The organism is Ruegeria sp. AH12, assembly GCF_056541465.1.
This window is the reverse complement of sequence record NZ_JBQFYL010000004.1, coordinates 1-57,130: the sequence shown is the minus strand read 5'-3', so window position 1 is coordinate 57,130 and position 57,130 is coordinate 1. Positions and strand designations below refer to the sequence as shown.

Here is a 57,130-nt window from a genome sequence, read left to right as displayed (position 1 = left end):
TTCGGCTGAAAAGACTTTAGCGCTCCGTCGGGTTGGGTCTGCAATACACTCCAGTGTGCAAATCTGACAAAATCATTGAGATGACTAGGCTCCAGACTCATTGATTTACAGCCAGAACAAGAAGGTAGCCACGAGTGCGATTAGTGATAGGAAGACCTTTGGGCATCTGTCATATCGGGTGGAAACCCGCCGCCAATCCTTCAGGCGCCCGAACATGATCTCGATGCGTTTACGGCGTTTATAGCGCCGCTTGTCGTACCGGACGGGATTGTCGCGTGATTTACGACCAGGGATGCAAGGCCTTATTCCCTTGTCTATCAGAGCTTCGCGGAACCAGTCCGCATCATACCCGCGATCACCCAGCAACCATTCAGCCGATGGCAGACTGTTCACCAGTGCGCTGGCTCCCGTATAATCGCTGACCTGCCCAGCGGATATGAAGAAGCGGATGGGGCCTCCGAGGCTGTCAGCAATTGCATGCAGTTTCGTGTTCATACCGCCCTGGGTGCGTCCGATCAGTCTGCCGCGCCCCCCTTTTTCAACCGCAGGCTGGAGGCCGTGCGGTGCGCTTTGAGGTATGTTGCGTCAATAATCATCGTCTTGTGATCCGTGCCTTCAGCAGCCAGCCCGTTCATGATCCGAGCGAATACACACATATCGCTCCATCGTTTCCAACGATTGTAGAGCGTCTTTGACGGCCAATATTCGCGAGGCGCATCCGACCAAGGTAACTCATTGCGATTGATGAAAATAATCCCGCTCAGTACACGTCGATCATCAACCCTCGGCTTGCCGTGGCTCTTCGGAAAGTAGGGCCGAAGCCGCGACATCTGTTCGTCGGTCAACCAGAATAAATTGCTCATGATACACCCCTGAAACTCAGGGGCTTGAATCACGCAGCCGAGATGGCAGCAACCAAATTAGTGGGTCTAGAACCTAGGGTCAGGATTCATAGCCACTAGATAACGAGTGCTGCGAGGGCGATTGCTGACAGGAAGACCTTCGGGCACCTGTCGTGGCGGGTTGCCACACGCCGCCAATCCTTCAACCTGCCGAACATGATCTCGACCCGGCTGCGCCGTTTGTAACGACGCTTGTCGTACTTAACCGGTTTCTTCCGCTGCTTCCGGCCGGGGATGCAGGTGCGTATCCCTTTGTCTTTCAATGCCTCCCGGAACCAATCGGCGTCATAGCCACGATCCCCGAGCGGCCAATCGACATCCGGCAGGCCGCTCAGCAGTGCCCGCGCACCAATGTAATCGCTGACCTGACCGGCGGTGATGAACAGGTTGAGGGACGTACCCGGCTGTCGCAGATGGCATGCAACTTGGTGTTCATGCTGCCCTTGGTGCGACCCCTCTCGGCAGTATCCTCCGGATGCGCCTGCCGGGCAGTGAATCAGGCGTCCGCGCCCCTTTTTTGACGCCCAAACTGCTTGCGGTACGGTGGGCCTTCAGGTCGGTGGCATCGACCATCACAGTCTTCTCTTCACCGTATTCGGCAGCCAGACCGGCCATCATCCGGGCGAAGATGCCTTTGACGCTCTTCCGCTTCCAACGGTCATAGAGCGTTTCCGGGGCTTACGTGGCCCCACTGGGGCCACGATCCCCTTCAACTGTGTGGGCCATACGCCGAAGGGGCATCGCGCCATCTCAACCCATTGCGATAAATGAAGATAATGCCGCTCAATACACGTCGATCATCAACGCGTGGCTTGCCGTGGGACTTGGGGAAGAAAGGCTCAAGACGCGCCATCTGCGCATCCGTCAGCCAGAAAAGATCAGACATGTCACCGCTCGATTTTCGAACCGTGAATCACGCAGCCACGCGGAAAACAATGGGTCCTGACCCTAGAAATCTGCCGGGTGCCGAGAAAAACAAGGCATGTTTAGGACATTCATAGTGCTAAAACTCGACTCGAAGGGGGCGAATAGTTTACTCTCATTCTCATCTTTCTTGGAAAAATTTTGGTAGAGCAATGTTTTTCAAACGCGCATTGCAGGTCTGTACTAGAACTTGGAGTGCATTTCGTGGCGCCTCAATTGAGCGGCGAGAGTCCGCGAAAATACGACCATTTACAGCTGAAAAGGAAAAAGGCGCAGATGCCGAAGGCGACTTCATGCACATCGCAATTAGGTTTTTGTTAACAAAGTATCTTGGCTCAAAAAATTATCCGGAAAGCGAATTGGTTGAGTTCGATGAACTCGTTGAGGAACTCGGTCGCTGGGGGGGAGGCTTTACTCAATATTTGTTGGATCAAGAACGGCGTTTGAGTCTGAATACCTGGCGTGTTTTGGCGGCAAACCGCCTTCATAACTGGTCGGAAGAGGCATGGCGTCTTCCCGATCAGTTGGAGCCAATAATCGACCTGTTTTTTGAGAAGACTGCTGATCCCGAAGACCTAATTGAGATTAAAGCGATTTTCGGAGTACTGGCGGCCATGGGTCAAATAGAATTCGAGAACCGACAGAGCGCTTCGGGCAAATTAGGAGTGTCGCTGGCTACAATTGGTGAAGGGATTGAAAGTAGTGATCCACAGAACGCTTATGATTTCGCAGCATTCGCGATGGCTTGTTTCAATGGCTCATCTGAACGGCTTACAACCGCAGAGGAAGAGAAGTGCGCTACCACCGTTCAACTACACACTCGGCTAGCCATTGTTGGCAAAAAGCTTGAGCAGCTTGCTGCTGCTCGACACGAAGCTCTACGTCAAGCAATCCGGTGCTCAAAAGAGGATACTAGCTTTCAACGCGACGCGTTTCGGGCTGCTGAGCAATTGGTCGAGACCATTATTGCTTTACCGGAAGGACCCGTCCGTGAAGCCCTTGCAATATCGATCCAGCAGGAATTTGACCAATTCGATTGGCTGCGCCCTGCTGGCCTCAACTTATCAATAGCGTTGAACAACACAAAGCGTCAGCATTTCATCCGGCAGTCGGGAGTTGATCCCCTTGTTCAGCGGGTCCGACGCTTTTCCGACGCCCATGAGAAGGTCCAATACCTGTCATCATTGGCAGAAGGCGCCGGGATGCTTCTGTCAGTCATAGAACAAGAAAGATCTGCCTTGTCCCCCAAAACGAAGCCAATGGCGTTATCCGTCGACTGGACAGATTGGAGGATTGATCACCACGCCTATCGGCAAGCAATACCGCAGGGAAAATCGGTACTTCGAGAACGGGACTTCGCCGAGAACATTGCTTACTATGTTCATGAAACTACTCATGTCCTAACACTTTCCCGGCATTTAGGATTATATCTCTATACGTTCAAGTCTTGGATTTGGGCCTTGGAACTCTTCATGGAGATTCATCCGCAGAGCGATGGTGACCAACTATTCGAACGAGAGTTGCCTCCTGGAGATGCTAAACTGTTACCGTACATTCAACATCAGATTGAAATCATACAGCGTATGCGGATCGTCCAAGATGTATGGGTTCCTTGGTTCGAAGGATTGGCTGTGTATGCGGAAAGCGCGGTGATACCTTCTGATGATCCGGTCGGGGTTTCAGTCGTTTTTGAAGCACTTCGTGGACTAGTTGATGTGAATCCACAGGAAGGGCAAGACGTCAGAAAAGCGTTCGAAGAACAACACATGGAGTTTGAGGATCGGGCCTCCGAAGCGCTGATTAGTGAGGGGCACCGCAGGCTGTATGAGTTATTCTTCAACAACGAAAGCGCTCCTATATACGGTACAGGATATGCTGCAGTTCGCCGGATCGCTGCTGAAGTGCGCGCGAATTCGGGAAGAGACATGACAGGTGCCGAGGTATTTGCCGTTCTACTGAATGCAACACAGTTTGGGTTGCTGGAGTATCTGCCAGATCCGGATGTTCCGATTGATGAATTCGAAGCTAGGTGCAGACAGCAGATGTGCAATTGGGCGAGTAACTTGTCAAGATTGTCAGCCGAAGACATTGCGTTAATTGCCCACCTGCCGGCCAAGGATGCAAAAGGTGCCTTAATAACTTGGAAGAAAGGGAAGCCGACCGCGGCCACCGACACACTCGAGCAGCAAGAAAAACGCATGTACAAATTTTGGGATGTGATGAGCCAAAAAATTGTCAGAGTCGGCAATCTTGAAGTAACGCCGCCTTCGACTCTAGCTTGCGAATCCAATGAACAAGAGGTTTCCTTGCGTGCAGAGTGCGAGGAATTTCTTTCGATTGCGGGGCTCGATGAACAGTTTAAGAATGAACTCAGAGAGTTTCAGCTTAATTCGGCGGTGACATCGTTTTTACTGCCAGTGGGTAATGTGGAGTGTAACTTCCTAACTGTCGATACTGCGGAGCCCGATCATGCCGCCCACATCTTTGTGCCACTCGTTACAACACTAGCTCACGTCGATACAGGTAAAGCTAGTATTAACGCACTAGTGTTACCGATTGAAAAAAATGACTTTTTGCAAATCAAATCAATTCATGACCGATTAAAGGATCCACTGCTGCGGGTTTCACGTTTAATCGATCTTGCGGGTGTTGGTACGGGAATTTTCTCACAGCCAATGCACTATATTGTGCTACAATACCACGAATGGTCTCAAGCCTTTCCCGCTATTCTGAGCATTGAGAGCCCCGAGTGGAAGGAACGTAGGGAAAGTTTTCTTTCTAAAGCTACTCAACGCCTCGGTAATCCGACTGGGGATGACTTTCATGTACCTTTGGGGCAATTAACAGAACGAATCTCGAACTGGTTGGACTCGGGGTGGGTTTGGAAGATTGACGACGAATTTGTTTCGATCGACGAGTGGGAGGTACGTCTGAAGGCGCAAGTCAATAGTTTGCGGAATCACAAAACGCAAAGAAATCGAATTGAACGTGCAGGCAAAGCATTACTGTCTACAGTTGGCATTTCCGAAGGTCTGGCAAAAACTCTGTCGGAGGGAGGGTTCGAGAAAGCAACGGAGAAAACAACTCACATACGGTACGATTTTGTAGAATACGCTCTCGCAACCGCTCGCCGACCGGACGCTTCGGGCGCTCCACCAAAACTCCCCCGTGAACTGAACGAGTTGTTTTGCAAGCGAAAAGCCGGATGGGATTTTTAACCTGATGGGAGTCGGAAGATGGAAGTAAGACAAACAGTTGACGAGCATTTGGTAGAAGCGGCGTTTTTGAAAGCGCGCGAAGTAGGTGTTGACGTCCCGGCACCAAGCTTGCAGGCGCTGAACGCTCCGATCCCGGATCAAACAGATACGTGGATTAACAGAATCTGGGATCAAGTTGAGGGCGCCCTTAGAAGCGCCCGGCAGACAACTGTTGAGGTTGCAGAACCGATTGTTCAACGAACTCTTGCCCTTTACGAAGACGCCAAGAAGAGCTTGGGTAAGGAGATTGCCGCAGTGACAGCCGTCTTACTTGATCGACTCAACAGCTGGATGAATTCGATTCTAGACGGAGTACTAAACGCAACTCGGGCGACAATAACGATTGGGGGTGAGGTGTTGGGAATTAAAAAGGCCACAATATCTCGCACGGTTACTTTGTCGGGAAGCTTTGAGTTGTCGCTTAAGCGAGTTCTGGATGCGGCAACTAGCAGTGAATTCACAATTAATGCGGAATATGAAGCCAAGTAGTTAAACTTGCTACAATACCGAGGCTTTGATAACCTTGAAGTCTGACCTGCCATCAAGCTGTCGCTGTTGTGGAGTGCGCAGACGGCCGTGAGCAGCCTCATCTGACTGGTCCAAGTTGATTGTTAGTGCATCATCCGCCTGTGATCCATCGGGATTATGGTTTCGGGCTCAAACCTGCCAGTAAGTACTGCCGTTTCGGTTTCGAAGGCAGACACGATTCATCATCTAAGGAGTGCTATCCTCTGAGCTCCGCCTCCCGATTTGCTTCCCTTCTTTCTTCTTGCGCAATGGTTGTGGTTAGGTTCCGGACGCAGTCGTAGGCCCATTTTCTAACAATTGGGTTATTGTTGTTCCTAAGGCTCTCAAAAAGCGGAACTAGGGGTTTTAATCGAGAGGAAAACGGACCCCGGCTTATACCGGAAAGCAATCTGCCATAGATTCCTTCAAGCTGAGAAATGTCAGATGCATAGGTTTCGATCAACCAAATAAACTGTGCTGTCCAAAAGAGACTGCTCTCGTCTCTTGTTTCGACCAATTCGACCCACTCAAGCACAAATTCAAGCCGCTCGTTGGGTCTCTTATTTATCCAATTCAGATAAATTTCCTCTGGAAGTTCATTCAGAATTCCAGCTTGACCGGTCGCTCGGTCCGAACCCTTCAGTAAGTTGTGTAACCGCCATTCTGTTATGGCATCTGCATCGTCAAATGCCAGTAGCACTCTGTTCCACACCAATACGGGATCGTACTGCATAGCAAGTAATAAAACCTTGCGCGCCGCATCGTCCATACTCAGTTGAACGTCATGTTCCGCTTTGGTTGCCAGTTCCAACGAGCGATCACAAAGTGCTTCCGCCAACGTGTCGTCCATCTGGTCCGAATTAAAGAGTAGTTCAATGCTTGTTTCCCAATGATGGGCGTCCATCACTCCGATGGCCTCAACGGAGAAAATGTTGGGATGAGAGCAAAGCTCCTTCACATAAGGTGCTTTTTCAACAAAGCTATTAGGTTGTCCGTATTTGTACATAAAAACAAAGTCTAAGGCGGACCATACTCCTTGTGGCCCGGTTTGTTTAATTGCATCTGCGAGCGGTAGGATAGTCTCAAAGTTATGATCATCAAAGCCGCGGCCGCAGCTGAGCGTCGCAGCATCCCGTGGATCGCACAAACCGTCCGCAACCAACTGGGCAACACGCGACGCAATATCAGAGTCCATTCTAGCAGCAGAAATTAACGAAATGGCGTGACCGTCTAGTTCAGGCGCGTTCAAGGAAATCTCCAAGCTGGCCATTCCAACATCGCGAGATTGATTGAAGGCCCCAGATATCATGCCACAAAAAGTTTTTAGGCATATTGCCTTTTCTGTTGGGTGGCGAAGCGCCTCACAAGCCAAAACCATCAAGGCTTCGGGATCCGCAACATGATTGGCGAGCGCATGTCCTAGCGCCCAGGCGCTATTGAATTCACCGCGGACAATCTCGCCAACTAGTTCTGAGTTGTCTTTCGCATCTCTCGGAAGAGTGGAGACTATCTCACGAATGCAATTTATTGCATACTCATGGTCTGTGTCGCTCTCAGGGTCATACGGGACACCAATATCGTGGAAGTCGCCAGGCCACCCTCCGGACAGAAGCAACAACTGGTCCACCTTGGAGTCTGGAAACAACTCTTCGTACCAGTCGCGCACTTGAGTTACATAATCCGTCGGAGCTTCGCTGCTGTCGAAGAAAAACCATTGGTTTATCGACTTAATCGGCTTGGTCCATGTGGGGTTCTTCTCAATAATTCTAGTCACTTGGCTTCGTAGATTGTCGAATATGTTGGGGTACGAAAGCAATCCACGAATATTGCCACCAAGATGCGAAGTAGCCCTTTCATACGTCTCGACGTTCTCTTCCAGCGCGATATCTGTAAGTCGATCAATCGCTGAGTTATAGAAATCGAAAATATCTTGATAGATTGCGGGTTGCCAGTCTTGGAGGGCCGGTTCTGCGCCAATCCGCTCATTACCACCGGACCTTGAAAAATGCCTCGTATCCAGCATCTTGCCAAGCGCATCGATACAAACCGACCTTACTCTAGCATCTTCATGCTTCAGTCCAGCATCTAAGATTGATAGCCGTCTTTTTGGTTCAACCTCTGTGCCTGACAGATGTAGTTGAAACAGTCCAACAAATTGACCATGAGCATTGTTCCCCCAGTTTTCGTTCTCAGCCGCAGCTAATTTCAGCAATAGTTGAGCCGCCGGCTCAAAACTCTCATCCCGAAAAACAAGCTTTTCTAACGCCCAAACTGTATTGCGGCGACCGTCGCTGAACGCCAAGAGCTCATCGATTGACAAGTGTGAAAGGAATTTCTCAAACATAGCCATTGCTAGATCGGGCTCCAGATGTACTAGCCGATCCATGAATCTGGAACCTTCGTCCGTGTTGAGCGCTTTGATATTGGGGATAACAGTATCGACGACGCTTAATGCAAGACTAGAAACACGATGATCGAAGCTGAGCCACCTCAACCTCCCAAGCAATCTGAAACGCAAGTCCGTGCCGATGTTCTCAAACAGACGGGTAAGTTCGCCATCCGGCGAAGAGTCAAGCAATTGAATTGCTAACCTTACTGCCAGTGGTTGTGGACGTGCTTCCGCAAAGTCCCCCACTCTCCTAACAATGCCGCGATCACAGAATACCGCCAAACTTCGAAAGACATCTTTGGCCGATGCTTCCATAAAGCTTGCCAATTGCTCCAGTTCAGATTGCCTGTCTCCATCCACTCCAACGAGCGTAAATAGGCTCAAAAATTGTAGCGCTCGAAGGGCTTCTGCATCTTGCTTTTCGTTCCCCCAGACAATCCGATCGACCAATGCGTCAACCGAAACCAGCGCTGCGTCACCGTTCTCTGCCGCTTCTGCTGCCACGAGAGCCATTTTGGGAAAACCTTGGGCTAAGTCCCGAATGAAGCCTATGTCATTCTTTGCACCAAGGTAGGGGCTGCCCTCCACAATCCTGCCAATAAGGTCGTCTGAAGCGGGCAGTAGTTCAATGACAAGGTTCCCATGGACTCCCTGAGACCGAGTTTCCACGTTCAAAGTGATCAGTTTAACTCGAGACCCTTGCCTTTGAGCTTTTCTGAACAAGTCGTTGTGAGAACTGTCGGGACAATCGTCGACAATCAGGATGCTTTCGGCTCCGCTCGACACCAAATTCAAGGCAATGCTGCCAAGACGTTGAGAAACATCTTCAAATTCGCAAAACACCACTGATGAAGTATCAAGTGTCGGGCAGTCACCATTAGGCTTCAAGAAGAGTTCGTGAACGACGCGCGTTTTTCCAAAACCAGACGGACCAACAACACGTACGGATTTGTGACCGGAGGCGAAGAAGTGTTCAACTGCTGCCTGAAGTTGCTCAAAATTGAGTGTCTCTCGATCGATTCCTAGCTCAGATCTTAAAGTTCGGGCGGTGTTTCCTGTCAGGCGGAAGCGTGGTTCGTCGGTGGTCTGGAACGCCACCTGCGATATTTCGCTATCTTGAGACCATAGATCAAATGACTGCAGGCCGCCTAGGTCAATTTCTTGCAGGATGCTGTTTAGCCACAATGCAATTGGCGGGTGAGTGGAGGTCCAGTCAGATAGCTTATTGGCGTCATAAATCCGAATGCTCGATAAAAAATCGGGGTTTTTACCTGCAGCTCTTATGCCTTCTTCGATTTTATCGACCCTAGCCGTAACTTTGGTGCCAACTACGGCGCTGCCCGTGACGATAATGTAGGATCCGCTTACAGCTAAAGCTTCCTCCAGTGCCTCGTTTAGTTCAGCGGGATTGCCTGCGCTTCCTGTACCCTTCTTCCAAGTTTCTTTCTTACATCCGGCAGGACCGGGATCACTTCGTTTGCATTGAAAAATTGTATGCCTACTGGGAAGGTAGTCTGTTTCATTTGGTCCCCCGCTCCACGAAACGCGCCCGTCTTCGCCTCCATCGGGTACGTGTATTTGCGTTGGGACATTCACATCCCTTAATGGGATTCCATTCTTCAACATTTCAGCCTTAGCAAGCCTGCGCAGCAGCTCCACGAGCAAGTGCTCGTCTAAGCGTTGGATTTGTTCCGGCGAAATCTCCAGAAAAGAAACCATTGATCTAATCCTATTCTGCCAAACTAGAAAAGAAATGTCATGCCCGCCGTTCGTACTATCTTTACTAAGTGGTAAAATTCAACCCTAAGCTGATGTGAAGATGAATACTGTTTGGTGAAAGCGCGAAGTACAGGCTTTGCTCCGGGTATTCCGAAAGATTGGTAGTGAGTTCCGGCTAACTGCCATTGGTGCAAACCGCATCGAAAGGCAGTTTTCCGAACGACCTGCGGATAGGCTATGTCGGTTTTACGTTGCCTTTGGTCACTGACCTGAAGGGCGGAAAACGACGACACCGAGCCCAAACTTTTGAAGGGACGCGCCGCAGTAAATTACGGTGTCGATGCTTCGGTCCATTTACGTGGCACAATCTAGCCGTTGTCAGCGCGTCCTGCGCTCGAAGTGCTCCACTCTTCCGAGCTCCGAGATCGCGCGGTGATTTGCCCACGCAAGGACCACCACCGTTCGCTGAGTTTGAAATGTTGACAATCATTTCAAGTACACTTTTACTTTTTGCAACTTGTTTTCTGCCATTGTGATTAAAAATATGAAACAAACCAATAATATACCAGCGCAAATGGCGGCTACGCTGTCACTTGCCTGGACAGGTGAGAAGCTCAATCAAAGCACGACTAGGGATTTTGCCGAGGATGAAGAACTGTGCCGGTATTTTAGCTCGTGCTATACGTGCGCGCTGGATTCTGTCTTCAATAAAAGTTTTCCTATCCACCCAATTCATTTTGAACCATTCTTCGGTGACCACAGCACAGTTTTTATCGGAAGTACTGGAAATGACTCTGCAAAAAACGGGATCTTTCGAACGGATGCCGCATATTTCCTTTTTGACAGTGAAGATGAAATAGAGACCCATTTGCTTCAAATCCATATTCGCCCCAACAAGTTGGGTGCTGGTATAGATCAGGATCTTTTGGGTGCATTTTGCGCTTACGCTCATCGGTTTATTGCGATGAATGACGGTACATTGCAAGAGGACGAACAGGCTGACACAGCACTACGCCTCTGGCGTGCTGCACTGTGTCAGAGACGCACTGGCCGTTTCCGCCATTTGACTACCAAAAGGTGTTATGCGTTGCCGCATAGCGTTTTTTCGACGATTTCTCTTTTCGGAATGGAGAGAGCGAAATTTGAAGCTAGGTCGGAGTATGCTCAAATGGTATATAGCCTTTTGAATTTGCAACCAAACGGTGTCGACCTAGAAATTGCTTGCGACACAACTTCAAGAGGAACTGGTTGGCGATCAACGGATTTCTTTGAAGCATGGCTGCAACCCGGAAGTGCTGTGGTAATGTCGACTGGTTATCCAGCTGAAACCTTCGACAAGAAACTCGCAGATTGCGAGTTGTTCTTGAAGTTTGTCGAAGAGCAAAAAACGGAAGCGGCTGCTGCCAACCTGGAGCAGCAGTCATATTTTAAGGAGCCTAATCTTAGCCAATACGACTTCATTCCAGAGTACCCGCCTCTGCGTTATGTCGTTCCGGTAGCTGCGCTATATGGCTTGCTCTATGAGGAGATACTAAGGGACACTTACGAAAGACTATTGGAAATGAGTAAATCTCCCAAGCATTATGTAGTAACCCGGTTTGCGCAGGCTTTTATGGATGTTCGCGAAATCCGGCGGCTTACACGACGGCTTTCGCGTATTGAAACGTTAGAACATCTTCGGCTGCCAGTCTCGCGCCCACTCGGTGACACTATCATCGAAGGAAAGCTCCAACATCAGGTGTCTAACGCAATAGACGAACTCCGGGCGAACAACTTGGCCTTAATGGCCCAGTGGGTCGCTACACTTAGCGCAGTACTGGCGATTATTGGTACGATAATTGCTTTGGTCGCTTTGAAGGGGTAACAAAGTGACTAATTTAGTCATTCTTGCCTCAGAGGGCGGTCGATACCGACTTGGCGGCGTGGCACGTCATGTCAACGAAGTAGCAAAGAGCTTGTCACTGGAGTTGGCAGTGACGGTCGTCGTAGTTCCCAGTTATTGTCTCTCTGTCATCCCTGAAAAGCAGAGCGTAGAGGAAGAGACTATAGCGGGGGTTCGCTACATTTATGCGGTGTGCCCCGCGCACATAGAGTGCTTGAGAGCCAGTAAATTCGATTTGAATAGCTATCGTGCGGCTGCGTCGTTGCTCCGAGCGCTAGTAGAACCCCACCTTCCAAGTCCTATGCACAGTCTATTACTCGAGGATCACTACGAGACTGGCCTAGCCTTTGAATTACGCAACAAATGCGAGGCGAAGAACTTCGTCTTGTTTTCACACTTACCGTTGTCATCGCGCTTCTCCTATTTTGAGAAGGGACCTGACGAGTCTAGGCAACAAGTGCTTGAATCCGCTGCGATGATTGGAAGCAAAGCAATCCTAGTGCCTACAGAATACGCGCTGCGAACAATCCGGAACGTTTATCCTGTGCCCGGAGCTCGTGTGAAAGTCATACCGTTGGGCGTACACGGGGATTTTTCAGAAAATAGTCCTATCCAGCCTAGGGCAAGTTCGGTTCTAACGGTGGCGCGTTTCTCTGATCAAAAAGGCTGGGACGGCTTTCTGGAGGTTGCACGTAGCATCGAAGATCGAGGGTTGTCGCCACGTTGGCATCTTGTTGGTGATGGCACACATCGCCTAGAGGTTGTCGAGCGGTTGCAGACATTTGTGCCTAAGAGCCGCATTTTCGCCGACCGTCATCTCGACGCTGAGAGCCGCTTACCATGTGTGATGAAAAAAAGCCCTGTATTCTTCTTGCCCAGCGCATATGAGACATTTGGTTTAGCGCCACTCGAGGCCGCCGCTCACGGTGCGGTTCCGGTTGTCTCCGCCGTAGGAGGGCTTCAAGAAATATGGGGTGAAAGTGGCTTGACCTTTTCTCCCGGAGATCTCGGTGCAGCGCAGGAACTCATCGAAAAGTTGCTTCTGGACGACGATTTTTGGATGGCCCAATCAAAAGCGGCGATGAACATCGCCAAGCCTTATTGCTGGGAGGAGCATTGTTCGCGATTGAAAGGTATTCTGATTGACGGATGACAAAAAAGCTATCGCGTTAGCACTCTATCTCCATTTGCCGTGGGTAATGGATGATGAAGACGTAATGGACGTGTTGAGGGAAACACTAGTCCCATTGCTAAGCGCACATGGTCGCACCGGCGCACCTTTGACACTAGCCATCACTGGAGTGCTTTTGGAAAGGCTGCCACGACTGGCTCCAAAGGTCCTGAGACAACTTCTCGAACTTATTGATAACGGGACAGTTGAGATCGCAGCTACGTTCTACCATGAAGTTTATCCGCACTTTCTAAAAAATGCGCACTTAATGGCACAACTTTCCAGAGACGTTGCACTTAAATCGGCGATTTTGGGTGTCCGTCCATCAAGCTTTTATCCGGCAAATTTCGCATGGTCTCCAATTCTCCCACATGTGCTCAAGTCACTTGGGTTGGTTCGCGCTATCCTCGACGAAAAGCATTTGCAACTCGTTGGTGCAATGCAAGATTGGAAGTGGAATTCTCTAGGACAAAACAGTCCGCTTGTTCAAGCAGCGTTTCCAGAGGACGCGATAAATAATAAATGGGTTTTATTCGATCAAGATCAGCCAATTCTGGATCTTTTTTTTCTTGATCGGTCGCGAGTTGACGCATTTACCTTCGGGCAGGCCGGCCAGATCCATAACCCTCAAGGTACCTTTTCTGGTTTGGGAAGGGAAGTATTGTCGAGCGCTTCAACGGGTTTGACGATCCTTGCAGACGACGCAGACCGAGTGAACGCGCTTTCCATTGTGGGATACGAAAAGGCAATCGATTTTGCAGCCAACGAATTGACAACTTTGGATAGTTTGACAGGTAATTCGCCGTGGAGAATCGACTATCTCCCGGGATACTCGCTCGGCGACCCCTTTGATTTCTGGCTGTCATCGCCGGAGAGCCTACATTGGCTCAAAATTTTGGATGAAGTGGAGAGCGCTCTAGATGGTGAGATATCAGACGACTTTTTGGCCCTCCAAGATGTATATCCTTTGTTCTGGAGGACGCATTGGAGAAGCGGTCACTTTTGGCGTTCGGCCCACGAAATTTTAACCCGACGGGCGCAGGCCTCACTTTGACGTAATCAGCTCTGCCGAGCCACTATAAGCAGTGTCGGAAAAACAAACATTTCAAAGCCGATCATGAAGCCAATACTTACCAAAAAGCTTCAGAATGTCTTCGTCAGAGTATCGCTTCCGAGCTAACTCCTGCTCTCTGATCGTCCTGCAGGCTGGCCACGAGCGGCGGCATTGGTGAGACCGGTTGCTTTAAAAGATATAAGTGTGAGGCAATTCCAGAATCTAGGGCGCGCAAACCAATGTATGGTAGATACTATTTGTCGGCTTCAACCGATTTGGCCGCAACCTCATCTCTGTCCGTTTTATGAATTGTGTTCGACCTCTGCCGGTAGGTCTAGCCCGTTCCTTTACAGGAGCTGGCGCAAAAACTGAGGAATAGGGTTTAGCTGTAGCACACAGATGCGGTAAGAGACCGTAACTTGTATAGCAACTGTTCAAAATCAAAGCAGACTTTTCCGCGAAGCAGTTGTTCCAGGGGCTCGAAGTTAATAGCCGCTTTGATCTCCGGCCTGGGAGTGGGTCAGCGGCTCTGAGACCACTGAAGCACAAACGGGTTCACCATACAGATGGGTGCATTCTCGAAAGAGATTTAAGTTTACTGGACGACGTTTAACGGTTGGACTAGCCTGCATTGAGCAGGACAAAAATGGACGCAGAAGGGCGATTGGTGCGATTCCGAATTGCGGAATCACACAAATAAATCAAACACTTGAAATAATATGAGAAATCCCTTGGGGGTAGTTTGGGGGGTATTCGGGAATGCTAGATATGACTTTAGATTTTAATTTCAATTGCTTACCGTATTTTTCCGATTCCGCCCCCGGCACCACTACTACAAGAAAATTTTATATATTACAGATGCTTGCTGAAATAAGTATGGCGGTCTGTGTACAGTCCTATGGACGATTACCTGCGACTGGAAAACACCGATTTTTGCTACTTTCGACCGCTGATCAGGCTGGACTTCACCAGTGCTAAGCTTGAAGATCACGGAAAACAATTGAGCGAGCAAAGCTGTGGTTACAGATTTAAACAATCTATTGGATCAAATGCGGCTTCGTTCGCAAAGTGAATTTGAAAAAGGCGAGTATTTCGAACGCCTAGTGAAAGTCTTTTTGGAAAAGAACGATCTTCAAAGCCAGTTCTATGACAAGGTATGGCATTACCGCGACTGGGCTATGGAGAGGGGTCTACCGGCAAAAGACATTGGGATCGATCTGGTCGCGCGCCACGCAGATGGTTCCGGATTCTGTGCTGTACAGTGCAAGTTTTACGCGCCGGATCACAGTATCCAGAAAGCCGATATTGATTCATTCGTTTCCGCTGCTTCAACTAAGGAATTCGTGAGTCTTGTTTTGGTAGACACGACGCTGGGCGACCTCAGTTCAAATGCTCAAACCGTATTCGACAATGTCGACAGAGAGTACCACCGGATCGCGCTTTCTGACCTCGAAAAAAGCCGGATTGATTGGGCAACATACCTACGCGAGGATCGCGTGGCATTTGCTGAACCGAAGACGCTACGGGATCACCAAGCAAAAGCGCTGGCGGCGGTCCGTGTGGGGCTTACCGAGGATAATCGTGGCAAACTGATAATGGCCTGCGGAACCGGCAAGACCTTCACGGGCTTGAAGATTGCCGAAGACCTCGCAGGTAAAGGCAAGATCGTCCTTTTCATGGTGCCATCTTTGGCACTTATGTCACAATCGGTCAGAGAATGGAAAAACGATTGCGCTGATGAGTTTTAGCTTTCTCAGTTTGCTCTGACGTTAAGGTTGGTAAGCGCCAGAAGAGCGGCGACGCAATTCAATTCACGGTTCACGACCTCGCTTTTCCGGCTACTACTGACCCTGCAAAAATTGCGGAACAGGTGGGCGAAGCCGACAAAGACAAAATGACTGTCGTCTTCTCGACCTATCAGTCGATCCAAACGATTTCAGAGGCTCAGCAGGTTCACGGACTTCCGGAATTTGACCTGATCATATGCGACGAGGCACACCGAACCACGGGTGCAACCCTTTCGGGCGAAGACGAAAGCAATTTTGTTCGCATCCACTCAAACGAGCATGTGGCGGGCAAAAAGCGTCTGTACATGACCGCTACGCCAAAGGTCTTCGGCGAGAACGCAAAATCCAAAGCTCGGATTCACGCTGTTGAACTTGCGTCGATGGATGATGAAGAGAAGTTTGGAAAAGTCCTTTTCCATCGCGGTTTCGCATGGGCAGTCGAGAACAATCTACTGTCCGACTATAAGGTCATTGTGCTTGCTGTAGACGAAGGTTTGGTCAGTAGCGGCGTTCAGAACCGCTTGGCCGTCGACAACGAAATGAACCTCGACGACGCGACCAAGATCGTTGGGTGTTACAAGGCGTTGACCAAGCAAAACCTAATTGGCGAAGAAACAGACACGCCAAAGCCAATGAAACGCGCACTTGCTTTCTGCAAAGACATTGCGACTTCGAAAATGGTTACTGGCGAGTTTGCTGAGGTGGTCAAGGAATTCGTCGCTTCTGAGGACGAAGGCGACGAAGCACTTCCCGCGCTTTCAGTCGAGACACGGCATGTCGACGGCACGTTTAACCGAAAGAGCGCGAGGACTGCCTTGATTGGCTCAAGGATCAGACAGACACAGACATTTGCCGCATCCTTACGAATGCCCGCTGCTTATCTGAAGGCGTCGACGTTCCCGCGCTTGACCGAAATCCCACTCCGTGCCTATGACTACGTCGTCAACGGCAAGCCTGCGCTTGAGTGGGTGATGGAGCGGCAATGCGTGAAGACCGACAAAGCCAGCGGTATCGTTAACGACGCCAACCGCTATGCGGTCGAGACAGTTGGCGACCCAGCCTATCCGCTCAAACTCTTCCAACGCGTCATCACGGTTAGCCTGCGAACGCTGGATATCGTGGAAAGCTTACCCGAGCTTGATATCGACTGAACATGTCACAACCTGACCCGTTCTTTGATTTGATTAACGATGCCGAGTGGAATGCTTGCATAGGTCGCCAATCCGGTCTTTGATCAAGTTGTTCAAGTGTAGGTACATTTTGTCTTCGTTCTTGAACGAGTCCGCGTCAATACCAAGGGTATCTAAAGGGAGCAAATACTATAGCGGCCGTGTTAAAATCGCGGCCGGAGAAGAGAAGCAACGTCTGCAAAAAATTGTTGAATTTTATGGTCGCGAAGTTTCAGCGTTTCGAAAAAAGTGGTTTCCCAAGTAAACCAACATACGAGGTAATGCTTCTCGCACCGAACCAAACAAGAACTGGAACGCGAGTTCACAATCCGGTCGTCAGGCACGCTTCCTTTCGTGATGCAGGTACAAATACTGCTAGAGAAGACAGAAGCGCGGAAACTCACTAAAGCTAATATGTAATATAAACGTAGTATGGGGGGGTGTAGTATCTTGGTTAAGTCATTGAAATTGCTTATCTGTTTGTTTCGCCCCCGGGCACCATTTAAGCATCTCAAATTGATCGCGTTCTGCTTTCAGGTGCCCTCTCTATAGTCGGGCATGATGTCTTGCAGTTCCGAGTGACGCAAGGTGTTCCGACGAAGGCTTCCAGCTTATCGTTCGGCTATGAAGGACAGCCCCGAAACAAGCTGTTTTAGGCCCAGCGTGGCACCTGCAAAGATTGCGGCAAATGTTACTGGCGCACTGTAGGCCAATAACGAGAAGGCCGATATGCCTTGTCCGACACTACATCCCACCGCGATGATTGCGCCGGGGCCCATAATCGCTGCCCCCAGTATTTGCCGCTTGAGTTCACGCGGGTCCTCGCATGCCTCCCAGCGGAAATGACCTTTGGACCAGGACCCAAGAAACGCGCCGATTAGAACGCCGGAAACTGATCCGACGGCAAAGGACAATGTGTTCCCGGACGCGGTCATGAGGTAGAGTATCGTATCACCCAAAGGTGCGGCGAAGGTGTGGGTTTGGACTCTCTCAGCATCGAATCCGTCTGTTGCGACCCAGTTTGTCCCAAGCCACCCAGAGACAATCGCGAACCCGACCACAGCGCCCCAAAAGACCTGCATAGGGGCTCGGCGGAAGCGATCATTTGCCAGCGCAAGCACGATCATGATAGTGCCAACAACCGATCCGAAGACCCACGCGGGAATCGAGATTAGCCGTTCTGCCAGATAACTGAGGCTCTGGGGGGCACTGAGATTCATCTCCACCGGAAAAACCCAAACCCGCAGATGGGCCAGGGGGCCCGACATGGCGATATAGGCTGAAAGGCCCATGATCAGAACGATGACGAATGATCGAAGATCGCCACCACCAAGCCGCGCCAATGCGCCATAGCCGCAATTCCCGCTGATGGCCATTCCATAGCCGAACATCAGGCCGCCTACGATCGAACCAATCGGGTTCCATGTCTGCGCAAGATATCGTGTTTCGACGGGATCAAGCCATCCAAACCCCATGGCCGCATGGCTACCAAGGATCGCCACACCGATGGCGATGGCCCACATGCGCATCCGCCGGTCATCATCTGCATACAGATAATCCTCGATCGCACCCAATGTGCAGAACCGACCGATACGTGCAGCAAGACCCAAGACGATGCCACCCATCAGGCCAATCATCGCAACGGTATTTGCGTCTCCCAATGTTTCGAGCATGGCCAGTCTCCTCCCAAAGCTGGCGGTTTCTTGAGCGGCCTCTACTTCTCCCTACAGAAAAGATCGTAGACGACTTCCAGGATTTGCGTCGATCGATCATCAGCCAGGCTGTAATAGATTGTTTTGCCTTCGCGCCGTGTTTTGACCAGACCTTCGAACCGCAAGCGCGACAGTTGCTGCGACACGGCCGCTTGTCGGGCCGAAAGCATCTCTTCCATCTGGGTCACGGATTTCTCGCCCGAAGACAGATAACACAAGATCATCAGACGTCCCTCATGGCTGATTGCCTTTAGGAAGTTTGATGCCGTCTGGGCATTTTCCATCATTCTGTCCAGGTCGTCTGCACACATGTCCTTTGTGAACACTGGCAGTTTCGATGGTTTGTCCAACAAGATCGCCCCGCTTTCTCGGCTTCATGCATTCAAATCAGTTTATGTGATTTGTTGCGGTTTATCCAGAAGTCTCAATATCTATCCCTGCGTCATGCATCAAAGCGCCCAGCAACCCCCAGAAAAAGTCTTCGCCCGGATAGCCTTCAATCCGGCCCACTTCCTGACCGTCGTCCAGCAGAACAAAGGTCGGTGTATAATAAAGAGGTTTTTCCAAGGCGATGTCGCCCGGGGTCGCTTGGCGAATATCAAGCCGTCGCAACGGTGCCGCTTTTCCTTCGGGTGTCTTGGGATAAATCTCAGCGATTTCATTATCCCAGCGGGCACACCAGATACACCCATCTTCTTCGACCATCAAAAGGGTCATCTCGGCCCGTGAAACCACGGGGAAAACCAGCAATGTGATTGCCAAACACAGCAGAAACAGGTGGCGCATCTCAAGCTCCGATTGACCGCGACGATATATCTTTACTATTTTGAATGTGTGAATGATAGCCTGACAGGACCGTTTTGACCATGTTCGACATCACATTTGCAGGAGCTGTCGTCGCCGGTCTGTTGTCCTTTCTTTCCCCGTGCATTTTGCCGATTGTCCCGTTTTACCTCAGCTATCTCGCAGGGGGCGGAATGGAGCAGATCTCGGCAGACGCTGCGATTCCCGCCAATACACGTCGCCGGGCGACACTTTCAGCAATCGTATTCGCGGCAGGAATCATCACGATCTTTATGGCGCTTGGCGTGACGGCGTCGATTTTCGGACAATTGGTTCGAGAATATTTTGATGTCCTGCGCTGGATTGCGGCGGCAATCATCATCGCGATGGGCCTGCATTTTCTTGGGCTCATTCGCATCGGGATTCTGTATCGCCAGTATCGTGCGGATGTTGGCGAAACCTCGAACGTTAGCTTGATCGGGGCCTATGTGCTTGGCCTGGCCTTCGCGTTTGGCTGGACACCCTGCGTGGGGCCCGTGCTCGCCGCGATCCTGTTCACGGCAGCAGGGACCGAGACCGCGTGGCGGGGCGCGTTGCTTTTGTTCGCCTATGGAGCGGGAATGACAGCCCCGTTTGTTCTGGCGGCCTTTCTGGTCCGCCCGTTCATGCAATGGATGGCGCGGTTCAGGAAGCATTTGCCTTTGATCGAAAAGGCGATGGGGTGTCTGCTGATCCTGTTCGGCGTGTTGATCGCCACCAACTCCATCAATCACATCGCGCAATGGATGCTGGACCATATGCCGTGGCTTGCGACCATTGGCTAATAGCGGAGGATGTTATGAAACGAGCCTTTTCAATTCTGGTCTTACTTCTATTGGGTGCCCCAGTTTCTGCCGCGGAACTGGGGGATGACGGGCTGCACAAAACGCCGTGGATGCGTGACACGTTCAAGGACCTTCGTGAGGACCTTGAAGAGGCCTCGGGCGAAGGTAAGCGATTGGTTTTGTTCATAGAACAGCAGGGCTGCATCTATTGCAAAAAGATGCACGAGGAGGTGTTCTCACAGCCCGATCTGGCAACGTATATCGAAGAAAACTTCTTTGTCGTACAGATGGATTTGCATGGCAGCACCACGGCAACCGATTTTGACGGGCAAGAAGAAGAGCAAAGAGCACTGATGCGCAAATGGGGGATTCTGTTCACCCCAACGCTTGTTTTCCTGCCTGAAGAGGTCTCTGAAGACGCCACAGCCATCCAGGTAGCGGTTGCTGTCATGCCTGGAGCGTTCTCCAAATCAACAACCTTGGATCTTTTCACCTGGGTTGATGAGAAACGCTACGATCTTGAGAATGGTGAAGATTTTCAACGGTATCACGCGCGGCGCATTCAGGAGCGCAATAATGTTTCGCAAGATTAAGGCCTGTCGTTACAAATAAAAAAATTCAATAAGATGAATTTAATGTTGCGAAGAGCAGTACCCGTCGACTACGGTACACAAAAGCTTTGGGTCGCAAAGCGCCATCGGCGCGGTAGCAAATGGGAGGGATCATGAAGCTGAGACTCTTAACATTGGTCTGCACGGTGTCGGGTGTTGCCGCATTTGCAGCGGATACAGGGCCGAAAGACGTAACCTATGATGACTATGGCGCGGTCGAGGTTTCTCTGACCGGGGTTGCGGGCGATGTTGCAAACGGCGCGCTCATCGTTGGGGATAAGTCGAAAGGCAACTGTGTGGCCTGCCACGCAGTCTCGGCTTTGGCAGACATTCCATTTCATGGCGAAGTTGGGCCAATGCTGGATGGGGCGGGTGATCGCTGGTCCGAGGCCGAGCTTCGTGGGCTGGTGGCAAATGCAAAGATGACGTTCGATGGGACGGTCATGCCCGCATTCTACAAGGATGACGGCTATATCCGTCCTGGTGATGCCTATACGGGCAAAGCGCCGACAGCGCCTTTGACGTCGATCCTGACAGCACAGGAAATCGAAGATGTGGTCGCGTTCCTGGCGACCCTGAAAGAACAATGACCGCGCCTTCTGGCGCGACTTTTCGAAGATTCAAAGGAGATTGAAAATGGAACTCTCTCGCCGCGAGACTCTGGCCCTTGGGCTGGGCGCCGCGTTCCTGACAATGATGCCGCTCCGCGCAAATGCGGCCGCTGAAGATGCGATTGCCGCGTTTACGGGTGGTGCGGATATGGTTGATGGCGGTGTCACTTTGACGGCGCCCGAAATCGCCGAAAACGGCAACACTGTGCCAATCGAAGTCAGCGCACCGGGCGCGGCGTCTATTCTGATCGTCGCGGCCGGCAACCCCGAACCGGGCGTTGCAACCTTCAACTTTGGCCCGTTGGCGGCTGAACAATCCGCATCAACCCGTATCCGTCTGGCCGGTACGCAGGATGTCATCGCTGTGGCCAAGATGACTGATGGCAGCTTTGCCAAGGCATCCGCGACCGTAAAAGTGACAATCGGTGGCTGCGGCGGCTGATCGCCGCGCGCCCTGAAGAACAGGAGAGTACCCAATGGCATCCGGTGTAAAACCCCGCGTCAAGGTTCCGAAGACAGCCGCGGCTGGTGAAACCATCACGATCAAAACGCTGATCAGCCATAAGATGGAAAGCGGCCAGCGCAAGGACAAGGAAGGCAACGTCATCCCGCGTTCGATCATCAACCGTTTCACCTGCGAGTTTAATGGCGAAATGGTGGTCGACGTGACGATGGAACCGGCGATTTCGACCAACCCGTATTTCCAGTTTGAAGCCGTCGTGCCCGAAGCCGGTGAGTTCGTCTTCACCTGGTACGATGATGACGGTTCTGTTTATGACGAGAAAAAATCGATCGAGATCGCCTGACGGCTCGACACTAAGGCAGATCAGCGCTGGTCAAAGAAGCTGGCGCTGATCCACCAAGGGAGGAACGTAATGAATACCAAGGCATTGACGGCGATCGCGGCAATTCTGGCTTTCCCAGTGGCAGCAATGGCCGGACCGGATGAAGACAGTCTTGTGATCAATGATGAGCTGGATATGACCTCGGTGACCGAGGCGCCAGCACATCTGGAAAATCTGGATACGATCTATTCGGGTTGGCACTTCCGCACGGACGAGACGCAAGCGCTACAAGTTGATGACTTTGACAATCCGGCGATGATCTTTGTTGATCAGGCTATCGACCTGTTCGAGGCGGTTGATGGCGCCGCTGGTGAAAGCTGTGCGTCCTGCCACAATGGGGTAGAGAGCTTTGAAGGGCTTCACGCGTCTATGCCCAAGGTTGATGCTGAAAGCGGCAAGCTGGTTGTCATGGAAGACCTGATCAACAAATGCCGCACGGATCGTATGGAAGCGGATGCCTGGAAATGGTCCGGAGGCGACATGCAGGGGATGGTCGCTCTGATCGGTTTGCAGTCGCGCGGATTGCCAATGAACGTTGCGATCGATGGCGATGCCGCCCCGTATTGGGAGCAGGGCAAAGACATGTACTACACCCGCTACGGCCAGCTAGAGCTAAGCTGCGCAAATTGTCACGAAGACAACTGGGGCAACATGATCCGTGCCGACCATCTGAGCCAGGGTATGATAAACGGGTTCCCGACCTATCGCCTGAAACAGGCCAAACTGATTTCGCGCCATAATCGGTTCCGCGGCTGCATTCGCGACACGCGGGCAGAAACCTTTGCCGAAGGGTCAGACGAGTTCCGCGCCTTGGAGCTCTATGTAGCATCCCGAGGCAATGGGCTTTCAGTCGAAACCCCGGCTGTGCGCCAGTAACAACGGGCCCGCGCAAGCAATGCTCTGCGCGGGTTTTTAGTAAAAATAACATTCACATATTTATATGTGAAATAGGAAAGCCAATTGATGATTTCGCGACGTGACTTCTTGCAGGTTTCAATGGCGGCCTCGGCGCTCTATGGGGCGTCCGGTTTCGGCAATTGGGCCAGACTTGCCGCACAGCAAAGCCTGACACAGGATCAACTGTTGGAGTTCGAGACTTTTGGCAACATCAGCCTGATCCATGTCACCGACATTCACGCGCAACTCAAACCGATCTACTTCCGTGAGCCCGAGATCAACCTTGGTATTGGCGATGCGCGAGGGCAGATGCCTCATGTCACAGGGGCGGCGTTCCGCAAGGCCTACGGGATCAAAGATGGGAGCCCGTCAGCCTATGCGCTGACCTACAACGATTTCTCTGCGCTGGCGAAGACCTACGGTCGGGTCGGCGGCCTGGATCGGGTTTCAACTGTCATCAACGCGATCCGTGCAGACCGTCCCGATGCGCTGCTGTTGGACGGTGGCGATACCTGGCACGGATCTTACACCTGCCATCAGACAGCCGGTCAGGACATGGTCAACGTTATGAACGCGCTGAAACCTGATGCGATGACGTTCCATTGGGAGTTCACGCTGGGCAGCGACCGGGTGAATGAAATTGTTGAAGGTTTGCCCTTTGCGGCCTTGGGTCAGAACATCTTTGACGCCGAATGGGATGAGCCTGCTGAGCTGTTCCAGCCCTACAAGTTCTTTGACCGAGGTGGCGCAAAGGTCGCCGTGATCGGCCAGGCCTTTCCCTACATGCCCATTGCGAACCCGGGTTGGATGTTCCCAGAATATTCATTCGGTATCCGTGATGAAAACATGCAGGCAATGGTGGACGAGGTTCGCGATGCCGGTGCCAATGTCGTTGTCGTCCTCAGCCATAACGGCTTTGACGTGGACAAGAAGATGGCAGGCCGCGTGCAGGGGATCGACGTGATCCTCAGCGGCCACACTCATGACGCGCTGCCCGAGCCGGTACTGGTCGGTAAAACGCATATCATCGCGTCGGGCTCGAACGGAAAATTCGTTAGCCGCGTGGATCTCGACGTGAGGGACGGGCAGATGATGGGGCTGAAGCACAAGCTGATCCCGATCTTCTCTGACGTTATCGCCCCTGATCCTGCGATCACCGCTCTGATAAATGATCAGCGCGCGCCTTATGAGGATGCGCTGAGTGAGGTGATCGGCAAAACGGATTCGTTGCTCTATCGCCGCGGCAACTTTAACGGCACCTGGGATGACCTGATTTGTGATGCCTTGATCAATGAGCGTGAGGCAGACATCGCGATGTCGCCCGGCGTGCGTTGGGGGCCGTCAATCCTGCCGGGACAAGATATCACGCGCGAGGACATCTGGAACGTCACATCGATGTCGTATCCCAATGCCTATCGCACAGAAATGACAGGCGAATTCATCCATGTGATCCTCGAAGATGTTGGGGATAATCTGTTCAACCCGGATCCCTACTACCAGCAAGGCGGCGATATGGTTCGCGTCGGTGGGCTTGGCTACCGCATTGATGTGACCAAACCACAAGGGCAGAGGATCAGCGAAATGACCCTGCTCAAAACGGGTGAAGCGATTGATCCATCGAAAACCTACGTCGTGTCTGGTTGGGCCAGTGTCAACGAAGGCACTGAAGGTCCGCCGATCTGGGATGTCGTCGAAAACCACATTCGCAACCTTGGCACCGTCACGGTGCAAGAGAACACCAGTGTCGATGTTGTCGGCGCTTAAGACACAGATGGAGACCTAAGAGATATGGATGACGCGTTCAAACCGTCCCGCCGGGCCTTCCTGAAAGGCAGTGCTGCGGTCGCCGCAGGATCAGTTGCGGGCGCGGCAGCCGCAGACACGCCTGATCCACTGATAACAGAGCTTCAGGATTGGGCATCTTACACGGGCGCCGGTGTCGATGAATCACCTTATGGCATGCCGATCAGCTTTGAATCCCATGTCGTGCGCCGCAATGTGGAGTGGCTGACCGCCTCTCCGATTTCGTCGATCAACTTCACGCCGATCCACGCGCTTGATGGCACGATTACGCCGCAAGGATGCGCCTTTGAGCGCCATCACTCGGGCGCGATTGAGCTGCGCAAAGAGGATTATCGCCTGATGATCAATGGGCTGGTAGATCGCCCGCTGGTCTTTACCTACGACGACCTTGAGCGGTTCCCGCGCGAAAACCATGTGTATTTCTGCGAATGTGCGGCGAATACCGGTATGGAGTGGGCTGGTGCGCAACTCAACGGCGTCCAATTTACGCACGGCATGATTCACAACATGGAATACACCGGTGTTCCTCTGCGCACGCTGTTGCAGGAAGCAGGTGCTGATATCTCAGCTGACAAATGGGTCTATGTTGAGGGCGCAGATGCGTCATCCAATGGCCGCTCTATCCCGATGGAAAAAGCGCTGGATGACGTGCTGGTGGCTTTCAAGGCAAATGGTGAAGCGCTGCGTATGGAGCATGGATATCCCGTGCGTCTGGTCGTGCCGGGCTGGGAAGGCAACATGTGGGTCAAATGGCTGCGCCGGATCGAGGTTGTCGATATGGCCGTGGAAAGCCGCGAAGAAACATCAAAATACACTGATGTCTACGCCGATGGCACAGCCCAGAAATGGACTTGGGCGATGGATGCAAAATCCGTCATCACCTCACCCAGCCCGCAAATGCCGATCAAACACGGACCGGGACCCTTGGTCATTTCCGGACTTGCCTGGTCGGGCCATGGGCAAATTACGCGGGTCGATGTGTCCAAGGACGGTGGGATCACCTGGGAGACGGCGCGTCTTGGTAAGCAGGGCGACAGCAAGGCTTTGACGCGTTTCTATCTCGACACGAACTGGGACGGAGCACCAATGCTTTTGCAGGCCCGGGCGATAGATGAGACCGGCTATGTGCAGCCGACCAAAGACCAACTGCGCGAAAAGCGCGGAGAAAACTCGGTCTACCACAATAACTGTATCCAGACTTGGTACGTGAGCGCAGAAGGGATCGCCGAGAATGTCGAAGTCTCTTAGTCATGTTTTCCTGCCTGTATTCGGCGGCACCGCGTTAGTGCTTGCTGCGGCAGTGGCTATAGCGAACCGGAATTACGGCCAATCGCAGATCGAAACCTTGGAAACCCGGATCAGTCAGGTTGAGGCGCACGCAGCTACAGCCCAGGAAAACGCGCAAGCAGAGGCCAGCCGGGCAGCCGAACTGGCGGCCAAGGTCGAAGAAATCCAGACCGCAGCGGCCGAGCGGGTCGCAAACGGGATGAACCTGACCGCGCCCGCGCCAAGTACCGAGGGCACATACGGGCTTGGACGTCCTGCACTGGAGGAAGAGATCGCGGCCTGGGACGTTGACGTCTTGCCCGACGGGCGTGGCTTGCCCGTTGGATCAGGCGATGTCTGGACCGGAGAAGAGGTATTTGTCGACCGCTGCGCCTCGTGCCATGGGGAATTCGCCGAAGGCGCCGACAACTGGCCTGTTCTGGCCGGCGGTTTCGATACGCTTGCCGACGAAGATCCTGTGAAAACCGTTGGCTCTTATTGGCCGCATTTGTCTACTGCTTGGGACTATATTTCCCGCTCTATGCCCTTTGGCGAGGCAGGTACGCTGACCGCGGATGAGACCTATGCGATCGTCGCCTACATCCTTTATTCCAACGATCTGGTGGATGACGATTTCGAGCTCAACCAGGAAAACTTCGCCGATTTTGAGATGTACAACATGAACGGTTTTGTCGTCGATGTACGTCCTGAAACTGAGTACGCCGAGTGGCGGCAAGAGCCATGCATGGAGAATTGCAAGTCAGAAGCCGCCGTCACGATGCGCTCTGTCTTTTTAGTGGAGACACCGCCCGAAGGTGGTTCAAACTCGGTCATGAACGACGCCAACGCTGACGAGTTGCCGAGGTTTACGGCAGAAGGTCCTTCGTTCATTCCAACCGCGGCACCAAAGTCCGAGGACGAAGCTGCGGCAACGCCAGCCGTTCAGGAATCCAGCGATACGGACGGAACCACAGAATTGTTTGCCGCTGGCGAGAAAGTCTTCAAGAAATGCAAAGCCTGTCATCAGGTCGGCGAAAGTGCGAAAAACAGCACAGGGCCCGTATTGAACGGGATCATCGGTGCCAATGCAGCCTCAGTCGAAGGGTTCAAATACTCCAAGGCCATGAACGCCGCTGCTGAGGGGGGGCTTGTCTGGACTGACCAGGAAATGGCGGCCTTCCTGACGAAACCCAAAGAGTATATGAAAGGCACACGTATGTCTTTTGCGGGGCTTAAGAAATCTGACGATATCGACGCTGTAATCGTCTATCTCAAGTCGTTCGGAAACTGATCATGCGCTGGTCGGGTATACTGACCTGTGCGGCGGTCGCGATGGCGACCACCTCGTCGTCCAGCGCAACCGAAGACCTGGGCGACGCCGAAGCCGGGAAAGTGGTGTTTGCCAAATGCAAAGGATGTCATCAGGTCGGTGAGGGTGCCAAAAACACAATCGGCCCGCATCTGAATGGCGTTTTTGGACGCAAAGCGGCAGGCCTTGACGGGTTCAATTACTCCAAGAGCCTTGAGCGTGTTGGAAATTCGGGCCTGGAATGGCACGCTGATACACTGTCGGCCTATATTGAAAATCCACGTGCCTTTGCGTCTGGAACACGGATGAGTTTCCGTGGTCTGAAAAAACCCGAGGACCGCGCCAACATCATCGCCTATTTGCGTGGATTTTCTGACAATCCGCAGGACATCCCCGAAGCGGACCCAACGGCCAGGGGCACGGATCATTCTGTCGATCCGGCGATACTGGCTATTCAGGGCGACCCGGAATATGGCGCCTATCTCAGCAGCGAATGTACAACCTGCCATCAGATCGAAGGGGGCGACGCTGGCATCCCGTCAATCGTCTATTGGCCAGACGAAGATTTCGTGGTCGCGATGCATGCGTACAAAGACAAACAGCGCCCTCATCCGGTCATGCAGATGATCGCCGGACGGCTGAGCAATGACGAGATCGCGGCATTGGCGGCCTATTTCAATAATCCAGAATAACAATGCAATACGGGAGGAAACGCAATGACATTCAACAGACGATCATTCTTGAGGGCCGCAGGTGTTATCGCAGCTGGGCTATCGGCGCCGATGGTGATGGCGCAAGGCAAACCCCGTGTCGTTGTTGTCGGCGGTGGCGCGGGTGGCGCAACCGCCGCGCGCTACATCGCCAAAGACAGCAAAGGTGAGATCGAGGTAACTCTGATCGAGCCATCGCGGACCTACTATACCTGCTTTTTCTCAAACCTGTATCTGGCTGGGTTTCAAGAGCTTTCGGATATCGCGCACAGCTATGGTGCTCTGGCGGCGAACTACGGGATCAACGTGGTCCATGATTGGGCCGTTGGTGTTGATCGTGATGCCAAGACGGTGTCCTTGGCTGGCGGCGGGTCCGTTCCCTACGACAAACTGATCATGAGCCCGGGTATCGACTTTGTCGATGGTGCGGTCGAAGGCTGGGATGTCTCGGCGCAGAACAAGATGCCACACGCTTACAAGGCAGGATCGCAGACCGAGCTGTTGAAAGCGCAGGTTATGGCAATGCCTGAGGGCGGCACTTTTGCAATGGTTGCGCCGCCGAACCCATACCGTTGCCCACCAGGGCCTTATGAGCGTATTTCCATGGTGGCCCATGTTCTGAAAGAGAATAATCCAACAGCCAAAATTATCATCGCCGACCCCAAGCCGAAATTCTCGAAAATGGCTTTGTTTCAGGAAGGCTGGGCAAACCACTACGAAGGTATGGTCGATTGGATCGGAGAGGACTTTGGCGGTGGCAATGTTTCCGTGAACCCGGACGCAATGACCGTGACCATCGACGGTGAAGAAACCAAGGTTGATGTCTGCAACGTCATCCCGGCGATGAAGGCCGGACGCATTGCAGAGATGGCCAGTGTGACCGATGGCAATTGGGCGCCGGTGAATGCGGCTGACATGTCATCGAAGGCTGATCCGGATATCTATGTTCTTGGCGATGCAAGCCAGCAGGGTGACATGCCGAAATCCGGTTTTTCAGCCAACAGTCAGGCAAAGGTCTGTGCGAATGCCGTGCGCGGGGCATTGACCGGGTCCAAGGTGTTCCCAGCCAAGTTCTCGAACACATGTTGGTCACTGATCGACACCAATGATGGTGTGAAGGTTGGCGCGACCTATGAGGCGACGCCTGAAAAGATTGCCAAGGTGGACGGCTTTATCAGCCAAACCGGCGAAGATGCCGATCTGAGGAAAGCAACCTACGAGGAATCGCTGGGTTGGTATGCGGGTATCACCTCGGACATGTTCAGCTAAGGGCTGCGGGGGATTTGACCGGTGTCAAAGTCCCCGAAAGACAATCTGCGAAAATGCGGTTCAGGAGGAGTGTAAAGACCATGAAACACATTATTGCTGCGGCCGTATTTTCCACCGTTCTCACAGGTCAGGCTCTGGCCCAAGAGGTCATCACCACCCCTTTTGACGGCAGTTTCGACGATGCCACATTCGCGGTTGAATCCGCGATAGTCGGGCAGGGGCTGGTCATCGACTATGTAAGCCATGTTGGCGAGATGCTGAATCGGACAGGTGCGGATGTTGGCAGCGACAAACAGATATTCGCGGCCGCTGATATCTTCATTTTCTGTTCAGCAAAACTCTCGCGCGAGGTGATGGAAGCTGATCCGATGAACATCGGCTTTTGTCCCTATGGGATTTTCGTGGCCGAAGACGACAATGGCGTGACGGTGGGATACCGAAGCTATCCCGAGGGACCGATGCAAAAGGTCCAGACCCTGTTGTCCGAGATCGTGGAAGAGGCCGTCGGGGATTGAGATGAACTATCAGCAGTACTTTCGTGATCAATTGGATCGGCTGCAAGAAGACGGAAACTACCGGATTTTTGCAGACCTCGAACGTCAGTGCGGCGCGTTTCCAAAGGCGCGCAGCTACACCGGGAATGGACCCGAAAACGTCACGGTCTGGTGCTCAAATGACTATCTCGGTATGGGGCAGCATCCAAAGGTACTTGCTGCCATGCACGCCGCAATCGACCAAAGCGGTGCTGGTGCGGGTGGCACAAGAAATATTTCTGGGACAATACATCAGCACGTTCTGCTGGAGCGGGAACTTGCGGATCTGCACGGCAAAGATGCGGCTTTGCTGTTTACCTCCGGCTATGTGTCGAACTGGGCTGCGCTGGGCACATTGGCATCGCGCCTTCCTGGCATCACGGTTTTATCGGATGAGTTGAACCACGCCTCGATGATCGAAGGCATCCGCCACAGCCGCTGTCAGAAGCGGATTTGGAAACATAACGATGTTGCGGACCTTGAACGGCATCTTTCTGATCTGCCTGCCAATGCGCCCAAGCTGATTGCGTTCGAAAGCGTCTATTCCATGGACGGTGACATCGCGCCGATTGCCGAGATTTGTGATCTGGCGGATCGTTATGGCGCGATGACCTATTTGGATGAGGTTCATGCTGTTGGGCTTTACGGGCCGCGTGGAGCGGGAATTGCCGAACGCGAAGGCCTGATGGATCGGCTCACTGTCATTGAGGGGACATTGGGCAAAGCCTTCGGTGTCGTCGGCGGATACATCGCGGCATCGCACGAACTTGTCGATTTTGTCCGGTCCTTTGCCAGCGGGTTTATCTTTACCACCGCACTACCGCCAGCCGTGGCCGCCGGGGCCGCGGCTTCGGTTCGGCATCTGAAGCAAAGCAATGCTGAACGACATCTGCACCAGCAGCGCGTGCGAGAGGTTCGGGACAGGCTGGACGATCTGGGCATTCCGCATACGCCGAACCCAAGTCACATCATCCCGGTCATGGTCGGCGATCCGGTCAAGTGCCGCTTCATCTCGGATGTTCTGATGCGCGACTACGGGATCTACATCCAACCCATCAACTACCCGACCGTCCCGAAAGGAACGGAACGTCTACGGATAACGCCGTCGCCTGTGCATTCTAATGAAGAAGTGGATCGTCTGGTTTCTGCATTGGCTGAGTTGTGGACGCAATGCCAATTGGCGCGTAGGCCGATGGCCGCGCAATGACAACTTGACCGAAGACAAAGACGCAACCGCAACGGTGTGAGAGCTTCCGCGGATGGAAAAGCTCATTGATGTCCTGGGTGACCAAGGCGCTTTGGCATGCGCTGGAATGCTTGTTGGCATCCTGTTCGGTGCGACGGCCCAAAAGTCTCAATTCTGTCTGCGCGCCTCGACTGTCGAAGTCGCCGAGGGCGCGTTTGGTCCGCGTTTGGCGGTTTGGCTGGTCGCCTTCACCACTGCGCTGACTATGGTACAGGGGCTTGTCCTTTTCGACCAGTTGGACCTGTCTGAGACACGTGCAATCGCCTCGACCGGCAGCCTGAGTGGCGCCATCCTCGGTGGCGCGATGTTTGGTGCAGGTATGATACTGGCACGCGGATGTGCATCGCGCCTGTTGGTTTTGGCGTCCTGCGGAAATCTGCGCGCGCTGGTGACCGGGCTGGTCCTGACATTGGTGGCCCAGGCGGCTTACACGGGTGTTCTTAGTCCCGTCCGTGAAACGCTTTTTGGCCTCTGGACGATTTCGGGTGGCGCATCGCGTGATCTGTCAGAGTTGCTTGGATTGTCGCCAAAGGCTTACACAGCTATCGCAACGCTGGGTTTGGTTCTGGCAATCGCATTCGCGGTATACAGGCGTGTCGCGCCTATACGGATCGTGTCTGCCGCAGGCGTTGGGATGGCAGTCGCGCTCGGCTGGTTGATGACCTTCGCAATTGCGCAGACCTCTTTCGAGGTTGTACCCGTGTCTTCGATTACCTTCACCGGTCCGGCCACAGATACTCTGATGGCTTTGGTCGCCAAACGAAACGTCGCGTTGTCCTTTGGTATCGGCCTGGTTCCGGGTGTAGCAATTGGTGCCGCAGGCTCAGCCCTAGCTGCAGGGGAGTGGAAGATCGAACGGTTCGGCAATGACACCCCGATGGAACTGTACCTTTTTGGCGCTGCCCTTATGGGGTTTGGAGCCATGCTGGCAGGCGGTTGCGCCGTGGGGGCAGGGCTGTCCGGAGGGTCCGCCCTGTCCCTGACTGCTTGGCTTGCAGTGTTCTTTATGTGGGTCGGGGCGATTGTGACACATCGCTTCGCAACGCGACTGCCCGCCCTGCAGCGATCCTGAACTATTCAAATTCCATCTGTTCAAAAACGCGCCCGGCATTTTTGGTTGCCAGTTCTTCGAACGTGTCCAGATGGGCATAGGGGGATTGATCGACATAATAGGCTTCGGCCAGATCGCCGCCCGCATCCATATGCTCCTGCACTTTGCCACGCAGGTATACCAGATAGTCGCGCGTGTAGCGGCGCACCTGATTCATGTTTGTCGGATGGCCGTGACCGGGTATCACATACGTGGCGCCCAAAGGCTCGAACGCGTTGTCCCAGGTTTCCAGCCAATCCGCGGTATAGGTCTCCTGAAAGATCGGCAGCATACGTTCGTGAAATGCCATATCTCCGGCGATGACAAGGCTTTGATTTGGCAACCAGATAGAGATATCGCCGGGGCTGTGGGCAGGTCCGAGGTATTTGGCCTCTATCCGGAAATCGCCCATCTCAACCACATATTCATCATCGAATGTCTCGGTCGGACCAGCTAAAAAGGTTCCTTCTGCCTTGTCGCGATTGTATCGCTGCATGCCCTCCAGAATCTGGGGGCCATATTCCTCGAATTCCGCGGCTGCATCCGAATGCGCCACGATTGGAATGCCAAGTTCCGACCAGTAGGCGTTGCCGAGCATCGCGTGCCCCTGGCCATTCTCGTTGAAGACAAGCTTGACCGGTTGATCTGTGATCGCCTGAATTTCCTGATGAAGCGCTTGCGCCAGCACATAGGCGGCTCCGCCGTTTACGACAACCACGCCTTCTTTGGTGACGATGAAGCTGAGGTTGTTGTTGTGGCCCGCGTTTTCGTAGGTCGGTGGCGCGGTTGCGCCAATGGCAGAGTAGACGCCGGGGATGTATTCGACTGGCTTGGAGTAGAGGGCGCTTTGCGGATACTGATCAGCGATGTCTTCGCTGGCCCAGGCGGGTGCGGCGAAGGCGAAGATAGTCAAAAGTGATCGCATCATGACGGCTTTCCTATAAATCGATATGCCGAGCCTGTCTTTTCGACCCGCCCTATCCCACCATCTGGCAGATGGAACCCAATAACTTTCATCTGTTCTTCAGCAAGCTGATCCAGCAGAAGTTTGCGCGTGGCGGCAGCGGTCTGGGGGTCCTGATCCGTGCCGCTGTGCCAGTCCGGGCGTTCAAAGGCGACATGCGGATTGCCGAGTGCGTCGCCCACAACCATTGCCGAGTCACTGCCTTGGCGAATTTCAAACGCCATATGTCCGGGTGTGTGCCCAATGCTGGCGCGCGCGGCGATACCCGGCAAGATCTCTTGCCCGTCATCGAAGAACATGACCTGATCCTGGATCGCTTCCATGCGCCGCTTCGCGCCGACTGCAAACGCAGCGCGATCTTCGCCAATCGTTTCAACCGTTGCGGGGTTCCACCAATAGTCCCATTCAGTACGGCCAAAGTGATGCGTGGCGTTGGCAAAAAGCAAGTCGTCAAAGTCATCCAGAACGCCCCAGATATGGTCAGGATGCGCATGGGTGAACACCACATGGCTAACGTCTTCGGGCGAGAGATTCACGGCGGAAAGAGTATCCAGCAGCTTGCCGGATGTTGGCATAAAATCTAGTCCTGCACCGACATCGAAGAGTACGGTGTTCGTGTCATCTCGGTAGAGCGTCACGTTACACTCTGGCTCGTACCTTGTCGCGTCTATCTGTCTGTGCTTCAGAAACGGTGTCAGCTCATCCTGTGGCATCGATCCAAAGACCATTTCTGGCGGTATGGTCAGATATCCATCAGATAACGTTTGCAACCTGCCAGATGAGCCGATTTGCAATTCCGCCAGTACCACCTTGGATTGAGCTCCGATTGCTGCAAGGCAGGTGGCATTACGTAAAAAAATACGCCGGGACAGTTGGATCTCTCTCATACACAATCATTAAAATGAATGTATTAATTTGTAAATATCGAAAGACTTTAGATCGACTGTATTTTAGCGCGACCAAGGTGATATTTGTGTCTTTGCGAACAGTCTCAGGAGTTGCCCAGCATTTGGATGTCGACATTGGTTTTGTTAGTAAATCTGCTTGGCGACGTTCTAAAATCTTCATTCTCCGATTTAGTGTGCCGTTGACCGATTGACATGCCGACGCAGTTGGTATGCTATCCTCGATTTTAGCGTTAACAGAAATTTGCAACGTAGTATCGCGAATTCAATGCAGCTAAGCAGCTGCAGATAAGGGAGAAAATAATGAAGAAACCAATGTTCGCGCTGGCGATGTTGATGGCCTCAACAACGCTGGCCCAAGCTGAGACATTGCGCTGGGCGCGCTCGGGGGATGCTTTGACGCTCGATCCTCATTCGCAAAACGAGGGGCCTACGCATACCGTCCGCCATCAGATGTATGAACCGCTGATCATTCGCGATACTACGGGTGCGTTCGAAGCCGCGCTGGCCACGGATTGGGCGCCAAGCACAGATGATCCGAACGTCTGGGTATTCAATCTGCGTCAGGGCGTGAAGTTCCACGATGGGGCCGATTTTACTGCCGAGGATGTGGTGTTCAGCATCAACCGGGCGAAACAGCCGAACTCGGACATGAAAGAGTTGATCAACTCGATCGTCGAAGTGCGCGCCGTAGATGACCACACCGTTGAGATCGTGACCGATGGCCCAAACCCGATCCTGCCCGCAAACCTCACTGACCTGTTCATCATGGACAAGGGTTGGACCGAGGCAAACAATGCGGTTGCGGTTCAGGATTTCGAAGGGGGTGAGATCACCTTTGCCACCACCAATGTGAACGGCACGGGGCCTTATAAGTTGGTGAGCCGTGAACCGGACGTGAAAACCGTGATGGAGCGCAACGAAGACTATTGGGGCCGCGATCAGTTCCCGATGGCGATCAGCGAGATCATCTATACGCCCATCCAGAACGACGCGACGCGGGTTGCCGCGATGCTGTCGGGTGAGGTGAACTTCCTTCAGGATATGCCAGTACAAGACCTTGATCGGGTCAATTCTGCAGACGGTCTGGTTGTCAAACAGGCACCGCAGAACCGGGTTATCTTCTTCGGGATGAACCAAGGCGCGGACGATATCGAAGCCGACAATGTGGACGGCAAGAACCCCTTGGCCGATGTGCGTGTGCGTCAGGCGATGTCAAAGGCGATCAACCGGGATGCCATCAAACAGGTGGTCATGCGCGGCCAGTCGCAGCCTGCGGGCATGATTGCTCCGCCCTTCGTTAACGGTTGGACCGCAGAGATGGATGCCGAAAGCAGCACGGATGTCGAAGGCGCAAAGGCTCTGTTGGCCGAAGCGGGGTATCCCGACGGCTTCTCGATCCGGCTGGACTGCCCGAATGACCGCTACATCAACGACGAAGGCATCTGTCAGGCCGCGGTCGGGATGCTGGGTCAGATCGGTATCACCGTGAACCTGGATGCAAAGCCCAAGGCGCAGCATTTCCCGTTGATTACGGACGGCAAGACCGATTTCTACATGCTGGGCTGGGGTGTTCCGACCTACGATTCGGAATACATCTTTAACTTCCTTGTCCACGGTCGTGAAAGCGACATTGGCACCTGGAATGGCACCGGTTTCGACAGCGATGATCTGGATGCCAAGATCAAGTCACTGGCCTCGAACACCGACCTGGATGCACGCAATCAAGACATCGCCGATATTTGGCGCGTGGTGCAGGATGAACAGCTATATATCCCGATCCACCATCAGGTACTCAACTGGGGTATGGCCGAAAATCTCGGCATCGAGGTTGACCCGGAAGATCAGCCCATGGTCAAACATTTTGGCCTGAACTAGAGCCTTGTTGCCGGGTTCTGTTCTGCAGAGCCCGGCCACTTTTGAAGTGGGAGCTATCATGAAACGTCTGACCACTGCCGCGCTTCTTAGCGCGCTTGCCATGCCCGTGGCGGCGGCAGAATTCACCTTTGCCGTCACCACCGATCCGCAAACCATGGACCCGCATGCGGTCAACTCCGCCCCGGTTCTCGGATTTCTGAACAATGTCTATGAAGGGCTGGTGCGGCGCGGCAAAGACATGACCATCGAACCGGCGCTTGCAACCAGCTGGGAGCCGATCGAGGGTGGCGCAGGCTGGCGCTTCAAGTTGCGCGAAGGTGTGACGTTTCATGATGGGTCCGAATTCAATGCCGATGACGTGATCTTTTCGTATCAGCGCGCGTCCGACGAAAGTTCGGATACACGTAGCTGGTTTGCCCCCGTCGCCGAGGTTGTGAAGGTCGATGACTACACCGTCGACGTGATGACCACTGCGCCCAACCCGATCTTCCCCGATAGCATCGCCAACTGGATGATCATGGATAGCGGCTGGGCCGAGGCAAATGACACGGCCCTGCCCGACAAAGAGGCCGGGAACTATGCGACACTGAACGCAAACGGAACTGGCGCTTTTCAAATCACTGCGCGTGAGCCCGGCCTGCGCACTGTGCTCGAACCTTTTGACGGCTGGTGGGGCGATGCAGAGCACAACCTGACCCGGGCTGAATTGGTGCCGATCCAAAACCCTGCGACCGCGTTAGCAGCGTTGTTGTCGGGCGATGTTGATTTCATCAATCCAGTCCCGATTCAGGATGTTGCGCGATTGCAGAACAACCTGGATGTTAAGGTTATCCAAGGCATCGAAGCGCGCGTCATCATGTTGGGTTTTGACCAGAAAGAAGGCGCGAGCGAGGCCGGGCAAGGCAGCTCTGATCTGTTCCTTGATCCGCGTGTCCGCGAGGCGGTTGCAAAGGCGGTCAATGTACCGGCCATCCTGCAGACCATCATGCGCGGCAACGCCGAAGTCGCAAGCCAGCTCGTCAGCCCAGCAATGCGCGGGTATTCGGCAGCGAACGCGGACCCTTATGGCTATGATCTGGAAGGCGCAAAGGCGCTGCTGGCCGAAGCTGGGGCCGAGGGAGCGGAAGTCAGCTTCAAATGCTCCAACAATCGCTACCTCAATGACGAGTCGGTATGTCAGGCGATTACAGCCATGCTCACACAGGCAGGGCTGAATGTGACACTGGATGCGATGCCTGTTCAGAACTACTGGCCAGAATTGCGGGCCGACAATTTCGACATGTATCTGCTGGGCTGGTCGCCGGGCACGTTTGATGCTGAACACCCCGTGCGCTTTCTGGCCTCGACTCCCAATGAGGAGAAGAAGCTGGGGTCTTGGAACTTCGGCGGATATTCTAACGCGCGCGTCGATGAGTTGCTGCCGATGATCCAATCCGAGATTGATGAGCCAACGCGCCAAGCCATGTTGGATGAGGTCACAGCCATCCTTCAGGACGAGGTCGCCTATGTCCCCCTCTATGTCCAGCCTCTGGTCTGGGGTGCTCGTAGCAATATCGAGCTGACGCAACGGCCCGACAATTTCTTCCTTCTGCGTTGGGTCACGGTCAACTAAATGCTGTCATACATTATCAGGCGCGTAGCCCAGTCGGCGCTGGTTCTTTTCGTCGTGGGCCTCGTCGCCTTTTCGATGTTCCGTTTTGTCGGCGACCCGATCGACAACATGCTGGGGCAGGAGCGGACCATGGAAGACGTGGAACGGTTGCGCAGCCAGCTTGGCCTCGATCAGCCGTTTCCGGTCCAATATGTGAAGTTCTTGCAAGAGGCGGTGCAGGGCAATTTCGGCGTCAGTTTCCGTCAGGGTCGACCCGTAGCGGAGATTCTGGCCGAACGCGCGCCGGCGACGCTTGAACTGGCGCTGGTCTCGGCGATGCTCGCGATTGCCTTGGGCATCGCGCTGGGCGTCTTTACCGCGATCCGACGAGATGGGTTTGCGGCGAATTTCATCATGTCGGCGTCACTGATCGGGGTGTCGCTGCCCACCTTCCTGATCGGCATCCTGCTGATCTACATCTTCTCGGTTGAACTGGGCTGGTTGCCCAGTTTTGGGCGCGGTGAGGTTGTGGATCTCGGTTGGTGGAACACCGGTCTTTTGACCAGTAGCGGGCTAAAGGCCCTGATCCTTCCAGCGATCACACTAGGCCTGTATCAGATGACTTTGATCATGCGGTTGGTCCGGTCTGAAATGCTGGAGGTACTGCGGCAGGACTATATCCGCTTCGCTCGTGCGCGCGGCCTGAGTGATCGGACCATCAACTTTCGCCACGCCCTAAAAAACACCATGGTGCCCGTGATAACCATCATCGGCCTGCAATTAGGGGCCATCATCGCCTTTGCCATCATCACCGAGACGGTGTTCCAGTGGCCGGGTCTTGGCCTGCTGTTTATCAACGCAATCCAGTTTGTGGATATCCCAGTTATGGCAGCTTATCTGATGATGATTTCGGTCATCTTCGTCACGATTAACCTTGCGGTCGACATCCTCTATGCGTTCATCGACCCACGTCTGAGGGTCAGCGCATGAGCCGCCTGCAACGTATTCTGGACAGCGATCAGTTCTACGCCTTTCGTCGTTCGCCGGTGGCGATGGTTTCGGCAGCGGTTGCCTCGCTGCTGATCCTTGTCACGATCTTCGCACCGCTGATTGCGCCGACGAACCCATTCGATCCATCCAGCCTGAACCTGATGAACGGGTTCACCCCACCAATGGAACCAAATGCCTTCACAGGTGAAAGCTTTGTGATGGGCACTGACGATCAAGGGCGGGATGTGTTCTCGACCATCCTTTACGGGATGCGCATTTCCTTGTTTGTCGGTGTCGCAGCTGTTTTGTTTGCCATGGTTCTTGGGATCATTCTGGGCCTACTGTCGGGGTATTTCGGCGGTTGGACCGAAACCATCATCATGCGTACGGCGGATGTGCAACTGACCTTCCCTTCGATCCTTCTGGCCATGCTGATCTTCGGTATCGCAAAGGGGGTTACGCCTGTTGAGTATCGTGATCAGATGGCGATCTGGGTATTGATCCTGGCGATTGGCCTGTCTGACTGGGTGCAGTTCGCAAGGGTCGTTCGCGGTGCTACGCTGGTTGAAAAGAACAAAGACTACGTGGCGGCTGCGCGGATCATTGGGCAAAATCCGTTGACGATCATGCTGCGCCATATCCTGCCGAATGTGCTGTCACCCGTGCTGGTGATTGCAACAATCTCACTTGCATTGGCGATCATTGCCGAGGCGACGCTTAGCTTTCTGGGGGTCGGTGCGCCGCCCACCCAACCATCGCTGGGCACGCTGATCCGCATAGGACAGGGCTTCCTGTTCTCAGGGGAGTGGTGGATCCTGTTCTTCCCGGCCTGCACGCTTCTGGCGCTGGCCCTGAGTGTAAACCTGCTGGGCGACTGGCTGCGCGATGCTTTGAACCCGAGGCTGAAATGACCGATCCCGTTCTCTCGATCCGCAATCTGACGGTGGAAATCCCGACCCGCCACGGCATTTTCAAACCGGTGGAGCACGTGACCTACGACCTGCATCCTGGTGAAATCCGGGGGGTCGTGGGCGAAAGTGGTGCGGGTAAATCGATGACCGGAAACGCCGTGATCGGTCTGTTGGATCCTCCGGCCCATGTGTCCGAGGGCGAGGTCTGGCTGAACGGCCGGCGCATCGATGAACTGGACGCCGAGGACAAACGCAGGATCCGCGGCAAAGAGATCGGGATGATCTTTCAGGATCCGCTGACCTCGCTGAACCCGCTGTTCACGGTGGGTGAGCAATTGGTCGAGACGATCCAGCTACACCTTGGCCTTTCCGCATCTGAGGCCAAGAAACGTGCGATTGCTCTGCTGGATCGCGTGTCCATCCCGGACCCCGCGGACCGGTTCAACCAGTATCCGCATCAATTTTCCGGCGGGATGCGTCAGCGCGTGGTGATCGCCTTGGCGCTGTGCACGGAACCCAGCGTGTTGATCGCCGATGAACCCACCACAGCCTTGGACGTATCCGTCCAAGCGCAGGTACTGGATCTGATCAAGGAACTGGCCAAGGAACGTCAGGTTGGCGTGATCCTCGTGACCCATGACATGGGGGTTATTGCCGATACCACCGATACCGTTACCGTCATGTATTCCGGCCATGTGGTAGAAAGCGGCACCACCGATCAAATCCTTGGCGCGCCAACACATGAGTATACCAAGTCCCTGATCGCCGCCGTGCCACGGCCGCACAGCAAGGTCGAACGGTTCCCGGTGGTCAGCTATGGCGAACGGGAAAGAACCTTCAAGATCGATGATCTGGCAGCCCATTGGGACAAGACCGATTTGTCGAAATCCGGCAAGCTGCTAGAGGTTGAGAGTATCACTAAGACCTTCCTGCAAAAGGGCGGTCTACTGCCATCGCAACGCAAGTACTTTACCGCCGTTGATCAGGTGAGCTTCGACATTCGCGACGGTGAGGTTTTTGGCCTTGTCGGCGAAAGTGGCTCGGGCAAATCCACGGTCGCTCGGATGATCGGCACGCTTTATCCGGTGGACGGAGGCCGCGTTGTCTTTGACGGACAGGATGTGACGGCGATGGGGGCAGAGGCTTTGCAAGGCTATCGCCGCCAGATTCAGATGATCTTTCAGGATCCGTTCTCAAGCCTGAACCCGAGGATGAAGGTTGGTGATCTTGTTGCCGAACCGATCCTGCACCATCGCATCCTTCCCAAGTCGCAGGTTGAACCGCGTGTCAGGGAACTTCTGGACTGGGTCGGGTTGGCGAAAGACGCATGGCGCAAATACCCGCACGAATTCTCAGGCGGGCAGCGTCAGCGCATCTGTATTGCCCGCGCACTGGCCACGCAGCCCCGATTCCTGATTTGCGATGAGCCGACCAGCGCGCTGGATGTGTCGATCCAGGCGCAAATCCTGAACATCCTCAAAGACCTGCAGGATCATCTGGGGCTGACCATGTTGTTCATCAGTCATGACCTTCCGGTTGTGCGTCAGATGTGTGATCGGGTGGGTGTGATGCGACAGGGGAAATTGGTCGAGCTGCAGAACACAGACGCGCTGTTTTCGGCACCCCAGCATCCCTACACCAAAGAGCTTTTGGATTTAATGCCCCGGTTGAAGCAATTGGAAGCCGCAAGTTAACCCTAACGCGGCTTCGGTGCTCTTAAGGAAGGTCCATCTATCAATGGGCCGTCTCAAGCTCTGCCCAGATGTCGGACATAACTTTTCCCATCGGATTGTCCCTGCGTCGGATCGCGAAAATCTCGGTGTGGCGTGTGGGGTAACCATCAACGCGTAGCGGAACCAGGGTTCCGGTCCTCAGCTCATCCTTTACCATGTGTTCAGGCAGGCCACCCCAGCCCAGCCCGGCTTTGAGAATGGTTCTTTTCGCTTCGAAATCAGAGACCGTCCAACGATGTCCACCTGATAGAACATCCCGACTTTGATCGAAATCCTGCCCGCCGGTGCCTGAAACGATAACTTGCGTATAACCCTGCATCTCGCGCCTCGATCGGATGCCGGGGCGATGCGCGGCCGGGAAGTCTGGGCTTGCAACGGGTCGTATCGTGATGGTTCCGAAGGGGAGTGTTTCGACATCGTCAATCGGAACGCCTTCAAGACCCGCGATGATCATATCTGCGCTGCCTTCCATCAACCGCGCCAAAGGTCCGCCCATCATTTCCGACGCCACATGGATGCTAGTTCCCGGATATCTCTCTCGGATAGAGCCCAGCAGGCTCAGGACCGGGTCCAGCGAGGTTGTGGCCGTTACCGCGATCGATATCGAGGGCTCTTGTTCACTGCGCAATCCAGCCGCGACGGATTGCAGCCTGTGCACTTGTTCCAGCACACGCGTCGCTTCACGAAAGTAAATCTCACCCTCGGGTGTCAGACTAGGCCGGTAGGTCTCGCGAGAGAACAGATCAAACTGCAGTTCAGCCTCCAGCTTTCGGATTTGATGGCTAACGGCAGATTGCGCTTTGTTCAAACGCTCAGAGGCCGCCCGAAAGGTTCCGGTGGCAACAATCGCGTCTAAAGCAATGAGTTGGTCTAAGGTCATGTCACACTACTAATGATCTAAATAATCGATCATTATGATGAAAACACGATATTATCAATCGTTTTACTTGATTGCTATCTCTGACCTGCACTCATGAAAAGGAGGTTGAGATGAAACTGTACTACAAAGCCGGAGCCTGTTCATTGGCCAGCCATATCATGCTGAACGAGGTTGGTGAGACATTTGAGATCGAGGCTGTTGACACCGCCAAGGGGCAAACGGAAAGCGGAAGAAATTATAAGGAAATCAATGCGAACGGCTATGTACCAACGCTTGAAGTTGAGGATGGCGTGTATTTGAGCGAAGGCGTAGCCATTCTTCAGTACATTGCAGATACCCATGCCGATCACGCCTATTCTCCGCCGCTTGGAAGTATTGAGCGTGCACGGTTACAACAATTCCTGAACTACGCTGCCGCCGAGTTGCACAAGGCCTGGGGGCCGCTCTTTTCCGATAGCTCAACAGATGCGGAAAAGGCGGCGGCAGAGGCGAAGGTTCGCTCGAAATTCGACTATCTCGAAAAGGTTCTATCTGACGGGCGGTCCTATCTGGTCGCCGAGACGTTCTCGGTTGCGGATGCTTACACATTCGTTCTGATCTACTGGGCTAACTTCAAGGCCATTGACCTGTCAGCCTGGCCTAACATCGCCGCCTACGTCGATCGCATCGCCGATCGCGAGTCTGTCAACGCGGCCTTTATTGCAGAGGGATTGGCGTGATGCAGCTTCACAATGTTCATGAAATCCAGAGCGTGATGGAACGTTATTTTGACGGGCTTTACCACTCGAACAGCGATGTGTTGCGCGCGGTGTTCCATCAGGATCTGGTCTACGTGAACGGCACCCTTGGCACCTACGAAGTGATGGGACTAGAGGCCTACATGGACCGGATCGATGCCCGTACACCGCCCGCCTCACGCGGCGATCCGCGCAAGGAAGTTATCGAACGGATCACTCTCAAAGGCGACCGGATCGGCATCGTCGAGGCACGCATGACGATGATGGGACGCAACTATCAGGATTTGCTGACAGTGATCAATTCAGAGGACGGTTGGCGCGTGCTGACCAAGGTCTTCTCATTTGTCGAGAGAAAGGACTAGGACGATGCCTTACGTGAATATCAAGGTAACACAAGAGGGCGGACCTGAAGGCACAGGTCCGTCACCCGAAGAAAAGGCACAGTTGATTTCCGGCGTCACCGACCTGTTGCACAAAGTGCTCAACAAAAACCCCGCAACGACATTTGTTGTGATTGACGAGGTGCCACTGGAAAACTGGGGAATCGCGGGTCGGAGGGTCAGTGATATCCGCGCGGAGGGCGACTGAGCCTTTCGGACGAAACGCCCTCGTTCGAAAAAGGCGTACCTAGAACCTAAGCGTTGCGATGGTGGGTGATGAGAGACTCGAACTCCCGACATCTTCGGTGTAAACGAAGCGCTCTACCAACTGAGCTAATCACCCGTTGCGCTGCATTTAGCCAAGCCTGTGGGCGGGTGCAAGAGGTTTGAGTGGATTTTATCGGATTGTTTTACTCTGATCTGTGAAACCATCCGTACTGTCACCGGGTCTGAGGCCGGAGGGCAGGCAGCCGCCCACACTCGCAAGCGAGGTATAGCAGATTTCACAAACACCAACTGATCTTGGGAAACATGCTTGCGGGTGACCCATTGCCTCCGATATTCCAGAACCAGACGGCCGTTTCCCGGCCCGGAGTTTGGATGGCTTTCTTAATCACCCGCCGCGCGGTATTGGCGGTTTTGGTACTGGCTACGCTCATTCTGGCTCCGATCCGGGCCGGAGCCGATGGTGTTTTGGTGTTCGCCGCCGCCAGCCTGAAAACGGCGCTGGATGAGCTTGCGTCTGTCTACAGCACACAAACCGAGGTGAACATCACGGTTTCCTATGCAGCTTCATCCGTTCTGGCCCGCCAGATTCAGGCGGGTGCACCTGCGAATATTTTCATTTCGGCAAATTCCGATTGGATGGATTTCCTGCAGGATCAAGGACTGATTGATCCGGCTTCGCGTGTGGATTTGCTGAGTAACGGGTTGGTTCTGATTGGGGCTTCAGATCACGCACCAGTCGAACAAATCGGTTCGGACTATGATATCGTGACAGAGCTGGCTGGCGGTTACCTGGCCATGGCGCTGGTCGATGCGGTGCCTGCCGGGATCTATGGCAAGTCAGCGCTGGAAAATCTTGGGCTTTGGGGCACAGTTCAAGAGCAGGTGGCGCAGACGGATAATGTGCGCGCTGCGCTTGCGCTGGTGGCAACTGGGGCGGCACCTTTGGGCGTTGTTTATCGCTCGGACGCGATCGCAGACCCACGGGTAAGTGTTGTTAGTAAAATACCAGCCGAGACGCATCCCCCCATAGTCTACCCTGCAGCCTTGATGCGGGTTCCAACGCCTGAGGCTGCTTCATTTCTGGAGTTTCTTCAAACCAATGACGCTATGTCTGTTTTCCTGAAGCAGGGGTTTTCCCTGCCGGTCAGGTGATCGGGATGGAGTGGTTGGGCCCGGCTGAACTGGAAGCGCTTCGGCTATCGCTGCGCGTGTCGGTATGGGCTACTCTGGCCACTTTGCCATTCGGGATATTTGTGGCCTACGCGCTAGCCCGATGGCGGTTTCCGGGGCGCCAGGTGTTGAACGGTTTGGTCCATCTGCCGCTTATCTTGCCGCCTGTTGTCACGGGGTATTTGCTGTTGCTGACATTTGGCGTTCAGGGACCAATGGGGCGGTTTCTGGCCGAGTTTGGGATTGTCGTTGCCTTTCGTTGGACCGGCGCCGCGCTGGCTGCTGGGATCATGGCGTTTCCCCTGATGGTGCGCGCCATACGATTGTCGATTGAGGCCGTGGATCCAAGGCTGGAACAGGCGGGTTCGACCCTTGGGGCATCGCGGCTGATGGTGTTTGCGACTGTGACCCTGCCGATGATCCTGCCGGGGATCATCGCCGGATCGATCCTGGCCTTTGCGAAAGCGATGGGAGAGTTCGGGGCAACCATTACGTTTGTCTCCAATATTCCCGGACAAACCCAGACACTGCCATCGGCCGTTTATGCTTTCTTGCAAGTGCCAGGGGGCGAAGCTGCCGCCACCCGATTGGTCGTGATTTCCATCATAATTGCCATGGGGGCTTTGCTTCTGTCGGAATATGTGGGGCGGCGCGCTGCCGCTCGGGTGGCCGGGTCATGAGCCTGTCCGTGCGCCTGAAGCACCATTTGCCGGGGATCGATCTGGATCTGACCTTTGACGCGCCGCAGGGGGTAACTGTGCTGTTTGGGCGTTCGGGATCAGGCAAAACTACGGTTGTGAACGCAGTGGCAGGCCTGTTGCGGCCCGAAGCGGGGCGGGTGGTCGTGGATGACTGGGTTCTGTTTGATACCGAAGCACAGCACTGGCTGCCGCCCCATAAGCGTCGCCTGGGTTACATCTTTCAGGAAGGGAGATTGTTCCCGCACCTGACCGTTCGCCAGAATCTGTCCTACGGTCGCTGGTTTGCGCCGCGTGGTGCGCGGCAAGAAAACCCCGATCGGATCATCGAGATGCTGGGTATCGGGCATTTGCTGAACCGCCGACCGGCCCTGTTATCCGGGGGGGAAAAGCAGCGGGTGGCGATCGGGCGCGCTTTGCTGGCCAGCCCCCGTTTGATCCTTGCAGATGAACCATTGGCGGCACTGGATGAGGCCCGAAAAGCCGAGATACTGCCCTATTTCGAGCGGCTTAGGGATGAGGTTTCGGTTCCAATCTTGTATGTCACCCATTCGGCGGCCGAAGTGGCGCGGCTTGCGACATCCGTTGTGGCTTTGCAGGATGGCAAGGTTGCTGGCCAGGGTCCGGCCTCCGATGTCCTGTCTGATCCGTCAGTTGCACCTGCTGGCGTGCGCGCAATCGGTGCGGTCTTGCAGGTGCGAGTCAAAGAACATCACTCGGATGGGTTGACCGAGCTGGATGCCGGCGGGGAACGCCTGTTTCTGCCCCGCATCGCACATCAGGTGGGTGAGAGCTTGCGCATCCGCATCCCGGCGCAGGAGGTCATTCTATCAAGCCAGCCACCACAGGGGCTGTCGGCTTTGAATGTACTCAGTGGACAGGTTGAGACGATCCGGTCAGGCGATGGACCGGGCGCGATTGTCTCGGTTAAAACACCTGCCGGAGTTGTTCTGGCGCGGGTGACACGACGCTCGGTCAACGCATTGGGTTTGCGGGCCGGGGCGACCTGTTATGCGGTGATCAAAACCGTGGCCTTGGCGCCGCAGGATGTCGGGGGACGCATCTTGTGACGCAGCCCAAGCGGCATCACACAATGGGTCACGTTGCTGTTCGTCGGCTTTACTCGGAGCTTCAAGTATCTATTTCTAGAAGCAGACACGGGTTCTGGTTTGGAGCGTCTGCTATGTCATTGTTCAGAATATGTGCGCTTGGCGCGACCCTTTTGGCCCCAAGTTTGGCAGGGGCCGTTGGATTTGGATTGAATGTCACCCCGCAGTTTCGGACGGACATTACACCTCTGAAGGACGGAACATATGAGGTCAAAGCAATCGGTTCCTCCGCGCCGGTCAACTATTGGTGTGGAATCGGGGATTATGCGGTGCGTACACTTGGCGTGCCAAACAACCAGAGAATATACATCTCCAAGGCTTATGAGCCCGGCGTACGAACAGTTCAGTTCTCGCTGACGCCACCGCCCGGCGCGGATACGAACCCGGGATACTCGATTACGGTTAAGCGCGTGGGCGAGAATATGTCGGCCTCTTCGGCGCAGAACTACTGCTACGACAACTTCATCGACTTTGGCTTTTGAGGGTCAAACCCATTTCGCCAACGGCGGTAAACTCATCAACACCGCATCCGGATCGTGGCCTGTTTCAAGGCCAAATTTCGTGCCGCGATCGTAGACCAGATTGTATTCGGCGTAGAGGCCGCGATGCACCAACTGGGTGTGTTTATCCGCGTCCAGGAAAGGCTGAACCCGGCGCTTTTCGACCAGCGGAACAAAGGCGGGCAGAAACGCACGGCCAATATCCTGCGTCAATGCGAAATCGGTCTGCCAATTGCCGGTGCAGTGGTCATCCATAAAGATGCCGCCAACCCCACGGGCGCGTTTGCGGTGGGGAATATAGAAATACTCATCCGCCCAGTCTTTCAGGCGTGGGTAGTAGTCTGCTCCATGCGGGTCCAGATGCGCCTTTTGTGCCGCGTGGAAATGGGCAGTGTCCTCATCATATTCGAGGCACGGGTTCAGGTCAGACCCACCGCCAAACCACCAGGCATGAGGGGTCCAGAACATGCGTGTGTTCATATGGACCGCCGGAACATGCGGGTTCTGCATATGCGCAACCAGACTGATGCCCGAGGCCCAAAAGCGCGGATCGTCCTTCATACCTGGGATACCTTTGCGTGCAGCCATTGCCTGCTGCGCCCTATCACCCAAAGTGCCGTAGACTGTTGAGACGTTTACGCCGACCTTCTCAAATACACGCCCGCCGCGCATCACTGACATCAGCCCACCACCCGCGTCCGAGCCATCTTCGGATTGACGCTTGGTTTCCTTGACCTCGAACTGGCCTGGCGTGGCCTCCGAGAGCGGTCCAATGTTGTGACTGTCTTCCAGGGTTTCGAACGCGGCGACAATATCGTCACGCAATTGACGGAACCATGCGGATGCGGTGGTTTTTTCTGTTTCGAACATGGCGTGTTAATGAGCCGGGGCCGCGACAGGGTCCAGCAAGGTCCGGCCACCGTCAATTGTCAGGATTTGACCCGTGATAAAGCCCGCAGCATCGGATGCCAGAAACTGGGCGGTCTCGGTTAACTCGGTTGGGGCGGCGATGCGGGCCAGCGGCGTGTGCTTCTCGATATCGTCGCGAAAATCCCGGTTTTCCTTGAGCGTTGATTGCAGCGAGGCGCTCATCACTGATCCAAGCGCGATTGAATTCACACGAATCCGGTTCGGAGCTAATGCCACTGCCAGCGATCGTGTCATCTGATCCAAAGCGGCGGTGGAAACCGAATAGGCCATCAGGTCAGGATGGGTTCGTCGTGCGGCGATAGATGATAGGTTGATGATTGAACCTGCCGGATCTTCGTCATCATCATTGTCTGATTGCTTGATCATACGCTTTGCCACCAGCTGGCTCAGCCGCAGTGCAGGCATCAGGTTCTGATTCAGCAACGTGCGAACGGAATCATCATCGGGGTCCAGCGGATCAGATGGGATGACCTGCCTTGCGCCGTTGATCAGAATGTCGACCTGATCGAAGGCGTCCAAAGTGGCTGACAGCAGGTTGGCAATGGTCAGCTTTTCACGCAGATCGCCCGCGAAATATCGAATATTGCTGTCATCGGCTTGTTCGCCCAACTCCTCGACCAGACGCTTTTCGTCCATGTCCGCAAAGACAACATTGGCCCCGGCATCTGCAAAATGGCGGCCGATGGCCAACCCGATCCCGTTGGCCCCGCCAGTCACGATTGCTGTCTTGCCAGCTATGGAAAAGGACATCCGAATCCTCCTGATTAGATGGGCAGGTTAACGGGCCTCAGCGTCGAGGGCGAGAGGCATGAAACACCTTGAACCGATTGTCACCGGCGACTTCATCAACCTTGGTGAAGTGCTCAGCCAACGCGGCTTCATAAGGCAGGTGGCGGTTGGCAACCATCCAAAGATCGCCCGTGCGGGTCAGGTTGCGGGCGGCAGAGGCGATGAAGCCCTGACCAAGGGTCGGGTCGGCGCTGCGCGAGGTATGAAACGGCGGGTTCATGATGATTGTATCCCTGGGATCGGCGGCTGCCCATGTGATTGCATCGGACCAGTGAAAAGTGGCCCGTTCGTCTTGCACATTGCTCCGCGCGCAGGTGAGCGCGGTGTGATCAGCCTCGATAAGATCCACCGTTTTGATCTGATCGCGTTTCAACAGTTCGGCGGACAGATATCCCCACCCGGCGCCAAGGTCCGCGACGCGCGCGCCCAGTTTCGCAGGCAGGGCCTTCAGCAACAGCGCCGAGGCAGGGTCCACACCGTCTGCCGAGAACACGCCGGGTGCAGTATGATACCCGTCGACACTCTGCGTTTCAGGCGCGGCCCAATCGGCAAAGGCTGCCGGATCGGATTGGAACCAGAAGATTTTGCCATGTGCTTTGGCAAGGGGGCCTTCAACGGCCACGCGCTTGCGCACGTCTTTGAGAACACTGTCTATGCCGTTGGTCTTCGCGCCATCGACAACAATAACGCCCGTGGCTTGGCTGCAGGCGCGATGGATCAAGGCACGGGCCAGTACCTTGGCGCGAGGCAGGTGGACAATTGCATCCTGACAGGGCCCGATGGCCTCGGGCACGGCCGCAAAACCAAGCTCTGCGAAATAGTCGTGGAACGGTTTGAATGGTTGCACGATCTGCGTTTCACGCGGCAAACCGGACAAATCATCATCTGGCGTCGGGCCAAATACGGTCAGCGGCTGTGACAGTGTCAAACCGCTTTGCAAGGCAAGGTTTAGGCGAGGGGACATGGCCGAATATGTCGAACAGCAGCGCGGGGCTTACTCTTCACGTTCCATAGTGCATTGCAGAGGGTGCTGGTGCCTGCGGGCAAAGTCCATGACCTGACCCACCTTGGTTTCCGCAATCTCATGGCTGAACACACCCACGACAGCCACGCCTTTCTTGTGCACGGTCAACATGATCTCGAACGCTTGCGCATGGGTCATGCCAAAGAACCGCTCCAGCACGTGGACGACGAATTCCATCGGCGTGTAATCGTCGTTCAGCAGTAACACCTTGTACAGAGGTGGGCGCTTGGTTTTTGGGCGCGTCTGTACCAGAACGGACGCATCACCGTCGTCATCCGGCTTGTCAGACATCATCCATTGGTTTTCCAGCATCGCGCGCAACTATCCGATTCAGGGATTGGGTTTACCTGTGCGCTTATATAACGTCGTTCTCGTCAGAGGAAAGAGGCAGCAGGCGTATTGGGGATGGTGCAAAAACTAACCACGATCGGGTTCGATGCTGATGATACCTTGTGGCACAACGAACGGTTCTTTCAGCTGACGCAGGCGCATTTTGCATCGCTTCTGTCTGATCATGCCGACCGTGACCATCTAATGGAGCGTCTTCTGGAGGCGGAAAAACGCAATATCCGGCATTATGGCTATGGTATCAAAGGCTTTGTTCTGTCGATGATCGAAACCGCTATTGAAGTGACCGAAGATCGCGTTCCCGCCTCGGTGATCCGTCAGCTGATTGAAACGGGGCAGGAGATGCTGGCCCATCCCATCGAGCTTTTGCCGCATGCTCAGCACGCCATCGAAGAAGCTGCAAAAGCCCATCGCGTGGTATTGATCACCAAGGGCGATCTGATTGATCAGGAACGCAAACTGGCCCAGTCAGGTCTGGGTGAACTGTTCGACGCGGTTGAGATTGTGTCGGAAAAGACCTCGGAAACCTACCGTGCGATCTTTGAGGCCCATGGTGATGGCCCGGCTGCGGCTATGATGATCGGGAACTCGATGCGGTCCGATGTTGTCGCCCCGATACAAGCCGGCTGTTGGGGCGTTTACGTGCCGCACGGTCTGGTCTGGGAGGTCGAGCATGCGGACGCACCGGTCGACGCCAAGAGATTCCGAGAGCTGCGTGATTTGGGTGGTCTGAGTGATTTGCTTAGCGCGATCTCTTGATGTTGCTGTTTGGCCTCAGTCAAAGAAAAATCCGGGAGTGTATTGCGGCGTTCCCCGAAGTGCCCCCGATCTAGTGTTCTGAGCGCATCGCACAGCTAGATATAGCACTCCATCTGCGCCGTAACGAAACCGCAAAAACCACAGCTTTCGGTTTATTTTAAAAGGCCTCTGTGTTAGCCTCATCGTTAAGCAGAATAAAATCTAGCCGACCGGGAAAACCCGGCGGCGCGAGGCAGACAGAGGCAAAGATCGTGCAGGTTCGGCGGACAGTTCCGGCCCGAATGGGCTTATTTCTCATTGCATTGATGATGGTGCTTTCTTTGGCACCGCTCAAGTCTTTGGCGGCACCTTATGCGGCCATGGTGATTGATGCCCGGACCGGAGAGGTCCTTCATTCGCGCAACGCCGATACTCGGCTGCATCCGGCGTCACTGACCAAGATGATGACGCTGTATATTGCGTTTGAGGCGGTCCGGAATGGCGAGATCACGCTGGACACGCCGGTTCGTATCACAAAGGCAGCAGCGGCTGAGCCGCCGTCGAAGCTTGGGCTACGTTCCGGCCAAACGATTGCGTTTCGGTATCTGATCCGCGCAGCGGCTGTGAAATCGGCCAATGACGCAGCCACTGCCATTGGTATCGCGCTTAGCGGATCCGAGGCCGCGTTTGCGCGTCGCATGACCCGCACCGCAAAGGCGATGGGTATGAGCCGTACGACTTTCAAGAACGCTCATGGTCTGACCGAGGCGGGGCATTTGTCTACCGCGCGCGATATGACCACGCTGGGGCGTCACCTGCTGTATGATTATCCGCAGTACTATAACCTGTTCTCGCGCCAATCGACCCATGCCGGGATCAAAACCGTTCCGAATACGAACCGCCGCCTGTTGGCCGCTTATCGCGGTGCGGACGGGATCAAGACGGGCTACACCCGCGCTGCAGGTTTCAATCTGGTTGCTTCGGCTAAGCGCAAAGATGAGCGCATCATCGCAACCGTATTTGGTGGCAAGTCGGGCGCGTCGCGGAATGCCAAGGTTGCCGAACTGTTGGATATGGGTTTCCGCCGCGCGCCGTCGCGTGCGCCTATTCGCAAACCCGGACGACCTGCTTATGCGGGCAACACGGGTCTTGGTGGCTCGACCCAGGTGGCGGCTGTCAGCGGTGCGCCCAAAGCAAGCCTGCGCCCAGTTGGTCGCCCGGTTGCCACACAGGTCGCCAGCGCCGTTGTTGAAACCGCGAACCAGAACCGGGATCGCATCCAGGACGGTATTGCCGCAGCAATCGCCGAGGCCGACATAGCGCCAACAGCGCCACCGGTCGAAAGCTCGGATACGCGCCCAGCGTTGCGGCCTGAGAACTTGACCGTGGCACAAGCCAAGCCCGCTGAGCAGCCGGAACCGGAACAAGAGGTCGTCACCCGCCTGTCAACCTCAGGCGGGCATCTGTGGGGCGTGAATGTGGGCCGCTATACCTCGCGCTACGAGGCCGAGAAGATCCTGCTGAAAACGGCGTTGTCGGAAATGACCACTTTGGAAGGCACGCTGCGCAAGGTCAGCCAAAGCTCGAAAGGGTTCGAGGCAACGTTTCAGGGCATGACCCGGGAACAGGCCGATCTGGCCTGCCGTCGCCTTCAGGCGCGCAATGTCACCTGTTTCATGATCGGGCCGTCATAAGATCCGACATTCTCTCTCCTGATGGGTCTGGGCTGCGACGTTTCGCAGCCCTTTTTTTCATCTCAGGCTCTTAGTCAAACACGTGACCATGTTCGTACTGTTCATCCTGCCCCGCCGCTGCAGTCAGGGCTGCCACGTTATCCTTGGTGAAGAACCCGTCATAGTGGTGGCAGCGTTCGATATATTCGGTGATCAGCAATGTGTATTTCGAATGCTTCGAGAAGATCTGTTTCAGGTTCGGATCGTCTTTGCATTCCCCCACCACGTGCGCCAGAAACGGCACACCTTTGTCCTTGAGCGTATTGACGACGAAATCGACATTCTTTTTACCCGCGCCATGGTCGCCATCCTGAATCTCGACGGCCATATGATGTAGGCGGCGGCCAAAATTGCGCACAAAGTCTTCGGTTGGCATTGGCAGCTTCGCGAAAGAATTCACGAAAGACGGCGTGTTGTTTGCGGTGAACACTTTGGCCGGGGATTTCTTGTCATCATCCACATTGGCGTTGCGGTTCACATTGGTCGAGGAATTCATGTCAAAGATGTTGTACGCGCCCCAGAAATAGTAGGGCACCATCGTCAGAAACTCGAGGATCGCATCTTCACGCTCACCCGCCAGAACCCGCGTGGCAAGGTGGTCAATGCCCAGCATCAACGGCGCTATGTTGCTGTCACTGCCGAATGCGGCAGCTTCCTCAAGCTTCGCTTTCTCAACATCGCTCAGCAGCACCCGATCCCCAAGGCCCAGGCTGTCGGGATCGTTGAAATCCAGGGTGGAGTATCCAACGCGGTTGCAGGTGAAATCCGAAGGCGTGGTAAAGCGAAACCCATCCAGTGTGTAGAACGGGTTTTCGGTGTCGCCGGAATACTCAAACCGGATGTTCTGATCCTCTAGAGTTTTGGTCAGTGCGTTTAGATCGCTCGCGGCAAAAACCTCTCCGACATAACGGGTTTGTGGGGTCTTGCGGGCCAGCGGATACATACGGTTGATCCGGGCAATGAAGTCTACAAAACCATCGCTCAGCGGGGCCATCAGGATCAGCGCCGGGTAGTTGGCATGCGAATGCAGGACCGAGAATTTATGTGTCCGGCCCAGATAGCTGGCCGAATGGCGATAGGGGGTCATGACATAAAGTTCGAGCATCGTATCGAACAGGGCGGTGGTTTCGACCTGAATGACAATCGCACGCATCGGTCCGACCTGATCTGCGATGCCCGAGCTGGTTCGCCGCTCGTAGATCATCGGCAGATATTCATGAAAGAAGTCCGAGTTCTTCTTGTCGCCTCGCGGTTCGTAAGACATCAGATCAAAAGACATGCGCGCCTCCTTGCGGGGTATCCGGCTGCATGCGCAATGGCCGGGCCAAATTAGCTGGAATAACAGTATTCAGAACATGCACTTGGATGCATGCTAGGCGCTGAACCCCGTTCGGGCAACATCCAGACTTTAGGTCTTCCGGATTACGCCCAGATGTCTATCGAGTGAATTTTGTCACCTCGACCCCGCCCGCGATCAGATTTTCGCGGACTGAACGGGCGATCTGCACTGCCGTTGGCCCGTCGCCGTGCAGACAGATCGTATCGATCGAGGTCTCAAGGTGTTTGCCAGATTCGGTGATAATCGCCCCTTCGCGGACCATGTTCAGGATGCGCGACCCGGCAATCTGAGCATCATAAATCACCGCACCGGGCAGGCTGCGATCAACCAGAGTGCCATCGTCGTTATAGGCACGGTCGGCGAAGATCTCGCCCACCCATTTGCAGCCAAGTTCGCGCACGGCCGCTTCCTGTTTTGTCACCGCCAGCACCATGATGATGATGTCCGGATCAACATCCAGCGCCCCCTGATAGCAGGCCCGCGCCATGTCGATATCAACCGAGCACATATTGGCCAAAGCGCCATGCAGTTTCAGATGCCGGACTTTGGTGCTAACAGCCGCCGCCATACCCTTCGCTGCGCCCAGTTGATAGCGCACCAGATTGCGCAAGCTTTCATGGGGTACTTTCATATTTCGGCGGCCAAAGCCTTGAAGATCGGGAAAGCCCGGATGCGCCCCGATGCCGACACCGTTCTCGGCGGCCAAGGTCATCGTCTTGGCCATCACGTCCCAATCACCCGCATGAAATCCGCAGGCGATATTGGCAGAGGTGATGATCTTCAAAAGGCTTTCGTCATCACCCATGTTCCAGGGGCCAAAGCTTTCGCCCATATCAGCATTCAGATCCACGCGCGGCATCTAACGGTCTCCTTGGTCGGTGGCAGAGATCACTCCGCCGATCAATTGGTAGGACAGCAGGTCCGAAATATCATGCGGGTCGCGGATAAGCGGTTCGATACGCCCCGGCAATCCGGCCAAATCGGACCGAAAGGCCGCATCCAGCTCTATCGCCTGATCCAGTGTGACAAGCTCAAACCGGATCTTCCCGCCTGCTGGAGTTTGTGCTGCCCGTGGCATGTCGCAGGGCAGAACAGTAGCGATCCGCGGGTAACCGCCGGTCGTCTGGCATTCGGGCAGCAGGATGAACGGGTTGCCGGTCCCTGTCATCTGTATATCACCGGGGGTTATGACCTCGGACAGGATGTTCAGTTGATCCCTGGCAGCGAACCCTTCACCGGCGCATTCCAATTGCATTCCCATGCGGTTAGCGCGCGTTCCCCGTTTGAATTCGGTTCGAGTAAACCGGGTCAGAGTGTCCGGATCAAAGAGAGGGGTCTGAAAGCTGGCAAGAACGCGTAGCGTACCGCCATCAAACCGATCTGCAGGGGGCAGCTTAAATCCGGTCTCGCCCGTGTCTGGCCCGGCAGGCAGGGTATCGCCTGCCTTGACCGAGCGACCGACCTTGGCGGTCAGGTGGGTTGACCGAGAACCGAGGAACATCTCACTGTCGATCCCACCCCCCAGATGCAGGTAGCCATAGTTGCCCTGCAATGCCGCGCCAACTGTCAGGCGCTGCCCCGGTTCCAGATGATGCGATGCATTCCAGACAATCGCCGCCCCGTCGATACTGGCTTGCATTGGCGCACCAGTCAGCGCGATCCGCACGGGTTGGGTGGCTTCGAATTCGCCACCCATGCCGGCCATTTCCAAGGCCGCAAAGTCTGGGCTTTGACCCAGTAACGCCGCCCCTTCATACAGCGCCAAAATGTCAGCCACCCCGGATCGCGAAAGCCCCTGATCAAGATACCCTACGCGCCCTTGATCCTGAATGGTGCAGGCGGGGCCGATGCGCCGGACGATCAGGCTCATGAAGTGATCTCTTGGAAGGTCGCGCCCCCAAGCCCATCGTCATTGTTGGCGCGGATGCACTCCAGATCATCACGCGATATCGGTTCGAACAGCAACTCATCTCCGGGTGTTAGAGTGAACGTCTCTGTCATATCGGGTCGAAAACAACGGAAAGCCGTCTGACCGATATGCCGCCATCCGGTTGGCGTGGGGCCGGAAAACAGAACGAACTGAGATATGGCCAGCACCAGGGCGCCTTCGGGGACCATGGGTGTCAAGTCTTGCAGTCTTGGGATGTTGAACTCGGGCCCGAGTGGCCCGAGATAGGGCTGGCCCGGCGCGAACCCGATTGTCAAAACACGTACCTTAGAATGACTCAGCCGCCGCACTGCTTCGGTGGGGCTCAGACCTGCCGCCTGTGCCGCATCCTCGAGTTGTGGGGCAAGGTCCGTGCCATAGACCGTAGGCACCCGCCATAGCTTTCGACCCGAGGGGAGGGGAGTATTGTACCAGTCCCTTGTCTTCAGCAGTTCCTTGAGGGTGCTTGCTATATCCGCGTGGGTCATTCGGGCCGGGTCAAACCGAAGATAAGCGGACCCAAGCGTGGCAGATGTTTCCAGTACCCCATCCAGTTTCAGCCAATCAACCTCGGCCCGGAACGACAGGGCCGCACGGTTCGCGGGGTCTGACATGGTCTCGGCAAAGGTGACCAGTACACCATCAAAGCCGACATTGCGTACCATCGGATAAGAAAGGGTGAGGGTCATATACACCACGTCTTGAATTGCACCTGCTCAGGCAGGAGCAGACCGTATCAGGCGCAAATGCGCAAGGTCTGTTCATATGCTGATCGTCCTATGGGGTTTTGCGAAGTATTTTCTCGCACCCATCGAGCCAGATTGATCTTTTTTGTGCAGCGCGCGTGATGAATCGGTGGTTCACAGAGTTTCGACTCGGTGTTTCGAGCCGCACCGTCTTGGGCCCGGATGCCGCTGAGCCCCAATATGTTGTGCCAAGCCATTGGCGAACAAAAGAGCTGCTTGGGGTTCAAGGCGACATACCCCTGGATTATGCCTGTATTTCAGTACGTCGATGGATGCTAACAATCTGTTATTTATAGTTTATTTTTGAATGTGCAAAAAAATGCGCCAAGATGTAATTTTCTGCTTGCGGCTTATGTTTGTTATGCTTAGAACCCCCTTCACCGGCGGCGCTGAGGTTGTTGTTGGGACGCTGGAGACGGCGGAGACGGGCCGGAGAGACGGTTGAGACGTTCGGGAGAGACCGGGGGCATCTTGAGGGACTGGATTGGGCGGTAGCGCTGAGTGATTGGCGTTTCGGTCTGGTTTTTGGGTCTTGGGTGTTTTGTTCTTTGACATTGATGGATAACTGAAGAGATATGTGGGCGGTTTGGTTCGTTTCGACGGATTGAATGT

At 54.3% G+C, this 57,130-nt stretch carries 53 protein-coding genes, 1 tRNA gene and 1 pseudogene; 35 read left to right on the top strand and 20 right to left on the bottom strand.

Annotated features, from left to right (window positions below; translation table 11 throughout):
* Positions 1-105: 105 nt before the first annotated feature.
* The 3 genes from ACR0EL_RS09090 to ACR0EL_RS09080 all read right to left on the bottom strand — a co-directional run bounded on the left by ACR0EL_RS09090 (position 106) and on the right by ACR0EL_RS09080 (position 1,788).
* A protein-coding gene (locus ACR0EL_RS09090) for an IS5 family transposase (RefSeq protein WP_480499518.1) occupies positions 106-863 on the bottom strand; the annotation gives its coding sequence in 2 pieces (ribosomal slippage) (positions 106-542 and positions 542-863; 759 coding nt in all).
* A 95-nt stretch (positions 864-958) separates the two neighbouring features.
* A complete protein-coding gene (locus ACR0EL_RS09085; RefSeq protein ID WP_480499734.1) occupies positions 959-1,315 on the bottom strand; it encodes an IS5 family transposase in 357 nt (118 codons plus the stop codon).
* Between the two features lie 296 nt (positions 1,316-1,611).
* Positions 1,612-1,788 carry a transposase gene (locus tag ACR0EL_RS09080; protein WP_480499517.1) on the bottom strand — a complete coding sequence of 59 codons (177 nt, stop codon included), beginning with the start codon at positions 1,786-1,788 and terminating at the stop codon, positions 1,612-1,614.
* A gap of 190 nt (positions 1,789-1,978) precedes the next feature.
* Here ACR0EL_RS09080 and ACR0EL_RS09075 point away from each other — a divergent pair, with 190 nt between their 5' ends.
* Positions 1,979-5,044 carry a hypothetical protein gene (locus tag ACR0EL_RS09075; protein ID WP_480499515.1) on the top strand — a complete coding sequence of 1,022 codons (3,066 nt, stop codon included), beginning with the start codon at positions 1,979-1,981 and terminating at the stop codon, positions 5,042-5,044.
* 18 nt (positions 5,045-5,062) lie between these two features.
* Positions 5,063-5,572 (top strand): hypothetical protein, encoded by a 510-nt coding sequence (locus tag ACR0EL_RS09070; protein ID WP_480499514.1) that lies wholly within the window; start codon positions 5,063-5,065, stop codon positions 5,570-5,572.
* A 235-nt stretch (positions 5,573-5,807) separates the two neighbouring features.
* Here the strand turns inward: ACR0EL_RS09070 and ACR0EL_RS09065 are convergent, their stop codons facing one another.
* Positions 5,808-9,698: a hypothetical protein gene (locus ACR0EL_RS09065; protein WP_480499512.1), complete on the bottom strand. Its 3,891-nt coding sequence runs from the start codon at positions 9,696-9,698 to the stop codon at positions 5,808-5,810.
* Positions 9,699-10,242: 544 nt separating this feature from the next.
* Between ACR0EL_RS09065 and ACR0EL_RS09060 the strand changes: the two genes are divergently transcribed.
* The 5 genes from ACR0EL_RS09060 (at position 10,243) to ACR0EL_RS09040 (ending at position 16,743) form a co-directional block, all read left to right on the top strand.
* Positions 10,243-11,562 (top strand): hypothetical protein, encoded by a 1,320-nt coding sequence (locus ACR0EL_RS09060; protein ID WP_480499511.1) that lies wholly within the window; start codon positions 10,243-10,245, stop codon positions 11,560-11,562.
* Between the two features lie 4 nt (positions 11,563-11,566).
* Positions 11,567-12,733 (top strand): glycosyltransferase family 4 protein, encoded by a 1,167-nt coding sequence (locus tag ACR0EL_RS09055; protein ID WP_480499510.1) that lies wholly within the window; start codon positions 11,567-11,569, stop codon positions 12,731-12,733.
* The gene (locus ACR0EL_RS09050) at positions 12,723-13,805 is read left to right on the top strand and encodes a hypothetical protein (protein ID WP_480499508.1); all 1,083 of its coding nucleotides are present in this window, start codon (positions 12,723-12,725) and stop codon (positions 13,803-13,805) included. The genes ACR0EL_RS09055 and ACR0EL_RS09050 overlap by 11 nt, the downstream gene beginning before the upstream one ends.
* 1,016 nt (positions 13,806-14,821) lie before the next feature.
* Positions 14,822-15,553 carry a restriction endonuclease gene (locus tag ACR0EL_RS09045; protein ID WP_480499507.1) on the top strand — a complete coding sequence of 244 codons (732 nt, stop codon included), beginning with the start codon at positions 14,822-14,824 and terminating at the stop codon, positions 15,551-15,553.
* Between the two features lie 146 nt (positions 15,554-15,699).
* Positions 15,700-16,743, top strand: a complete 1,044-nt coding sequence (locus ACR0EL_RS09040) for a type ISP restriction/modification enzyme (protein WP_480499506.1) — start codon at positions 15,700-15,702, stop codon at positions 16,741-16,743.
* A gap of 629 nt (positions 16,744-17,372) precedes the next feature.
* Here the strand turns inward: ACR0EL_RS09040 and ACR0EL_RS09035 are convergent.
* From ACR0EL_RS09035 to ACR0EL_RS09025, 3 genes are all read right to left on the bottom strand, one after another.
* Positions 17,373-18,434 (bottom strand): YeeE/YedE family protein, encoded by a 1,062-nt coding sequence (locus ACR0EL_RS09035; protein WP_480499505.1) that lies wholly within the window; start codon positions 18,432-18,434, stop codon positions 17,373-17,375.
* A 41-nt stretch (positions 18,435-18,475) separates the two neighbouring features.
* Entirely contained in the window at positions 18,476-18,784 is a 309-nt protein-coding gene (locus ACR0EL_RS09030) for a metalloregulator ArsR/SmtB family transcription factor (RefSeq protein ID WP_170536475.1), read from the bottom strand.
* A 100-nt stretch (positions 18,785-18,884) separates the two neighbouring features.
* Positions 18,885-19,259, bottom strand: coding sequence for a hypothetical protein (locus ACR0EL_RS09025; RefSeq protein WP_480499503.1), 375 nt, complete (start codon positions 19,257-19,259; stop codon positions 18,885-18,887).
* An 80-nt stretch (positions 19,260-19,339) separates the two neighbouring features.
* Between ACR0EL_RS09025 and ACR0EL_RS09020 the strand changes: the two genes are divergently transcribed.
* From ACR0EL_RS09020 to ACR0EL_RS08955, 14 genes are all read left to right on the top strand, one after another.
* Entirely contained in the window at positions 19,340-20,080 is a 741-nt protein-coding gene (locus ACR0EL_RS09020; RefSeq protein WP_480499502.1) for a cytochrome c biogenesis CcdA family protein, read from the top strand.
* Between the two features lie 14 nt (positions 20,081-20,094).
* A complete protein-coding gene (locus tag ACR0EL_RS09015; protein ID WP_480499501.1) occupies positions 20,095-20,673 on the top strand; it encodes a thioredoxin family protein in 579 nt (192 codons plus the stop codon).
* Positions 20,674-20,804: 131 nt separating this feature from the next.
* On the top strand, positions 20,805-21,281 hold the full coding sequence (soxX, locus tag ACR0EL_RS09010; protein ID WP_170536483.1) for a sulfur oxidation c-type cytochrome SoxX: 477 nt from the start codon (positions 20,805-20,807) through the stop codon (positions 21,279-21,281).
* Between the two features lie 46 nt (positions 21,282-21,327).
* Positions 21,328-21,744 (top strand): thiosulfate oxidation carrier protein SoxY, encoded by a 417-nt coding sequence (gene soxY, locus ACR0EL_RS09005; protein ID WP_480499500.1) that lies wholly within the window; start codon positions 21,328-21,330, stop codon positions 21,742-21,744.
* Between the two features lie 34 nt (positions 21,745-21,778).
* Positions 21,779-22,108, top strand: a complete 330-nt coding sequence (gene soxZ / locus ACR0EL_RS09000) for a thiosulfate oxidation carrier complex protein SoxZ (protein WP_353010669.1) — start codon at positions 21,779-21,781, stop codon at positions 22,106-22,108.
* Between the two features lie 69 nt (positions 22,109-22,177).
* Complete coding sequence (soxA, locus tag ACR0EL_RS08995) at positions 22,178-23,023, top strand: sulfur oxidation c-type cytochrome SoxA (protein WP_480499498.1); 846 nt, start codon at positions 22,178-22,180, stop codon at positions 23,021-23,023.
* An 87-nt stretch (positions 23,024-23,110) separates the two neighbouring features.
* Positions 23,111-24,808 carry a thiosulfohydrolase SoxB gene (soxB, locus tag ACR0EL_RS08990; protein WP_480499497.1) on the top strand — a complete coding sequence of 566 codons (1,698 nt, stop codon included), beginning with the start codon at positions 23,111-23,113 and terminating at the stop codon, positions 24,806-24,808.
* Positions 24,809-24,832: 24 nt separating this feature from the next.
* The gene (gene soxC / locus ACR0EL_RS08985) at positions 24,833-26,095 is read left to right on the top strand and encodes a sulfite dehydrogenase (RefSeq protein ID WP_480499496.1); all 1,263 of its coding nucleotides are present in this window, start codon (positions 24,833-24,835) and stop codon (positions 26,093-26,095) included.
* Positions 26,079-27,404: a c-type cytochrome gene (locus tag ACR0EL_RS08980; RefSeq protein ID WP_480499494.1), complete on the top strand. Its 1,326-nt coding sequence runs from the start codon at positions 26,079-26,081 to the stop codon at positions 27,402-27,404. Before soxC ends, ACR0EL_RS08980 begins: the two co-directional genes overlap by 17 nt.
* A gap of 2 nt (positions 27,405-27,406) precedes the next feature.
* A complete protein-coding gene (locus tag ACR0EL_RS08975; protein ID WP_480499493.1) occupies positions 27,407-28,114 on the top strand; it encodes a c-type cytochrome in 708 nt (235 codons plus the stop codon).
* A 24-nt stretch (positions 28,115-28,138) separates the two neighbouring features.
* Positions 28,139-29,401 carry an FCSD flavin-binding domain-containing protein gene (locus ACR0EL_RS08970; protein WP_480499492.1) on the top strand — a complete coding sequence of 421 codons (1,263 nt, stop codon included), beginning with the start codon at positions 28,139-28,141 and terminating at the stop codon, positions 29,399-29,401.
* 80 nt (positions 29,402-29,481) lie between these two features.
* Positions 29,482-29,916 carry a DUF302 domain-containing protein gene (locus ACR0EL_RS08965; protein WP_480499491.1) on the top strand — a complete coding sequence of 145 codons (435 nt, stop codon included), beginning with the start codon at positions 29,482-29,484 and terminating at the stop codon, positions 29,914-29,916.
* 1 nt (position 29,917) lies between these two features.
* Entirely contained in the window at positions 29,918-31,141 is a 1,224-nt protein-coding gene (gene hemA / locus ACR0EL_RS08960) for a 5-aminolevulinate synthase (RefSeq protein WP_480499490.1), read from the top strand.
* A gap of 52 nt (positions 31,142-31,193) precedes the next feature.
* Positions 31,194-32,252: a YeeE/YedE family protein gene (locus tag ACR0EL_RS08955; RefSeq protein ID WP_480499489.1), complete on the top strand. Its 1,059-nt coding sequence runs from the start codon at positions 31,194-31,196 to the stop codon at positions 32,250-32,252.
* A 1-nt stretch (position 32,253) separates the two neighbouring features.
* Here the strand turns inward: ACR0EL_RS08955 and ACR0EL_RS08950 are convergent, their stop codons facing one another.
* Positions 32,254-33,198, bottom strand: a complete 945-nt coding sequence (locus ACR0EL_RS08950) for an MBL fold metallo-hydrolase (protein ID WP_480499488.1) — start codon at positions 33,196-33,198, stop codon at positions 32,254-32,256.
* On the bottom strand, positions 33,195-34,121 hold the full coding sequence (locus tag ACR0EL_RS08945) for an MBL fold metallo-hydrolase (RefSeq protein ID WP_480499487.1): 927 nt from the start codon (positions 34,119-34,121) through the stop codon (positions 33,195-33,197). Before ACR0EL_RS08945 ends, ACR0EL_RS08950 begins: the two co-directional genes overlap by 4 nt.
* Positions 34,122-34,442: 321 nt before the next feature.
* On the opposite strand from ACR0EL_RS08945, the gene ACR0EL_RS08940 reads away from it, so the two are divergent.
* From ACR0EL_RS08940 to ACR0EL_RS08920, 5 genes are read left to right on the top strand one after another with little or no spacing between them, the layout of a single operon-like run.
* Positions 34,443-36,017, top strand: coding sequence for an ABC transporter substrate-binding protein (locus ACR0EL_RS08940; protein ID WP_353010693.1), 1,575 nt, complete (start codon positions 34,443-34,445; stop codon positions 36,015-36,017).
* Between the two features lie 58 nt (positions 36,018-36,075).
* Entirely contained in the window at positions 36,076-37,629 is a 1,554-nt protein-coding gene (locus tag ACR0EL_RS08935) for an ABC transporter substrate-binding protein (protein ID WP_480499485.1), read from the top strand.
* Positions 37,630-38,598: an ABC transporter permease gene (locus tag ACR0EL_RS08930; protein ID WP_480499484.1), complete on the top strand. Its 969-nt coding sequence runs from the start codon at positions 37,630-37,632 to the stop codon at positions 38,596-38,598.
* Positions 38,595-39,509 carry an ABC transporter permease gene (locus tag ACR0EL_RS08925; protein ID WP_353010699.1) on the top strand — a complete coding sequence of 305 codons (915 nt, stop codon included), beginning with the start codon at positions 38,595-38,597 and terminating at the stop codon, positions 39,507-39,509. Before ACR0EL_RS08930 ends, ACR0EL_RS08925 begins: the two co-directional genes overlap by 4 nt.
* Positions 39,506-41,203 carry an ABC transporter ATP-binding protein gene (locus ACR0EL_RS08920; protein ID WP_480499482.1) on the top strand — a complete coding sequence of 566 codons (1,698 nt, stop codon included), beginning with the start codon at positions 39,506-39,508 and terminating at the stop codon, positions 41,201-41,203. Before ACR0EL_RS08925 ends, ACR0EL_RS08920 begins: the two co-directional genes overlap by 4 nt.
* 40 nt (positions 41,204-41,243) lie before the next feature.
* Here the strand turns inward: ACR0EL_RS08920 and ACR0EL_RS08915 are convergent, their stop codons facing one another.
* Positions 41,244-42,122 (bottom strand): LysR family transcriptional regulator, encoded by an 879-nt coding sequence (locus ACR0EL_RS08915; protein WP_480499481.1) that lies wholly within the window; start codon positions 42,120-42,122, stop codon positions 41,244-41,246.
* Between the two features lie 110 nt (positions 42,123-42,232).
* Here ACR0EL_RS08915 and gstA point away from each other — a divergent pair, with 110 nt between their 5' ends.
* From gstA to ACR0EL_RS08900, 3 genes are read left to right on the top strand one after another with little or no spacing between them, the layout of a single operon-like run.
* A complete protein-coding gene (gene gstA, locus ACR0EL_RS08910) occupies positions 42,233-42,841 on the top strand; it encodes a glutathione transferase GstA (protein ID WP_480499480.1) in 609 nt (202 codons plus the stop codon).
* Positions 42,841-43,221 (top strand): nuclear transport factor 2 family protein, encoded by a 381-nt coding sequence (locus tag ACR0EL_RS08905; protein WP_480499479.1) that lies wholly within the window; start codon positions 42,841-42,843, stop codon positions 43,219-43,221. Before gstA ends, ACR0EL_RS08905 begins: the two co-directional genes overlap by 1 nt.
* 4 nt (positions 43,222-43,225) lie before the next feature.
* Positions 43,226-43,447: a tautomerase family protein gene (locus tag ACR0EL_RS08900; RefSeq protein WP_480499478.1), complete on the top strand. Its 222-nt coding sequence runs from the start codon at positions 43,226-43,228 to the stop codon at positions 43,445-43,447.
* A gap of 59 nt (positions 43,448-43,506) precedes the next feature.
* Here the strand turns inward: ACR0EL_RS08900 and ACR0EL_RS08895 are convergent.
* Positions 43,507-43,582, bottom strand: a tRNA-Val gene (locus tag ACR0EL_RS08895).
* A 257-nt stretch (positions 43,583-43,839) separates the two neighbouring features.
* Here ACR0EL_RS08895 and modA point away from each other — a divergent pair.
* The 4 genes from modA to ACR0EL_RS08875 all read left to right on the top strand — a co-directional run bounded on the left by modA (position 43,840) and on the right by ACR0EL_RS08875 (position 46,926).
* Positions 43,840-44,619, top strand: a complete 780-nt coding sequence (gene modA / locus ACR0EL_RS08890) for a molybdate ABC transporter substrate-binding protein (RefSeq protein WP_480499476.1) — start codon at positions 43,840-43,842, stop codon at positions 44,617-44,619.
* 5 nt (positions 44,620-44,624) lie between these two features.
* Positions 44,625-45,317, top strand: a complete 693-nt coding sequence (gene modB / locus ACR0EL_RS08885; protein ID WP_480499475.1) for a molybdate ABC transporter permease subunit — start codon at positions 44,625-44,627, stop codon at positions 45,315-45,317.
* The gene (modC, locus tag ACR0EL_RS08880) at positions 45,314-46,405 is read left to right on the top strand and encodes a molybdenum ABC transporter ATP-binding protein (protein ID WP_480499474.1); all 1,092 of its coding nucleotides are present in this window, start codon (positions 45,314-45,316) and stop codon (positions 46,403-46,405) included. Before modB ends, modC begins: the two co-directional genes overlap by 4 nt.
* A gap of 113 nt (positions 46,406-46,518) precedes the next feature.
* Positions 46,519-46,926, top strand: a complete 408-nt coding sequence (locus tag ACR0EL_RS08875) for a hypothetical protein (protein ID WP_353010717.1) — start codon at positions 46,519-46,521, stop codon at positions 46,924-46,926.
* Positions 46,927-46,929: 3 nt separating this feature from the next.
* Here the strand turns inward: ACR0EL_RS08875 and hemF are convergent, their stop codons facing one another.
* The 4 genes from hemF to clpS are packed head-to-tail and all read right to left on the bottom strand — an operon-like array spanning position 46,930 to position 49,999.
* Positions 46,930-47,814 carry an oxygen-dependent coproporphyrinogen oxidase gene (hemF, locus tag ACR0EL_RS08870; protein WP_480499472.1) on the bottom strand — a complete coding sequence of 295 codons (885 nt, stop codon included), beginning with the start codon at positions 47,812-47,814 and terminating at the stop codon, positions 46,930-46,932.
* Positions 47,815-47,820: 6 nt separating this feature from the next.
* The gene (locus ACR0EL_RS08865) at positions 47,821-48,624 is read right to left on the bottom strand and encodes an SDR family NAD(P)-dependent oxidoreductase (protein ID WP_480499470.1); all 804 of its coding nucleotides are present in this window, start codon (positions 48,622-48,624) and stop codon (positions 47,821-47,823) included.
* A gap of 37 nt (positions 48,625-48,661) precedes the next feature.
* Positions 48,662-49,627 carry a class I SAM-dependent methyltransferase gene (locus ACR0EL_RS08860; protein WP_480499469.1) on the bottom strand — a complete coding sequence of 322 codons (966 nt, stop codon included), beginning with the start codon at positions 49,625-49,627 and terminating at the stop codon, positions 48,662-48,664.
* A gap of 30 nt (positions 49,628-49,657) precedes the next feature.
* Positions 49,658-49,999: an ATP-dependent Clp protease adapter ClpS gene (clpS, locus tag ACR0EL_RS08855; protein ID WP_480499468.1), complete on the bottom strand. Its 342-nt coding sequence runs from the start codon at positions 49,997-49,999 to the stop codon at positions 49,658-49,660.
* A 93-nt stretch (positions 50,000-50,092) separates the two neighbouring features.
* Between clpS and ACR0EL_RS08850 the strand changes: the two genes are divergently transcribed.
* Both ACR0EL_RS08850 and ACR0EL_RS08845 read left to right on the top strand, forming a co-directional pair.
* Positions 50,093-50,794, top strand: coding sequence for an HAD family hydrolase (locus ACR0EL_RS08850; protein ID WP_480499467.1), 702 nt, complete (start codon positions 50,093-50,095; stop codon positions 50,792-50,794).
* 281 nt (positions 50,795-51,075) lie between these two features.
* A complete protein-coding gene (locus ACR0EL_RS08845; protein WP_480499466.1) occupies positions 51,076-52,467 on the top strand; it encodes a D-alanyl-D-alanine carboxypeptidase family protein in 1,392 nt (463 codons plus the stop codon).
* Between the two features lie 70 nt (positions 52,468-52,537).
* On the opposite strand, the gene ACR0EL_RS08840 is transcribed toward ACR0EL_RS08845, so the two are convergent.
* The 5 genes and pseudogenes from ACR0EL_RS08840 to ACR0EL_RS08820 all read right to left on the bottom strand — a co-directional run.
* On the bottom strand, positions 52,538-53,785 hold the full coding sequence (locus ACR0EL_RS08840) for a hypothetical protein (protein WP_480499465.1): 1,248 nt from the start codon (positions 53,783-53,785) through the stop codon (positions 52,538-52,540).
* Positions 53,786-53,942: 157 nt separating this feature from the next.
* Positions 53,943-54,704: a LamB/YcsF family protein gene (locus ACR0EL_RS08835; protein WP_480499463.1), complete on the bottom strand. Its 762-nt coding sequence runs from the start codon at positions 54,702-54,704 to the stop codon at positions 53,943-53,945.
* Positions 54,705-55,715 (bottom strand): 5-oxoprolinase subunit C family protein, encoded by a 1,011-nt coding sequence (locus ACR0EL_RS08830; protein WP_480499462.1) that lies wholly within the window; start codon positions 55,713-55,715, stop codon positions 54,705-54,707.
* Positions 55,712-56,461 (bottom strand): 5-oxoprolinase subunit B family protein, encoded by a 750-nt coding sequence (locus tag ACR0EL_RS08825; protein ID WP_480499461.1) that lies wholly within the window; start codon positions 56,459-56,461, stop codon positions 55,712-55,714. The genes ACR0EL_RS08830 and ACR0EL_RS08825 overlap by 4 nt, the downstream gene beginning before the upstream one ends.
* 343 nt (positions 56,462-56,804) lie before the next feature.
* Positions 56,805-57,130 (bottom strand): annotated as a pseudogene (locus ACR0EL_RS08820) (hypothetical protein); the annotation flags it as partial.

What these genes read in the sequence shown, in the direction of transcription:
- ACR0EL_RS09080 (WP_480499517.1), bottom strand. Translation starts at nt 1,788, where the DNA reads ATGTCTGATCTTTTCTGGCTGACGGATGCGCAGATGGCGCGTCTTGAG.
- ACR0EL_RS09075 (WP_480499515.1), top strand. Translation starts at nt 1,979, where the DNA reads ATGTTTTTCAAACGCGCATTGCAGGTCTGTACTAGAACTTGGAGTGCA.
- ACR0EL_RS09070 (WP_480499514.1), top strand. Translation starts at nt 5,063, where the DNA reads ATGGAAGTAAGACAAACAGTTGACGAGCATTTGGTAGAAGCGGCGTTT.
- ACR0EL_RS09065 (WP_480499512.1), bottom strand. Translation starts at nt 9,698, where the DNA reads ATGGTTTCTTTTCTGGAGATTTCGCCGGAACAAATCCAACGCTTAGAC.
- ACR0EL_RS09060 (WP_480499511.1), top strand. Translation starts at nt 10,243, where the DNA reads ATGAAACAAACCAATAATATACCAGCGCAAATGGCGGCTACGCTGTCA.
- ACR0EL_RS09040 (WP_480499506.1), top strand. Translation starts at nt 15,700, where the DNA reads ATGACTGTCGTCTTCTCGACCTATCAGTCGATCCAAACGATTTCAGAG.
- ACR0EL_RS09035 (WP_480499505.1), bottom strand. Translation starts at nt 18,434, where the DNA reads ATGCTCGAAACATTGGGAGACGCAAATACCGTTGCGATGATTGGCCTG.
- ACR0EL_RS09030 (WP_170536475.1), bottom strand. Translation starts at nt 18,784, where the DNA reads ATGTGTGCAGACGACCTGGACAGAATGATGGAAAATGCCCAGACGGCA.
- ACR0EL_RS09025 (WP_480499503.1), bottom strand. Translation starts at nt 19,259, where the DNA reads ATGCGCCACCTGTTTCTGCTGTGTTTGGCAATCACATTGCTGGTTTTC.
- ACR0EL_RS09020 (WP_480499502.1), top strand. Translation starts at nt 19,340, where the DNA reads ATGTTCGACATCACATTTGCAGGAGCTGTCGTCGCCGGTCTGTTGTCC.
- ACR0EL_RS09015 (WP_480499501.1), top strand. Translation starts at nt 20,095, where the DNA reads ATGAAACGAGCCTTTTCAATTCTGGTCTTACTTCTATTGGGTGCCCCA.
- soxX (WP_170536483.1), top strand. Translation starts at nt 20,805, where the DNA reads ATGAAGCTGAGACTCTTAACATTGGTCTGCACGGTGTCGGGTGTTGCC.
- soxY (WP_480499500.1), top strand. Translation starts at nt 21,328, where the DNA reads ATGGAACTCTCTCGCCGCGAGACTCTGGCCCTTGGGCTGGGCGCCGCG.
- soxZ (WP_353010669.1), top strand. Translation starts at nt 21,779, where the DNA reads ATGGCATCCGGTGTAAAACCCCGCGTCAAGGTTCCGAAGACAGCCGCG.
- soxA (WP_480499498.1), top strand. Translation starts at nt 22,178, where the DNA reads ATGAATACCAAGGCATTGACGGCGATCGCGGCAATTCTGGCTTTCCCA.
- soxB (WP_480499497.1), top strand. Translation starts at nt 23,111, where the DNA reads ATGATTTCGCGACGTGACTTCTTGCAGGTTTCAATGGCGGCCTCGGCG.
- soxC (WP_480499496.1), top strand. Translation starts at nt 24,833, where the DNA reads ATGGATGACGCGTTCAAACCGTCCCGCCGGGCCTTCCTGAAAGGCAGT.
- ACR0EL_RS08980 (WP_480499494.1), top strand. Translation starts at nt 26,079, where the DNA reads ATGTCGAAGTCTCTTAGTCATGTTTTCCTGCCTGTATTCGGCGGCACC.
- ACR0EL_RS08975 (WP_480499493.1), top strand. Translation starts at nt 27,407, where the DNA reads ATGCGCTGGTCGGGTATACTGACCTGTGCGGCGGTCGCGATGGCGACC.
- ACR0EL_RS08970 (WP_480499492.1), top strand. Translation starts at nt 28,139, where the DNA reads ATGACATTCAACAGACGATCATTCTTGAGGGCCGCAGGTGTTATCGCA.
- ACR0EL_RS08965 (WP_480499491.1), top strand. Translation starts at nt 29,482, where the DNA reads ATGAAACACATTATTGCTGCGGCCGTATTTTCCACCGTTCTCACAGGT.
- hemA (WP_480499490.1), top strand. Translation starts at nt 29,918, where the DNA reads ATGAACTATCAGCAGTACTTTCGTGATCAATTGGATCGGCTGCAAGAA.
- ACR0EL_RS08955 (WP_480499489.1), top strand. Translation starts at nt 31,194, where the DNA reads ATGGAAAAGCTCATTGATGTCCTGGGTGACCAAGGCGCTTTGGCATGC.
- ACR0EL_RS08950 (WP_480499488.1), bottom strand. Translation starts at nt 33,198, where the DNA reads ATGATGCGATCACTTTTGACTATCTTCGCCTTCGCCGCACCCGCCTGG.
- ACR0EL_RS08945 (WP_480499487.1), bottom strand. Translation starts at nt 34,121, where the DNA reads ATGAGAGAGATCCAACTGTCCCGGCGTATTTTTTTACGTAATGCCACC.
- ACR0EL_RS08940 (WP_353010693.1), top strand. Translation starts at nt 34,443, where the DNA reads ATGAAGAAACCAATGTTCGCGCTGGCGATGTTGATGGCCTCAACAACG.
- ACR0EL_RS08935 (WP_480499485.1), top strand. Translation starts at nt 36,076, where the DNA reads ATGAAACGTCTGACCACTGCCGCGCTTCTTAGCGCGCTTGCCATGCCC.
- ACR0EL_RS08930 (WP_480499484.1), top strand. Translation starts at nt 37,630, where the DNA reads ATGCTGTCATACATTATCAGGCGCGTAGCCCAGTCGGCGCTGGTTCTT.
- ACR0EL_RS08925 (WP_353010699.1), top strand. Translation starts at nt 38,595, where the DNA reads ATGAGCCGCCTGCAACGTATTCTGGACAGCGATCAGTTCTACGCCTTT.
- ACR0EL_RS08920 (WP_480499482.1), top strand. Translation starts at nt 39,506, where the DNA reads ATGACCGATCCCGTTCTCTCGATCCGCAATCTGACGGTGGAAATCCCG.
- ACR0EL_RS08915 (WP_480499481.1), bottom strand. Translation starts at nt 42,122, where the DNA reads ATGACCTTAGACCAACTCATTGCTTTAGACGCGATTGTTGCCACCGGA.
- gstA (WP_480499480.1), top strand. Translation starts at nt 42,233, where the DNA reads ATGAAACTGTACTACAAAGCCGGAGCCTGTTCATTGGCCAGCCATATC.
- ACR0EL_RS08905 (WP_480499479.1), top strand. Translation starts at nt 42,841, where the DNA reads ATGCAGCTTCACAATGTTCATGAAATCCAGAGCGTGATGGAACGTTAT.
- ACR0EL_RS08900 (WP_480499478.1), top strand. Translation starts at nt 43,226, where the DNA reads ATGCCTTACGTGAATATCAAGGTAACACAAGAGGGCGGACCTGAAGGC.
- modA (WP_480499476.1), top strand. Translation starts at nt 43,840, where the DNA reads ATGGCTTTCTTAATCACCCGCCGCGCGGTATTGGCGGTTTTGGTACTG.
- modB (WP_480499475.1), top strand. Translation starts at nt 44,625, where the DNA reads ATGGAGTGGTTGGGCCCGGCTGAACTGGAAGCGCTTCGGCTATCGCTG.
- modC (WP_480499474.1), top strand. Translation starts at nt 45,314, where the DNA reads ATGAGCCTGTCCGTGCGCCTGAAGCACCATTTGCCGGGGATCGATCTG.
- ACR0EL_RS08875 (WP_353010717.1), top strand. Translation starts at nt 46,519, where the DNA reads ATGTCATTGTTCAGAATATGTGCGCTTGGCGCGACCCTTTTGGCCCCA.
- hemF (WP_480499472.1), bottom strand. Translation starts at nt 47,814, where the DNA reads ATGTTCGAAACAGAAAAAACCACCGCATCCGCATGGTTCCGTCAATTG.
- ACR0EL_RS08865 (WP_480499470.1), bottom strand. Translation starts at nt 48,624, where the DNA reads ATGTCCTTTTCCATAGCTGGCAAGACAGCAATCGTGACTGGCGGGGCC.
- ACR0EL_RS08860 (WP_480499469.1), bottom strand. Translation starts at nt 49,627, where the DNA reads ATGTCCCCTCGCCTAAACCTTGCCTTGCAAAGCGGTTTGACACTGTCA.
- clpS (WP_480499468.1), bottom strand. Translation starts at nt 49,999, where the DNA reads ATGCTGGAAAACCAATGGATGATGTCTGACAAGCCGGATGACGACGGT.
- ACR0EL_RS08850 (WP_480499467.1), top strand. Translation starts at nt 50,093, where the DNA reads ATGGTGCAAAAACTAACCACGATCGGGTTCGATGCTGATGATACCTTG.
- ACR0EL_RS08845 (WP_480499466.1), top strand. Translation starts at nt 51,076, where the DNA reads ATGGGCTTATTTCTCATTGCATTGATGATGGTGCTTTCTTTGGCACCG.
- ACR0EL_RS08840 (WP_480499465.1), bottom strand. Translation starts at nt 53,785, where the DNA reads ATGTCTTTTGATCTGATGTCTTACGAACCGCGAGGCGACAAGAAGAAC.
- ACR0EL_RS08835 (WP_480499463.1), bottom strand. Translation starts at nt 54,704, where the DNA reads ATGCCGCGCGTGGATCTGAATGCTGATATGGGCGAAAGCTTTGGCCCC.
- ACR0EL_RS08830 (WP_480499462.1), bottom strand. Translation starts at nt 55,715, where the DNA reads ATGAGCCTGATCGTCCGGCGCATCGGCCCCGCCTGCACCATTCAGGAT.
- ACR0EL_RS08825 (WP_480499461.1), bottom strand. Translation starts at nt 56,461, where the DNA reads ATGACCCTCACCCTTTCTTATCCGATGGTACGCAATGTCGGCTTTGAT.